We start from the raw sequence: 57,671 nt of genomic DNA, 5'->3' as shown, positions 1-57,671 counted from the left end.
GAAAGTCTTCACGACGGTCGTCGATACGGGCAGCTTCGCCGGCGCGGCCGATTCGATGGCACTTTCAAAGCAGACCGTTTCAAAGCGGGTCGGCGAGCTGGAGAAGCGTCTGGGCGTGCGCCTTCTCCATCGCACCACGCGTCGGCTTTCGATCACCTCGGAGGGCGAGACCTTTCTCGCCCGATGCCGTGCGCTGCTGGCCGGCGTCGATGAGGCCGAGGCCGAACTCACCGCGCATCACGGTGCGGCGTCCGGGCGGTTGAAGGTCAACGTGCCCATGACGTTCGGCCTGTCTCATCTGGCGCCGCTATGGGGGCGCTTCACCGCCGACAACCCGGATGTGATGCTCGAGGTGACGCTGACCGATCACGTCGTCGACCTCGTCGACGAAGGCTTCGACATGGCCGTGCGTATCGCGCGCATACCCTCCAGCTCACTGGTCGGTCGCAAGCTCGCGTCGACGCGCATGATCCTCTGCGCCTCACCGGTCTATCTCCAGGCGCGAGGCCGGCCTCTTCATCCCTCGGACCTGCAGCGGCACGACATCATTGCCTATAACCTGTTTTCTCTTGGCGACCAATGGGAGTTCGAGAATGCCGGCGAGATCGTGACGACACGTGTCCTGCCGCGTGTGCGCACGAACAGCGGCGATACCTGCCTTGCCATGGCGCGTCAGCACCGGGGGATCGTCCTGCTGCCCAGTTTCCTGGTCGACGGTGTCATGACGAGCGGGGAACTGGTCGAGGTGCTGCCCGAGCACCGATCCATCGAGTTGGGCGTGTTTGCCCTGTATCCCTCGCGCAAGTTCGTCCCGGCCAAGGTGCGGCAACTGGTCGAGTATCTCGCCGAGTCGTTTCGCGACTCTCCGTGGCGGAACTAATCCTGCTGCTCGCTCACGCTGGCTTGCAGGCCGTCGTGCCGCCGGATTTGCACAATCCGGAGGCAGTCGGATACATTATCGAGTCGGGTACCGTTGAATTCGATATCTGCCGGGCCCGTCTACAGGCACAGCCCATGGCGCTCCGCGACCGCATTTCAATTTCAAAAAATGGCGGCTCCGACCCTATGGCCGCCCGGCGATGTATTGCACGGTGATGTGCCCGGAGGCACCGCCCGGCACGTTGAGCCAGCGTGGCAGGCTGGCCGGTACCGGCGCACCCGGCATCAGGCGCGTAGTAAGGAGACAGCGATGGACCAGCGGCAACGCGAGCACATCGAGACAGTAGTCCTGACGACTACCGGCGAGTCGTCAGGCGTCGCGCGCGCGCACGATGCCATCATCCAGAGTTCGTGGCGGCGTTGCGTGCATCAGTACGGTCTTGATCCGGCCCGCATGCAGGAAGCGCGCATTCTGCCGCAGATGCGCTTGCGCGAACATCAGCAACGCATCGACGATTTCACGCGGATTGCCCGTCATGGCCTCGAAACCCTGTACGGCCAGGTAGGGGGCATGGGCTACGTGGTGCTGCTGACGGATGCCGACGGCGTCACCGTCGACTATCTCGGCAATGCCAATACGGACGCCGCGCTACGACGCGCCGGCCTTTATCTGGGCGCCGAATGGAGCGAAAACGGTGCGGGCACCTGTGCGGTCGGTACGGCGCTGGCGACGGGTCAGGCCCTGACCGTACATCAGGCCGATCATTTCGATGCGACCCATATTCCGCTGACCTGCACCGCGGCGCCGCTGTTCGATTCGTATGGTCAGCTCAATGCGATTCTCGACATCTCCGCGCTGAGTTCGCCGCAGGCGAAGTACAGCCAGATGCTTGCGCTGCAACTGGTGCGCATGTACGCCAATCAGATCGAGGACGCCTATTTCTTGCGCCGGCACCGGCAGGACTGGATGCTCAAGCTCAGTCCGGCGTCCGAGTTCCTCGACGTCAACCCGGAGTACCTGATCGCCCTCGACGCCGATGGCCGGATCTCGGGCCATAACCGTCGCGCCCAGCAAATGCTGATTGCCGAGCCCGGTGTCGAGGCGAGGGGGCTGTCGCTGATCGGCCTGCGCTTCGAGGCGTTGTTCGAGGCACGTCAGGAAGACCTGGGCCGCTTCGTCTACTCGCGGCCCAGTGAGCAGCGCGTCGTGCGGCTGAGCCATAGCGGAAAACGGCTCTACCTGAGCGTGATGCCGCCGGTGCTGCGTTTGCAGCATGGAATGCCGGACAGCGCATCGCTGCCGCTGCCCCCCGAACTGGAGGCCCTATGCGGTGGCGATGCGATGTTGCAGCAGCAATTGCAGCGTGCCGCCAAGCTGGTCGATTCGCGCATCAACCTGCTCATCAACGGCGAGACTGGCAGCGGCAAGGAGTTTTTTGCCAAGGCGCTGCATCGAGCCAGTTCACGCCGCAATGGTCCATTTATCGCGGTCAATTGCGCGGCGATTCCCGAAACGCTGATCGAGAGCGAGTTGTTCGGGCATCTGCCCAACAGTTTCTCGGGCGCCGGTTCCAGGCCCAAGCGCGGCCTGATCGAGGCGGCAAACGGCGGTACGCTGTTCCTCGACGAGATTGGCGACATGCCGCGCGAGTTGCAGTCGCGTCTGCTGCGGGTGCTGTCCGAGGGCGAGGTGCTGGCGATCGGCGCTTCGCGTCCGGTGCCCGTCGATGTGCGAGTCATTTCGGCCACTCACCACTCGCTTGATCAGCTGATCAGCAGCGGGCGGTTTCGCGAGGATCTGTACTACCGTCTCAACGGTGCGCGTTTTGTGCTGCCGCCGCTGCGCGAGCGCAGCGATCTGGACTGGCTCGTGCAGAAGCTGCTTGCCGTACCGGAGCGCGAGTCGGGTTTCACGATCTCGGAAGCGGCGCGCGAGCGGTTGCATCGTCATCGCTGGCCGGGCAATTTGCGCGAACTGCGCAACGCGCTCGAATATGCGCGCGCGGTTTGCAGTCATGGCCACATCGAAGTGGATGACCTGCCCGAAGGTATCGGCGAGGCAGCCGTGGCGGCGCGCGAGGCTGCCGGCGTGGCGACGCATTCGGCTGCGGCGTTGGAACCGGCCGTTCTGCCGCCCGAGGGCATGCTGCTCATGCAGTACCTGCGCGCGTCCGGCTGGAACCTGAGCGCCGTTGCCCGCCAGATCGGCATTAGCCGCATGACGCTGTACCGCCGCATGGCGCGCTATGGCATCCAGTCGCCCAACCGCAGCGACACGGATGCCGGCGAGAGCCGGCGCTAACGGCACGGCCCGCGTTTCACCGATACGACTGTCCACCACGATGCAGTTGCCGCTGTGACACCTGTCTCGGCGGCACGCTCCAATTCGGCGCTTCACGTCGGATTCGCGTCCCTTCATGCCCCTTCGCGTCCCTATTCCCGGGGGTATTCCCGTAGATTTTCCGCCCATCCCGGGGGATGCGGCATTGGCATAGTCGTTGCGGTATTTACGCCTGTCAGAACACGCACATCAGGAGACAGGCATGCGCGAACCTTGTCCGGTTCGTCCGCCGCGGGTTGGCATCATTGCCAATCCCATTTCGGCACGCGACATCCGCCGGGTCATCGCCAACGCGAACAGCCTGCAACTGGCCGATCGCGTCAATATCGTGCTGCGGCTGCTGGCCGCGCTGGCCGCCGGTGGGGTTGGCCGCGTGCTGATGATGCCGGACCGCGAGGGGCTGCGGGTCATGCTGCAGCGGCATCTGGCGCGCTCGCAAGGGCCCGATGCCGCGCTGGCGGCCGTCGAGTACCTGGACATGCCGGTCACCGGTAGCGTGGACGACACGCTGCGCGCCGCGCACATGATGCGCGAGGCGGGCGTTGCCGCCATCGTGGTGCTCGGCGGTGACGGCACGCATCGCGCCGTGGTTCGCGAGTGCGGTGATGTACCGATCGTCGGGATCTCCACGGGTACCAACAATGCCTTTCCCGACATGCGCGAACCCACCGTCACCGGCCTCGCGACCGGCCTGTTCGCCAGCGGACGGATTCCAGCCTCGTGCGCGCTCGCGAGCAACAAGCGCCTGGACGTGACGATTCGCGAGCCGAACGGAGCAGTACGGCGCGATATCGCGCTGGTGGACGCGGTCATCTCCCGCGAGCAATACATCGGCGCGCGCGCCGTATGGAAGACCGACACGCTGGCCGCGGTCTACGTGTCGTACGCCAGTCCGCAGGCAATCGGCCTGTCCGCCATCGCCGGCCTGATCGAGCCGATCGGCCGGGACGAACCCGGCGGCCTCGCCGTCGAGCTCGCCAGCCCGGGCCATGGCGCGTTCGAGTTGATTGCGCCGATCGCGCCCGGCCTGTTGCAGCCGGTGCCGATCGCCGCCTGGCACCGCCTCGAACATGCCGTGCCGCAGCGTGTGCGGCAGCGCGCCGGCATCGTCGCGCTCGACGGCGAGCGCGAGCTGACCTTCGGTCCGCACGATGAAGTCTTCGTGACCCTGCACGAGAACGCCTTTCACAGCATCGACGTGGCCGCCTGCATGAGCTATGCGGCGGACGCGCAACTGATGCGCAGCGCCGCGGGCGCGAGCCTGCCCGTTGCCGGATTCCGCCCCCTCACTCCCCAAACCTGAAACAGGAGACAGACATGGACGCAGACATCGCAGCAGGGCAGGCCCGCTTGCCGCTCGACAAGGAGACGCTGCTCGCGGTCTACCGCAAGATGCGCACGATCCGCGAGTTCGAAGAGCGGCTGCACGTCGACTTCGGCCGCGGCGACATTCCCGGCTTCGTCCACCTCTATGCCGGCGAGGAAGCGACCGGGGTCGGCATTCTGCACCACCTGGGCGACGGCGACCGCATTGCAAGCACGCACCGCGGCCACGGCCATTGCATCGCCAAGGGCGTGGACCCGGTGGCGATGATGAAGGAGATCTACGGCCGCAAGGGGGGCTCCTGCAACGGCAAGGGCGGCTCGATGCACATCGCGGACCTGTCGAAGGGGATGATGGGCGCCAACGGCATTCTCGGCGCCGGCGCGCCGCTGATCTGCGGCGCGGCGCTGGCCGCCAGGTTCCGCGGCAAAGGCGAGGTCGGCATCACGTTCTGCGGCGACGGCGCGTCGAATCAGGGCACGGTTCTCGAAAGCCTGAACCTGGCCGCCGTCTGGAATTTGCCGGTGATCTTCGTGATCGAGAACAACGGCTATGCCGAATCGACCGCGCGCGAATACGGCACGGCCGTGGACAGCTATGTCGATCGCGCGGCCGGCTTCGGCATTCCGGGCGTGACGGTGGACGGCACCGACTTCTTCGCGGTGCACGAGGCCGCGGGCGAAGTGATCCGGCGCGCGCGCGAGGGCGGCGGGCCATCGCTGCTCGAATGCAAGACAGTGCGCTTCTACGGCCACTTCGAAGGCGATGCGCAGACCTATCGCGCACCCGGCGAACTCGACGAGATTCGCGGCAATAAGGACTGCATCAGGAAGTTCGCGCAGGTGGTGACGCGCGCGGAGGTGATTACGCGCGATGAGCTGGAGGCGATCGATCGCGAGGTCGCGGCGCTGATCGAGCATTCGGTCGTGGAGGCCAAGGCGGCGCCGCTGCCGGGCCCCGAGGACCTGCTCGCGGACGTCTACGTCAGCTATTGAAAGCACTTTGCGACGACCGATCCCATCATTCAATCAGGAGACTTGACCATGGCCCGCAAACTGAGCATGAAGCTGGCGATCAACGAGGCGATCGACCAGGAGATGACCCGCGACCCGAGCGTCATCATGTTGGGCGAGGACATCGTCGGCGGTGCCGGCGCGAATGGCGAAAAGGACGCGTGGGGCGGCGTGCTCGGCGTGACCAAGGGCTTGTACGCCAAGCACGGCGATCGCCTGCTCGACACGCCGCTGTCCGAGTCCGCCTACATAGGCGCGGCGATCGGCGCGGCCGCGTGCGGCATGCGGCCGATCGCCGAGCTGATGTTCATCGACTTCATGGGCGTGTGCTTCGACCAGATCTACAACCAGGCCGCGAAGTTTCGCTACATGTTCGGCGGCAAGGCCGAAACGCCGGTCGTGATCCGCGCGATGGTCGGCGCCGGCTTTCGGGCCGCCGCCCAGCACAGCCAGATGCTGACGCCGTTGTTCACGCACATCCCCGGCCTCAAGGTGGTGTGCCCGTCCACGCCCTACGACACCAAGGGGCTGCTGATCCAGGCCATCCGCGACAACGATCCGGTGATCTTCTGCGAGCACAAGAACCTGTACGGCTTCGAAGGCGAAGTGCCGGAGAACTCGTATACGGTCCCCTTCGGCGAGGCCAACATCGTGCGCGACGGCAAGCACGTATCGATCGTCACCTACGGCCTGATGGTGCATCGGGCATTGGAAGCCGCCGCGACGCTGGCCAGGGAAGGCATCGAGGCCGAGATCGTCGATCTGCGCACGCTGTCGCCGCTCGATATCGACACCGTGCTGGAAACGGTCGAGAACACCGGCCGTCTGGTGGTGGTGGACGAGGCCAGCCCGCGCTGCAATATCGCCACCGACATTTCGGCGCAGGTCGCGCAGCGCGCGTTCGGCGCGCTCAAGGCCGGCATCGAGATGGTCTGCCCGCCGCATACGCCGGTGCCGTTCTCGCCCGCGCTGGAAGACCTGTACATCCCGAGCGCCGCGCAGATCGCGGAGGCGGCGCGCCGCACGATGCAAGGAGGGAAGAACTGATGGCTGCGATAACCCCGATCGTGATGCCCAAGTGGGGGCTCGAGATGCGCGAAGGTACCGTGCAGGACTGGCTGGTCCGGGAAGGCGAGCGCATCGAAGTCGGCACGGCGCTGGTCGACGTGGATACCGACAAGATTTCCAACGCGGTGGAAGCCGCCGATGCCGGACTGCTGCGCCGCATCGTCGCGCAAAGCGGCGAGACGCTGCCGGTCAAGGCGCTGCTCGGCGTGCTGGCGGAGCCGGACGTGAGCGATGCGGACATCGACGCCTACGTCGCCGCGTTCGAGGTGCCGGCCGCCGACAGCGACGACGAAGACGCCGGCCCGGCGTTCGACTATGCGGAGGTGGACGGCATTCGCGTGCGCTACGCGCGTCGCGGGCCGGCGTCGGGCACGCCGGTGCTCTTTATCCACGGCTTCGGCGGCGACCTGAACAACTGGCTGTTCAACCTCGACGCGGTGGCCGAGAAGCATCCGGTGATCGCGCTGGACCTGCCGGCGCACGGGCAGTCCGCGATCAAGCTGGCCGGCACCACGCTCAAGGCGCAGGCGGCTTTCGTCGGCAAGTTCATGGAGGTCATCGGCGTGACGTCGGCGCACCTGGTCGGCCACTCGATGGGTGGCGGCGTCGCCGCGCAGATCGCCGTGGACGCGCCGCAGAAGGCGGCCTCGCTGGCGCTGATCGACAGCGCCGGCTTCGGCGACGAGGTCAACGCCGGCTATACCGACGGCTTCGTGCGTACCGATTCGCGCCGCGAACTGAAGCCCGTGGCCGAGCTGCTGTTCGCCGACCCCGCGCTGGTGAGCCGCCAGCTGCTGGACGACCTGCTCAAGTACAAGCGCCTGGACGGCGTGACCGAAGCGCTCGGCGCGCTGGGTACCCAGCTGTTCGGCGGCGGCAGGCAGAGCGAACAGCCCGGCAAGGCGCTGGGCAGCTTCGGCAAGCCGGTGCTGGTGATCTGGGGCCGCGAGGATCAGGTCATTCCGAGCAGCCATGCCAGGGCCGCGCCCGCCGGCGCGACGGTGGAACTGCTGGACGGCGCCGGCCATATGCCGCAGATGGAGAAGGCCAACGAGGTGAATGCACTGCTGCGCCGGCATCTGAACCCGTGAAGCAGGCCGGCGTGCGTTGGCGACGACGCTCCTTCCGAATGCCGTGCCGGGCACGGCATCTCAAGGCAAGCCAGCCGATCTCCAGGACGCCTCGATCCTGTGGCGCAGGCGCAGCAGGAGGCGAGGCGTCCTGGATCACCTCATGTCATGCAGAACCAACCAGGGAATCCGAACCATGAAAGCAGCACGTTTTTATGATCGCGGCGACATCCGCATCGAAGACATCCCCGAGCCTGTCGTGGCGCCGGGCACCGTTGGCATCGACGTGGCCTGGTGCGGTATCTGCGGCACGGATCTGCACGAATTCATGGAGGGGCCGATTTTCATTCCGCCTTGCGGCCATCCGCATCCGATCTCCGGGGAGTCCGCTCCCATCACCATGGGGCATGAGTTTTCCGGCGTGGTGTATGCCGTGGGTGACGGCGTGACCGATATCGAAGTCGGCCAGCATGTGGTGGTGGAGCCCTACATCGTGGCCGACGACGTGCCGACCGGGCCGGGCGACAAGTATCACCTGTCGAAGAACATGAATTTCATCGGCCTGGGGGGCCGTGGCGGCGGCCTGTCCGAAAAGATTGCGGTCAAACGCCGCTGGGTGCATCCGGTTTCCAACGCTATTCCGCTCGATCAGGCGGCGCTGATCGAACCCTTGTCGGTGGGGCACCATGCCTTCACCCGCAGCGGCGCCAAGGCTGGCGATGTCGCGCTGGTCGGCGGCGCGGGCCCGATTGGTCTGTTGCTGTCGGCGATTCTGAAAGCCAAGGGTCTGCGCGTCATCGTGACGGAGCTGAGTGCGGCGCGCAAGGAAAAAGCCCGCGAATCCGGCGTTGCCGATTACATCCTGGACCCGACCGAAGGGGAGGTGGTTGCGGAAGTCATGAAGATCACGGGCGGTAAGGGTGTGGACGTGGCGTTCGAATGCTCCAGCGTGAACAAGGTGCTGGACACGCTGGTGGCCGCGACCGCTGCGTCCGGCGTGGTGGTGATCGTGTCGATCTGGAGCCATCCGGCCACGATCAACGTGCACAGCGTGGTCATGAAGGAACTGGACGTGCGCGGCACGATCGCGTATTGCAACGACCATCAGGAAACCATCAAGCTGGTGGAGGACGGCAAGATCGATCTGGCGCCGTTCATCACCCAGCGCATTCAGTTAGACGAACTGATTTCGCAAGGATTCGAGACCCTGATCCACAACAATGAGTCGGCCGTGAAAATCATCGTTCAGCCCAGACTGAAGTGAGTCGGTGCTTCTCTGCGAGAAGGGCATATTTGCCGATCTGAGCTTTTGCGAGTTTTCGTGATCCTTCGTGAGCCTATGCCATTTGACATCGTCGACTTCGATGCCGATGCCGATGCCGATGCCGCGGACCCCCTCGTCGCGGAGACGGCGCTGCTGCAGCTGGCCGAGACGGGCCGGTGCGTCGCGCACCTGTGGCAGGCCCCGCTGTCGCTGGTGGTGCCGCGCAGTTATCGGCGCTTCGCCGCTCTGGAGAGCGCTCGCGCCGAATTCGCGCGGCACGGGTGCCCGGTTTTTCTGCGCATGTCGGGCGGCGGGCTGGTACCGCAGGGGCCCGGCATTCTCAACCTGAGCCTGGCCTACCTGGTGCGGGGCACCGTGGGCGCGCTTTCCGACGGGGTGTATCGGCATCTATGCGAAATCCTGCGCGAGGCGCTCGGCACGTTGGGGCTTCAGACACATTGGCAGGCGGTGCAAGGCTCATTCTGCGACGGACGCTTCAACCTGGCCTGGGGGCCGCCGGACGATGCACGAAAGCTTGCCGGTACCGCGCAATACTGGCGCGGAGTGCGCTCGGACGCGGGTTCGCATGCGTCGCGGCATGCCGTGTTGGCCCATGCGGTGTTGCTGGTCAGCGCCGATCCGGAGGAGATCAACCAGCGGGCCAATGCTTTCGAGCAGGCCATCGAAAGCGGACGGCGCTATGACGCGCGGCGTGTGGTCAGCGTACAGGAGGCGCTTTCCCGAACCGGTGTGGTGCCGTCCGATGGGCTGATCGACTCGGTCATGTCGGCGCTGCGCGCGAGCGTGATGGCGACGCCGCCGCCCGTCGATAAAGGCGATTAAATGCAGTCCCGCTTTCCTGTGCCAACCGTCCAATGGAGACACGTGATATGGCATCCGTCAAATCAGCATCATCAACCGGAGACACACCATGAATCCCTTTGATTTGAAGCAACTCGGCCTCGACGTCGACTATCCGTATCGCCGGCAGTACGACAACTACATCGGCGGTCGATGGGTGCCGCCTGCCAACGGCGAATACTTCGAGAACGTGTCGCCGATTAACGGCCAGCCGTTCTGCCGCGTACCGCGCTCGCGCGGCGAGGACGTCGAATTGGCGCTCGATGCGGCGCATGCGGCGCGGCGCAAATGGGGCAAGACGTCCGCGGCGGAGCGCTCGAACCTGCTGCTCGCCGCCGCCGACCGGATGGAGAAGAACCTGAAGCTGCTCGCGGTCGCGGAGACGATCGACAACGGCAAACCGCTGCGCGAGACCATGGCTGCCGACCTCCCGCTCGCGGTCGACCACTTCCGCTATTTCGCCGGCTGCATCCGCGCGCAGGAAGGCGGGATCTCCGAGATCGACGACAACACGGTCGCATATCACTTCCACGAGCCGCTCGGCGTCGTCGGCCAGATCATTCCGTGGAATTTTCCGCTGCTGATGGCGGCCTGGAAGCTTGCGCCGGCGCTCGCCGCCGGCTGCTGCGTCGTGATGAAGCCGGCCGAGCAGACGCCCGCCTCGGTGCTCGTGCTGATGGAACTGATTGGCGAGCTGTTCCCGCCGGGCGTGATCAACATCGTGAACGGCTTCGGCAGGGAAGCGGGCGAACGGCTGGCAACCAGCAAGCGGATCGCGAAGATCGCGTTTACCGGGTCGACGCCGGTGGGCAAACACATCCTGCGTGCAGCGGCCGACAATCTGATTCCGTCGACGGTCGAACTCGGCGGCAAGAGCCCGAATATCTTCTTCGCCGACGTGCTGGATCAGGACGATGCGTTCCTCGACAAAGCGCTCGAAGGACTCGCGATGTTCGCGCTGAATCAGGGCGAAGTGTGTACGTGTCCGTCGCGCGTGCTGATTCAGGAGTCGATCTACGAGCGCTTCATCGAGAAGGCAATCGCGCGCGTCGAGCGTATCAAGGCCGGCCATCCGCTCGATATGCAGACGATGATCGGCGCGCAGGCGTCGCAGCAGCAGCTCGACAAGATCCTCTCGTACATCGACATCGGCCGCGACGAGGGCGCGCAGTGCCTGACGGGCGGCGAGCGCACCGCGCCTGTCGCGGAACTCGGCACCGGCTTCTATGTGAAGCCGACCATGCTGCTCGGCAATAACCGGATGCGCGTGTTCCAGGAGGAGATCTTCGGGCCGGTCGCGTCGGTGATGACGTTCAAGGACGAGCAGGAGGCGATCGAACTGGCGAACGACACGTTCTATGGTCTCGGCGCGGGCGTGTGGACGCGCAACGGCACGCGCGCGTATCGCATGGGCCGCGAGATCGAGGCGGGCCGCGTGTGGACGAACTGCTATCACCTGTATCCGGCGCATGCGGCGTTCGGCGGCTACAAGCAGTCGGGCATCGGGCGCGAGACGCACAGGGCCGCGCTGTCGAACTACCAGCAGACGAAGTGCCTGCTCGTCAGCTATCAGGCGGAGGCGCTCGGGTTCTTCTGATCGCGCGGGTTCCTGCGTGAGGAGGAGGCCGGAGCGTCGTGGTGAGAGTGGCGCTCCGGCGAGGGTGTGCCTGGTTCGAATCGGCATCGATGAGTTTCACCGATGCCGTTGCGTCTCGCCCGCGCGAACGGTTCGAAGCCAGATAGCGGATGCGAGCGCGAGCCCCATGCGCTCTAGAAGCTGTGGCGGATGCCCACGCGCACCACGACCTGGTTAGGCGTGTCCGATGGCGTGATGTTGTTGTTGGCCGCCACGGCCTCGGTACCCACCGAATTCGTCCCGCTCGCGTGCTGCCATACGCCGCTCACGTAAAGCAGCGTGCGCTTTGAAAGCAGATAGGTCGAGCCCAGGTTCAACTGGCCGTAATGCGCGTCGCCTGCCCACGTGTAGCTGTAGGCGGCGCCGAGCAGCAGCGCCGGCGTCACGTTGAAGGTGTAGTTGCCTTCCAGCGTGTCGAAGTGCGCGTTGCCGCCGAGTGGTGTCGTCGTGGTGACGACGGCATCGTGGAACTGTGCGTTCGTGTACAACAGCCCAAAGTTCGATGCGCCGAACTGGTACTTCGCTCCACCGCCCGCGATCTGTAGCGAAGATGCGCTCGCATAGCCGCGGTAGATCGGCGTCGTCAGCGGATTCGCGAATGCCTCGTTCGCGACCGGCGGCGTGCTCGCGTTCCACACTGCCGTCGCCGGATTGTTCACCTTGATGTAGGCCGCCGCTACGGAAAGCGGTCCATTGCCATAGGTGAGCGAGAAGTTGACGACCTGATTGCGGCCCATCGATCCCGCGACGTTGCCGAATGCGTAGGCCGCACCGAACTGGAAGCCCGCGAGTGTCGGCGAAAGATACTTGACCGCGTTGTTGAGGTTGAAGTCGCCCCATACGTTGTCGACGTCGCCGGCGTGCGCGCCGAGGCCGCCCGCAAATTTGCCCGCCGCCGACAGCGGCACAAGGCTTTCAAACAGCAGGTCGTACTGTTTGCCGAGCCGGATCTGTCCGTACTGGTCGCTGCCCACGCCAACGTAGGCCATCCGCCCGAACAGAGCGCCGTTATTGCCGAGCGCGCCGTTGCTCGGATTGAAGCCGTTTTCCAGCTTGAAAAAGGCATGCAGTCCGCCGCCCAGATCTTCGGTGCCGGTGAGCCCCCACTTGCTGCTGCCGAGACCGCCTTGCGACATGGCCCACGACGATTTGCCGCCCTGATTGTTCGTGTACTGGAGGCCCTCGTCCACGACGCCATATAGCGTGACGGAGCTTTGCGCGTGTGCGAGACTCGCAGCCGCCCCGCATGCCAACATCATCACGACCTTTTTCATTGATTTCCTCCAAATCTTGATACGGTTGTTAGAAACGCTTTTATTCGTTATCCGGAATAAACTGACGGGACACATGCTGCGTGTGCTGTTTCGAGCATGTGTTTGCCGGCGGATAGCCCCTCACGGGCGATATCCCACTGGCGCCGCTTTATGCCTGCATGTAGACGGCGTGCGTGTGCGTGTACTCGTACAGACCATGCTTGCCGTCCGCACCGCCAATACCCGAGCGGCGCACGCCCGCGTGAAAGCCTTGCATCGCTTCGAAATTCTCGCGATTGACGTAGGTTTCGCCAAAGTCGAGTTCGCGGCTCGCCTGCATTGCATGCGAGAGGCTGCGCGTGTAGATCGAGGATGTCAGCCCGTAAGCTGAATCGTTCGCCAGGGCGATCGCCTCGTCGAGTCCGTCGACGATCTGGATCGGCAGCACCGGCCCGAAGATTTCCTCGCGCATGATGTTCATGTCGGCGCGGCAATCGACTAGTACGGTCGGTTGATAGTGATAGCCCGACGCGCGCTCGGCGATTGCGCCGCCGGTGGTTGCCGTCGCGCCCTGCGCTATAGCCGTGCGGACCTTCGCTGTTACGTTCTCCAGCGCGCGGGCATTGATGAGCGGGCCCATGTCGAGCCCGTTATCCTTGCCGGGATCGCCATAGCGTGTCGCCGCCATCGCGGACGTGATCCTGTCGATGAACGCCGGGGCCACGGCGCGCTCCACGTAGACGCGTTCCGCGCAGTTGCACACCTGCCCCGTGTTGATGACGCGCGATGCGTGAATCGCCTTGACCGCGAGATCGAGGTCCGCGTCGGCCAGCACAATGGCCGGTGCCTTGCCGCCTAGTTCCAGGTTGACCTTGGTGAGGTTGCCCGCGGCCGCCGCCATGATTTTCGCGCCCGTCGGTACGCTGCCGGTAAAGCTCACCATGTCGATGCGATCGCTCGCAGCGAGTGCGGCGCCGACCTCGCCCGCGCCGCTCACCACGTTGAAGACGCCCGGCGGCAAATCGGTTTCGGCGACGAGTCGCGCGAATTCGAAGCAGTTGTTCGGCGTTTCCTCGCTCGGCTTGATGACGATGGTGTTGCCGGTCAGGAGCGCCGGCGCCATTTTTCGCGCAATGAGGAAGAACGGAAAGTTCCACGGCAGGATGCCCGCGACGACCCCCATGGGTTTGCGGAACAGGAATATGTTTTCACCCGGACGGTCGCTCGTGACAATCTCGCCTTCGATGCGGCGCGCCCACTCAGCCATGTAGTCGAGATAGTCGGCGGTGAAATTCACTTCGACTTCGGCGAGGCCGAGAATCTTGCCCTGCTCGAGCATGATGGTGCGCGCAAGGTGTGGCGCGTGCTCGCGTACTTTGGTTGCGATCCGCCGCAGAAAGCTCGCGCGATCGAGCGGCGTGCGTTTCGCCCAGGCGGGCTGGGCGCGGCGAGCGGCGTCCACGGCTAGCGCCACTTGTGCGGCGTTAGCCACCGGTACGCGCGAGAGCAGGGCGCCATCTGCGGGATTGACGACATCGAGATGTTCATTAGCCGGCACGAAGGCGCCGTCGATGTAGTGTTGATGGGTCGGCACGGCAGGACTCATGTTGTCTCCATAAATAATTAGAGGTACATATTGTTGAGAATATTGCGGCAGATGTATAAAACCTCTGCAACGAACTCACTTGAAATTCTTGTCCAGTTCCGAAATCTTCAATCCGAGCGTTTCGCTCAGTGCCCAGAGTGCCGCGCTCGACAGTACCGCGCACGCGACCGCGACGACCATCATCGACCAGCCGAGGCCGTGCTGTTTTGCCATGAAGCCGATCAGCATCGGACCGAACGACGCGATACCACGCCCGACGTTGTAGGCGAAGCCGATCCCCGCGCCGCGCACCGCGCCCGGAAACTGCTCGGACAGGATCGCGCCGAGCCCGCCGGCGCATGACGAGATGCTCGCGCCGACCAGGAACACCAGCACATAGCCGGTCGTGAGCGATTGGACCGGCAGGTAGAGAAAGGCGGCGATCGCAATCATCGAAAAGAGGATCGTTGCGGTTTGCGTCGGGCGGCGGCCGAAGCGGTCGTGAAACCAGCCGACTGACACATACCCGATGAAGCCGCCGAGAATCTGGATGAGCATGAACGTCGTCGTGCCGGCGACGTGCAGGCCGCGTTCGGTCCCGAGATAGAGCGGCAGGAATGTGACGATCGAATAGTAGGTGCCGTGACCGCCGACCATGAAAATCGTCGAGAACATCGTCACGCGGCGCAGATCGCGATGAAAGAGGCGTCCGATCGAGGCGAGCGCCGCTTGCTCCGAGCGGCCATTCCCCGATCGGCGTTCATGAATGCCGCGCCGTGCAACGAAGATCGCAATCGCCGGCAGGAGGCCGAGCACGAAGAGCCAGCGCCACGCGACGTCGGCCGGCATGATCGAGAACATCACGAAGTAGGCAATCGTCGACAACGCCCAGCCGATCGCATACGCGCTTTGCATCACCGCCATCATCCGGCCGCGGCGCTCGTCGGCGGTGTACTCCGACAGCAACGCGACACCCACGGGCCACTCGGCGCCGAAGCACAGTCCTTCGAGCGTTCGCCACAGCACCAGCTGCGTGGCATTCTGCGCGGTTGCAGTCAACGCGGTGAATATGCTGAAGCCGACTACCACCCACACCAGCACGCGAACGCGTCCGTAGCGATCCGCGAACGCGCCGCCGAACAGCCCGCCGATGGCCGATGCGACGAGGCTTGCCGTCGAAATCGTGCCGCCCACGCCGACTGAGAGATGCAGCGTCGTCAGGATTGCGCCGAGCGCGAGCGCAAACATCGTGTGATCGAAGCCATCGAGTCCCCATCCGAGCGCCGACGCTATCACCACGCGGCGCTGTTGCGAACCCGCTATCCGTGTGAGATCGGTTGGTGACGGCTGGAATTGCAGTGATTGATGTATCGCATGCGGATCTTTCATTGTCTCTCTCCAGGTTATCTATTCGGTTGTCTTGTACTTCGACCGGGTTGCCGCCGCGGCCGCTCAGCGCGATGGGCCGCCGATGCGTTCACACAGGAATGGCGCGAGTGCGTCGCGATTGAGTTCGGCGCCGAGCCCGGGTCCTTCGGGCGGACTCAGGTAGCCCTCCTTGACCGACGCCTCCGGCGCATCGCGCACCGTGTCGATGTAGCCGTCGTGAAAGCGGAAATACGGATACAGCTCGAGCATCGATATATTCGGCAGGTTGATCGCCAGATGCCGGGCGACCTGGGTCGCGAGCGGACTGCCGCACACATGCGGCGCGACGCGCATTCCGAATGCTTCGGCCATGGCGGCGATCTTCTTGGTTTCCATGATGCCGCCCGTGTTGCACGGGTCCGGCTGGACGATGTCGACCGCGCGCGTCTCGATGAGCGCACGCATCTGGTGGCGTCCATAGTTGCGTTCGCCCGCTGCGAGCGGAATCGACGTGCGCGCGGCGACCCACGCCATGGCATCGGCATCGGACGGATCAGTGGGTTCTTCGACGAACTGAATGTCGTACGGCTCGAAGCGGTTGCACAGCCTCGCTGCTTCGGCGGCGCTCAGTCCGCCGCTCAAATCGAGCATCAGGTCGACATCCGGACCGATCGCTTCGCGTACCGCTTTCACGCGTGCTACCGCGAGATCGGCCTGCTCGCGTGTAATGGAGCGCTGGCTGACGTGGCGCATGTTCACGCCAAGCATCTGGCCGAGCGGATAGAACTTGAGCGCTGTGTAGCCGTCGGCGAGCGGACGCTCGGTGGCCCGGGCGAATTCGTCGGGTGTCTGCGCGGCTTCGTACCAGCCGTTTGCATAGCAGCGAATGCGATCATTGACTGCGCCGCCGAGCAATTGATAGACCGGCAGGCCGCACGCGCGACCCTTGATGTCCCAAAGCGCCTGCTCCAGTGCGCTCAACGCGGCGAACACGATGGTGCCGCCGCCCTTGGCCCAGAACGTATGGTCGTATACGTGTGTCGAAAATGCTTCGATACGAGCGGGATCACGGCCGATCAGATCGGGTGCGAGATCCTTCAGCATGCCTGCGGCGGCATGGGCGCCGCGTCCGTAGGCCACGCCCGCTTCGCCGATGCCGTTAATCCCTTCGTCGGTGCTGACCTCGACGATGATCGGATGCAGCTTGCCGCTGCGAGCGAGATAGATATCGACTTGCGTGATCTTCATGGCGGACCGGGTGGGGAATCACCGGCGAGGTCGGACGCCGCGTCGTCGAGCTGCACGCGCGTCACCTTCACGCCCAACTGCCGGTATTGCTGGAACTCGTTGTCCGCAAGACCGTCGTCGGTGATGATTTCGTTGATGTCGGCAACGTCTGCGATACCGTGGATCGCACGTCCCGCGAACCGGCTGCTGTCGATCATGAGCGTGGTCTTGCTCGCGGCGCGGATCATCGCCCGCTTGAGCGTGACCAGTTCAAGGGACGTGTCCGACACGCATTCGTAGTCGACCGCTTGCGCCGACAGAAAGCACTGGTCGACCCGCATGTCATGCAAAAACGACATGCCCGGCTCGCCGAGCAGCGTGTACGCGCGCGGCCGGCACTGGCCGCCCGGTACGATCAGCTTTACGTGCGGCTTGCGCGTCAGCAGGCTCGCGACCATCAGATCGCAGGTCACCACGGTCAACGAGATGTTGAGTTCGCCGACCACTTGCGCAAACTCGTGCATCGTCGAACCGGTATCGATCAGAATGCTCTGGTCCTCGGAGAGCCGTTTCGCCGCTTCGACTGCGATCGCGCGTTTCTCTTCCGACGCCGTGTAGCGCGCTTCGTCGACGCTCGGCTCGTAGGTCGAGCGCTGGCGGATACGCACTGCGCCGCCGTGCGTACGCCGGACCACGCCACGCGCGGCGAGCGCGTCGAGATCGCGCCGGATGGTCGACACCGATGCATTGAACAGGCGCGACAATTCCTGATTCGACCCGCCGACGTTCTGCTCGAACCAGTCGATCATGCGTTGCTGACGCTCTGCCTGAATCATGTCCTCCGGCATGCCGTCGGACTGCGTTTCAGGCTCCTTTTTGCCGTTGGCCGTCATCTTCGTCATCTTCCTTTCTCCTGAAGCATCGCCTAAAGTCCTCGGAGGATACACGAAGTGATAACGCGAACTGGCCGGCCAGGCGAGGCCAGTGCGCGCCGCTTTCCGGCCCCCGCGCAAGCTGCTCGCGGAACGCCGGGCCGGGACATCCGTTACAGGCTTACGCGCATTTTCTCGGTGCGCGCCGCGCCTGCGCCGCGATACGCGGTGACTTCGATTTCGACCAGATATTCCGTGCCCGCGAGCGGCGTCGCGGTGATGGTCGCGGCCGGATCGATGTCCTTGAATTTCTCCGAGACGACCGCCATCACGGCTTCCTTATGGTCGAGGTTCGGTATCGCGATACGCGAGCGCACCACGTCGGCGAGACTCGCGCCGACCGCCTTCAGCGCACCTTCGATGTTGGCGAAGCATTGCAGCGTCTGCTCGGCCGGGTCCTTCGAGATTTCACGCGTGCGGTAGTGACGGCCCGCGGTGTTCGCGACCAACACCCAGTTGTCGACCACCACGGCGCGCGAGTAGCTGTTTTTGTCTTCGTACACGCTGCCTGACTTCAGTTTCTGCACCTGTAGCTCAGCCATCTAAAAAGTCTCCATGAAGGGAAGGTTGCTTCGAAGAGCGATACGGATCACTGCGTCTGTAGTGCGAGTTCGCCATACTCGCGCCGCGCGAAGGCATCGGAAATGCGCTGCTCGACGAGATCGCGCCGCAGGTCTTCGGGCTTGCGTGCTTGCGGCGGACCGTAGCCGCCGCCGCCCGGCGTCAGGATCTCGACGATGTCGCCGCGCTTCAGCGGCGTCGTTTTGCCCGCCAGCGGCGCGCCGTTGACGCTGCACGACGAGCCTTGCGCCGCGCCGCCGCCTTCGAGGCCCCACGGTTGCGAGCCCAGCCGCGACGTCTCGACGTTGATCTGGCAAGCGCGTTCGGCGCGATACACGCGGCGCAGCCCCATGCCGCCGCGCCAGGTGCCGGCGCCTGCCGAATCGTTGACGAGTTCGTAGCGCAGCAGCGTCAGCGGATATTCCTGTTCGAGTGCCTCGACGGGGAGGTTCGACGTGTTGGTCAGATGCACGTGAATGCCGCTCAGGCCGTCGGCGGTGGGCCGCGCGCCGCCGCCGCCGCCGATCGTCTCCAGATAGACCCAGAGTTCGCCGTTATCGGTGCTGCCGCTGAACACCGCCGCGGCGCAGCAGCCGTTGCCGGCCGCCATCACCTTGTTCGGCAGCGCCTGCGCGAGTGCGCCGTAGATCATGTCCGACACGCGCTGGCACGCGGACAGCCGGCTGTTGACCGCCGCCGGATGCTCGCAGTTGAGCAGCGACCCTTTCGGTGCCTCGACGCTGATCGGCCGCGCGAGACCCGCATTCGGCAGGATGGTCGGATCGATGATCGCCTTCACCGCGTAGTAGCAGGTAGCCAGCAGGCCGGTGTAGATGACATTCAGCGCGTTGCGCATCTGCGGCGGCGCGTCGAAGGCAAGATGCATCGAGTCGCCCTTGATGGTGATGGCCACACTCAGGTCGAGCGAGCCTTCGAAGTGCAGGCTGTCGAAGCGGTCGGTGAAGCGATAGGTGCCGTCGGGAATCGCCGCGATGCCGGCGCGCATCTTGCGCTCGGCGTAGTCCTGCAGTGCCTCGCCGGCGCGCAGGATGCGCTCGGTGCCGTATTTCCCGCACAATGCCTGCAGGCGCTGCACGCCGACGCGGTTGGCGGCCATCTGCGCGCGCAGATCCGACAGCCGTTCGTGCGGCACCTGGCAGTTCAGCAGGATCAGTTCCTGCACATCCTTCTGCAATACGCCTTCGCGATAAAGCCTGACAGGCGGGATACGCAGGCCTTCCTGATAGATGTGCGCGTGGCCGCGATCGGCGAAGTCGGCGTGGTGCGCGGTGTTGATCGCCCACGCAATCAACTGGTCTTCGAAGAACACTGGCTCGGCAAGCACGATGTCCGGCAGGTGCGTGCCGCCGCCTTCGTACGCATCGTTGCCGATGAACACGTCGCCCGGACGGATGTCCGCGAGCGGAAAGCGCTTCATGATGTGCGGCACGGTCTCGAGAAAGCTGCCCAGGTGCATCGGGATGTGCTCGGCCTGGCACAGCGTGTTCCCCGAACGGTCGAAGATCGCGGTCGAGCAGTCGCGGCGTTCCTTGATGTTGGTCGAGTAGCTCGAGCGCACCAGCGCTTCGCCCATTTCCTCGGTGATCGACGCGAGTGCGCTGCCAACGACTTCCACCGTGATCGGATCGATAGACAGGGTCGTGTTCATTTCTGCATTTCCAGAATCAGATTCAGATAGGGGTCGACGCTCGCGCGCATGTTCGGCAGCACAACGGTCGTGGCGTCCATCTGCTCGACGATGGCCGGGCCCGTGAAGGTATTGCCCGACGCGAGCTTGTCGCGGCTGTAGACCGGACAATCGACGAATGCCGCGGCCTCGGCCATGTAGACCTCGCGCCGGCCGATCTGCGCATGGCTCGCATCCGGACCCACCGCCGGCGCGGGCGTGAACTGCGCCTTGGCGACACGCCCGACGGCCTCGACACGCAGTGTGACGAGCTGGATCGTTTCGCCCTCGGCAACGAAGCCGAAGCGCTGCCGGTGTGCGTTTTCGAAGCCGCTCGCGAGCAGGTCGAGCGTGGCCTGGGTGATCAGTCCCGGCGGCACCGGCACCGATAGCTCGTAGTTCTGGCCGTGATAGCGCATGTCGGCGGTGCGTGTGATCGACTGGCGATCGGACTCGATGCCTTCGCGTGCAAACCAGCCCTGAGCCTGCGTGTCGAGTTCCGCATAGCCGGCTTCGAGCGCATCGAGCGACGCCGCGTCGAGCCGCCGCACGCGCGACAGGGCGAAGTCGGCGCGCAGGTCGGTGAGCAGCAGACCGAGTGCACACAACGCACCCGGCGTGAGCGGCACGATGATGCGCGTCATGTCGAGTTCCTGCGCGAGACGCGCCGCGTGCAGCGGTCCGGCGCCGCCGAATGCCATCAGCGTGTAGTCGCGCGGGTCGTGGCCGCGCTGCACGCTGATTACGCGAATCGCCTTGGCCATGTTCGCGGTCACCACCGAGACGATGCCCTGCGCGGTCTCCATCACGCCGATGCCGAGCTGATCCGCGAGCTTCTGCATCGCATCGAGCGCGAGGTCGCGGCGCACCTTCATGCGTCCGCCGAGAATCTCGACTGGATTGAGCGTCTGCAGCACGATGTTCGCGTCGGTCACGGTCGGCTCGCTGTTGCCGCGGCCATAGCAGACCGGGCCGGGGTCGGCGCCGGCGCTGCGCGGGCCGACTTTCAGCAGGCCGCCGCTGTCCACATAAGCGATCGAGCCGCCGCCCGCACCCACCGTATGGATGTCGAGCATCGGCGCCTTGATCGGATAGCCGTGCACATTCGCTTCGCCGGTCAGCGCGCACTGGCCGCCTTGCAGCAGCGCGACGTCGCTGCTCGTGCCGCCCACGTCGAACGTGATCAGATTCGGAAAGCCCGCGAGATTGCCGATTTCCTGCGCCGCGACCACACCCGTGCTCGGCCCGGAGAGGACCGTGCGCACCGGCAGTTCGGCGGCCGTGTCGAAGCCGATGACGCCGCCGTTGGATTGCGTGAGTTGTGGCGCGACGCGCAAACCCAGATCCTCGAAGCGATGCTGGAGGCGCTGGATATACTTCTTCATGATCGGGCCGAGATACGCGTTGACGACCGTGGTCGACAACCGTTCGTATTCGCGGAATTCCGGCGCGATCTGATGGGATGCGCAAATGAACACATCGGGCAGGATCTCGCGAACGATTTCCAGCGCACGGCGCTCGTGCTTCGTGTTCAGGAATCCGTACAGAAAGCAGACGGCGACCGCCTTGACATCCTCGTCGGCCATCTTGCGCGCGGCGGCGCGCAGACCTTCTTCGTCGAGTTCCAGTTCGATTTCGCCGTTCGCGCGCAGCCGCTCCTTGACTTCGAGACGCAAATCTCGCGTGACGAGAGCTTGCGGTTTTTCCGCGTACATGTCGTACAGACTCGGGCGCTTCTGACGGCCGATTTCGAGCAGATCGCGAAAGCCGTCGGTGACGACGAGGCCGGTCTTCACGCCGCGCAGTTCGATCAGCGCATTGGTCGCGACGGTCGTGCCGTGGCCGAGAAAGCCGATATCCTGTGCCTGCGCGTCAACGGTTCCAAGCCCCTCGGTCACGCCGTTGGCGATGCCGAGCGAAGGGTCGGCCGGCGTCGACGGTACTTTCCATATCTGCACGCGGCCACTCGCATCGTCGAACATGCAGACGTCGGTGAAGGTGCCGCCTGAATCAACTCCTATTCGCCAAGCCATGTGATTGCTTCCTGAGTCAGAGAGGTTAAGCCGCCATCAAACCGGCAGCTGAAAAACGCGCGAATCGTTCGAAGCGGAACGGCGCCGGATCGACCAGCGGCGTTTCGTTCGTCACCAGTTGCGCCATCAGCTTGCCGGCGCCGGGGCCGAGGCCGAAGCCGTGCCCGGAAAACCCGGTTGCGATGAAGAAGCCGGGCAGTGCGGCGAGAGGTCCAATGATCGGCACCGCATCGGGCGTCACATCGATCATGCCGCCCCACATCTGCAGGATGCGGGCGTTCGCAAATGCCGGGAATGCCTTGGCCAGGTTCGCGAGGCCGTTGCGGATCACCGCCTCGGACGGTTTGGGATCGAGGATGCGATGCTTCTCGAACGGCGTGATCGCATCGAGTGCCCACTGGCGCGGCGTACGCCACTCGTCGATGAACTGCCTGTCGAGACGCAGCTTCAGATCGGCGCGGTTGCGGCGGAAACGCGACCAGTATTCCGGGAAGAGCCGGAAGCTGTCCGGCACGATCGGCACTAGCGTCGAGTTGCGCATGGCGATCGTGTAGCCGCCGTCGAGCCGCTGGCGGAACGAGAAGTTGTCGGCACCGACAGGCATCGCGGTGGGGCCGTTGACGTCGCTGATGCGCGCGGCGCTGCCGAGCACCTTGAGTTGCGGCAACTCGAGGCCGAACGAGCCCGCGAACAGGCGCGACCACGCGCCGCCCGCCAGCACGACCGACGAGCAGCGGATCTCGCCGTGCTCGGTGACCACACCGCTCACGCGCCCCGCTTCGCGCTGGATGCCGCGCACCGCACAACGCGTCGCGATATGCGCTCCCGCTCTTTGCGCGGCATGCGCGATCGCGGGTGCCGCCATCAGCGGCTCCGCTCGTCCGTCGGTTGCCGTGTGCATTCCGCCCGCGAATGTGGTGGAACAGCCGGGGACATATTGCGCGAGATCGTTCTTCCCGAACAGCACCGTATCGATGCCGTATTCCCTGGCGTGCCCGATCCATTCGCGGTACTCGGCCATCTGCGCTTCGTTGCGGCACAGATAGGTGATGCCGGTCTGACGCAGGCCGGTTTCGGCGCCGTACTTCGGCTTGAGTTCGTGCCACAGTCGCAGGCTCTCGATCGACAGCGGAATTTCCGCCGGATCACGGCCCATCTGACGTACCCAGCCCCAGTTGCGCGCCGATTGTTCCGCACCGATCAGTCCTTTCTCGCAGACGACGACGCGCACGTTCTGCTGCGCGAGATACAGCGCCGTGCACACACCGATGATGCCGCCGCCGATGATGACGACCTCGGCCTCGGTGGGCAGTGGTGTTGCGCTGTTGGCGATCGGGTCTGGAATGATCCTGCTCATGGGGTTCCTGTGTTTTTGCGAATACGATGGAAAGCGAGTGCTGGCGGCTACAGCGTGTCCTCGGATCGGCAATCGACGGGCAGTTCCTCGATCGCCAAACCGGTGCCGCGGTTTGCGCCGCAGACCTGCACGACGGAACCGGCCACGCGACGCGGGGATGGCGGGTTCGGCGACAGGGATTGAGAAAACATCGATGATCGTTTTAGGTCGATTGTGGAAGAATGTGAGATATCTTATGAACGTTTGTGATTGATTAAAAATAAGTATTTTCCCTGTGACGGTCCTGGGGAATTCCCGCGTTAGCGCAAGAATTCCGGGTATTCCCTGCAAAAAATAATTCATGCAAGCGAACGACTGGTCTTTTTTGAGATGTGAAAGTGTCTCTTCGTTAATGGAAGATTGTGATCGATTTTGTTGGGTGGCAGGATTTTCTGTGGAAAAACTTCATAATCTATCGTGAGGCGGTCAGATATGGCGATGCCCGCACGTTCGCAACGGAATTCGAGTCGTGGCTTTGCGACAAATCAAAGATCGGATTAGCCGGCAACTTTGAGGCGTGACATCGCCGACCGCTACCTCGTACATGGATAGTGTGAGGGAGCGTTGAGGAAGCCTGAGTTATTTTCGGAGTTCAGTCGTATCGAAAGACGCGGTCAAACGACGAAGCTTTTGCGTCATCCTGTAGCAGGCGGCGATCCGTAACAGAGGGAGTCAAATCCGGTGGGACGTTGCGGGCGGGTCGTGCGAGTCGGCTGTCTTCCGCCAGTTGGGCCTCACGCGCTATTCCGGATACTTTCTTGGGGCAAGGCACGGAAACGGCTCGCCGGATGCCGCGCCATATAATCGATACATCTCAACCACCAGCGGATCAGCCAGGCTGACAACGTAAGCATGAAAACGCTCGAGATGTTGCGTGCCCTCGATCTGGAATCCGCTCGTCTCTTCCTCATCGCCTATGAGGAGGGGAGTCTCACGCGAGCGGCCGAACGCAGCAACATTGCAGTCTCGGCCGTCACCAAACGCCTCCAGGAGCTCGAATACGTCTTCGGCGTATCGCTGTTCAACCGGCACGCGCGAGGCGTTACGCCGACGCCCGCCGGCGACGAATTCGCGAGACAGGTTCGCCTGCTGACACAGCGCCTGAATGAAACCGCCAGTGCGATGAGAGAGTTCTCGGAGGGAATTCGCGGACGTGTGCGGGTGGCCTCCAGTCAGTCGGCGATCGTCGGTGGCCTCGCCGCCTTCGCCGGCAGGTTTATCCAGGCAAACCCGGAAATTGCCGTGGATGTGCACGAAATCCACGGCTGGTCACTCGTTTCTGAAATCGAAAGTGGCCGCGCCGATCTCGCCCTCAGTCTTTCGGTATTCGACGTGCCGTCGTCGATCGCGAAAGTGCCGTACAAGGAAACCAGTCTGGTCGTGGCCGTACCGAAAGACCATCCGCTCGCCACACGCCAATGGGTCAGGTTCGAGAACCTGATCGACTTCGAGCACGTCACGCTCGGGCCGAAAAGCGCGCTTTGTTCGTTCCTGGTCAATCAGGCAGCCAATCTCGGGCATGAGCTGAAGTACCGCGCGGTCTCCTCTTTCGATGTCATGCGCTCGATGATCGCTGCCGGCCTTGGCATCGGCATTCTTTCGGAAATCATGGCCATTCCCTTTGCGGGAAATCCGGACGTGCGCTGCATTGCCCTGCGGGAAGAATGGGCACCGCGAAGCATCCAGATTTACTACCGCGAAGATCTCATTCCCCCGTCGGCCCGCCTGTTTCTGAAAGAGTTGCTGATTTCTGCAGGCCACCGTTCTCCATCGGTGAAAGCTGGTTTGAGGAAATAGAAATATCTCGTCCCTGCTCTCCTCCTATACTGCTTTGCAATTGAAAATCTGTTTTGTATAGGTGGAGAACAAATAGATGAAGATTGCAAGCGTCACACCGATTTTCGCCGATCGCTTTCTGTATGTGAAAGTCACAACCGAGGACGGACTGACAGGAATCGGCGAATCCGGCGCATGGGGCCAATATGAAGCCAGTGCGGCAGCCATGGTCAAGTGCGGAGAGTATCTCGTTGGACGAGACGCGCGCCAGATCGAACACCACTGGAATGTATTGCAACGCGCGAATCATTTCACCGGCATGGCTATCATGGGCGCGATCTCCGCAATCGACATCGCCCTGTGGGACATCAAGGGAAAAGCACTCGGCGTTCCGGTCTACGAATTGATCGGTGGCCAGATGCGGCATAAGGTGCGTCTTTACGGACATGTGAAAGCGCGCACCAAAGCGGAGATGCTCGACGAAGCGCTGCTGCGCAAAGAGCAGGGATTCACCGCGCTAGGCCATCTCAACCCGTTCCTCGATGAGGATTACGATCGATATTTCCGCCCTCATGCGAAGAAGATGGAAGAGGCCGTGGGTGTCGTTCGGGAACTTCGCGAAGCGCTTGGTCCCGACGTCGATCTCTGTATCGAGCTGCACCGGCGGCTCAATCCCGCCGAAGCCGTCACCTTTGCGCGCAGTATCGAGCCGTACTTCCCGATGTTCTTCGAAGACCCGTTGAAACCGACCGGCGTGGATGCGATGTCCTGGGTCGCGGATCACATTCCGGTGCCGATTGCCACCGGCGAGCGCTTCTTCAACATGCACCTGTTCCAGTCGATTGTCGCGCGGCGCGGCGTGCAATTCCTGCGCCCATCGATAGGTCTCTGCGGCGGCATCACGGGAGCGAAAAAGATTGCGGCTCTGGCCGAGGTCAACGACATGGAAGTCGTGCCGCATAACCCTCTGTCGCCGCTTAATCTGGTCGCCGAATTGCATCTTGACGCGACGATTCCGAATTTCGCCATTCAGGAATATCCGTCGTCGTCAAAGAACCTGCATGGGACGACCCAACTGCCTGGCCGCGAAATGTTTACCGATTTCCCGGAGCCGAGCAGCGGATTTCTCGATATCCCGACCGCACCCGGACTCGGTATCGACTTCGTCCCCGATATCGAGAAGCGCTTTCCGAAGGTCAATCGGCCGCTCGACATGCGTCCTCATCTCGATGGATCGGTCATCGAACAGTAAGGACCTTTCGTCATGGGCCAGCCCGCGCTGGCCAGGACGAGCGAGGTCGCGAGTCTATGTTCGATCGCAACGTCTAAGCGCGGCGTGTCATTCATGTCCGCCCTGCCTGATCGGGGAAACGTCGATGCCTCGCAAGCTCACGTTTCCCGCTTAAACAGAGCCCCCATGAAGATCAAAAGCGTTTCGGTTATCGCCCTCGAGATCCCGCTCGCGCGCAGTTTTGGCGGGAGCAAATACCGTGTCGACAAGCGGTGCACGATCATCACGCGGATGGAGACCGACACCGGGCTCGTTAGCGAAGTGTATAACGGCGACAACCGGACACATATGCGCGACGTGGTGGACATCATCGAGAAAGAACTGGCGCCGATGCTGATTGGCGAGGACGTTTTTGCCGTCGAGCGCCTCTGGCAAAAAATGTTCAAGGCGGCCGAATGGAATCGCGACCGCAAGCTGGTCATGGAAGCGATTGCCTGCATGGACAGCGCGATCTGGGACCTTCTCGGTAAGGCCGCGGGCGTCAATGTATGCCGATTACTCGGAGGCTATCGCCAGGCGTTGCCGCTTATCTGCATCGGCGGCTACTACGAGGAAGGCAAGACGCTCCGGGATCTTGGCGACGAAATGGAGCGGCTTCGCGAAGCCGGACTGGCCGGATGCAAGGTCAAGGTCGGTGGCCTGTCCGCCGAGGAAGACGCCAAACGGGTGGAAGCCGCGCGCAAGGGCGGCGGCGACGAGTTCTGGATCGCGGTCGACGCGAATCGCGGCTGGCCTGTTTCCGAAGCGGTCAAGTTCGCCCGCCTCGTCGAGCAATACAACATCGCGTGGTTCGAGGAGCCGTGTCTTTGGTACGACGACGCCAGCATGATGGCCGAAGTGCGCCGAAGAACGTCGATTCCGATCGACGCGGGACAGAGCGAAATGAGCGCTAGCGGCGTACGGCGGCTGATCGACGCAGGCGCCGTCGACATCATCAACTTCGATGCCTCCGAAGCCGGCGGGATCACGGAATGGCGTCGCGCAGCGGCACTTGCCCAACTCCACGGCCTGCGCGTGGGGCATCACGAAGAATCACAGATCGCGATGCAAATGATCGCATCGATTCCACACGGTGTTTGCGTCGAATGCTTCGAGGCCGACCGCGACCCGATTTGGGCCGGTCTCATTGCCAACCGTCCCAATCCGGTCAACGGCACGATTGCCATTCCGCAAGAACCAGGATTCGGACTCCAGCTGGACTGGGAGATGGTCAAGCGCTACCGGGTGAATTAGCAACCGCCGCTGGCGGCTTCAATAAAGAAAAATACGGGATCGTCTCTCTGCGATTTTTATCTTATTGAGGAAGAGCCGGGTCATGCAAGGAGGAGACGTGGACGTGCTATCGGAACAAACGGAAATTGATGCATCGACCAAAGTAGCGCGCCGGGTCATTTTCGCACTCAGCCTCGCGACCGTTGCAGAAGGGGTGTTTATCGGCGGAATTCTGCCGGTTATTCCCGCCATCGTGCACAGATACCAGATCACCTCCGGAGAGGCGTTCTGGCTGAATGCGGTGTATCTGCTGGCAGTCGGCGTGACGTGTCCGGCACTCAGCCGTTTAGGGGACATTCACGGCCACAAGAAGCTGACCGTTCTGACGATCATCGTCAGTATCATCGGCATCGCGCTCGATGTGGTGGCGCCGAATTTCGGCGTCTTTCTGGTCGGACGTTTCCTGCTTGGATTCTGCCCGGCGATTACGCCGCTGGCGATCGGTATCTTTCGCAACACCCTGAAGGAAGAGGCGGCGCTCTACGGGATAGGCGCGCTCGCCGCGGCCATGACGGTGGGCCACGCAATCGGGCCGGTTCTCGCCGGCTATGTGCTTGGCAGCACGTCGGGCATCGGCTGGGTGTTTGCGAGCTGGATTGCGTTGCTGGGTCCGGCAGCGATCGCCATCGTCTTTCTTGTGCCGACCTCTTCTCTTCCCGACACGCGCCGTACCATGGATTGGCTGGGCGCCATCATGTTGGGCGTCGGCGTTGCCGCGATCCTGTTCGCATTCGCCTATGCGCCCAAGTCGGGATGGGGGAACATCTTCGTGCTCGGCGCCATTATCCCGGGCATTGCCCTATTGATCGTCTGGTACGCGTATGAGAAACGCACGGAGTTTCCTCTCGTCGATCTGCGTATGCTGAATAACCCGAATGCACGGCCATACTATGTGTCGAGTTTTCTTTGGGGAATCGCGTATTACGGATCGCAGACGACCGTGGTGCTTTTTCTCGTTGCCTCGCATGAGAAACTCGGATTTGGCTTCTCCGTCTCCGTCCTGACACTCGGCTGGCTTCTTCTTCCGCAGTACCTGGTCACCATAATCGGTGCGCTAGGTGTTGCCAGAATCGTTCGGTCGTTGGGTGGGTACAAGGTCTGCGGGCTGATCGGCGGCACGACGCTGGGCCTCGGCTTCGCCGGTATGATCGTTGCGAACCACGTACTCTGGCAGTTCATGTTCTTCAGCATGATGACGGGCTTTGGCTCCGGCCTGTTGCAAACGACGCTGTCCGGTCGGGTCAGCCAGGTGTGTCTGCCCGAGGAGCGGGGCATCTCGGCGGGTATGTATCAAACCCTGAAGAACATCGGCGGAGCCATGGCAAGTGCTTTCGGTTCGGCGATTTTCGCGGCATTTCTGATCGACGGAACGAAGATCGCTTCGGAGCGCGCTTACATCATTGTTTTTTGCGGCTGCCTGCTTGTGTCGATCTGTATCGTGGCTGCGCTGCTAACCGAACGTTCTGACTATCAATCATAAATTCGGCGATGCCGGTATCTTGTCCGTCATCGCGAACCCGTCGACACTGGCGAACCATTAAGACAAAGGCGCACTCCGCGATCCGGCAATGGATCTCTCCATTCGGTCTTTCCCGGAATGGTTGAAGCGACCTGCGCGAGAGCCCGTCACATTCAATGAACGCTGATAAGAAGTGACTGGACGCTCATGCCGGGAATGGCAGGGATGCATCGGCATGCAATGGTCACCACGATATAGCTGGCGTTCTGCTTGCAGTACCAGTTTGTCTCCTTACAAACTTTAACGGGCGACTAAGGGAAAGGGAGTATTGAAACGTTATCTCGGATCACCTCTTATAATGAGGCCCGCAGATAAGTCACAACAGAGAAAACTCCATGTCCGACCAACAGGAACCACGCCGTCGCTTTTTGCGGCAGGTGCTGGCCGTCGTACCCGCCGCGACGGTCGCTTCAGGTGCAACTTTTACTCAAAGTGCCTGCAGCAGTAACGCGACACCCGCCACCGGGAACACCGCAGAGTACCAGCCTACTTACTTCACCGCGGCAGAATGGAAATTTTTGCATGCTGCGGTGGACCGGCTGATTCCCGACGATGAACATGGCCCAGGTGCCGTGAAGGCCGGTGTGCCCGAGTACATCGATCGCCAGATGGAAATGCCGTATGGCCACGGCAAGCTCTGGTACATGCAAGGGCCTTTTCATCCCGATGCCGTGCCCGAAATGGGCTATCAAATCAATCTCGCGCCGCGCGACGTCTATCGTCATGGCATCGCGGCCTGCGACGAGTACTGCGTGAAGCAGCACGGCGGCAAGACCTTTGCTGAACTCGACGTGGCGACGCGCGAAGCGGTGCTTCAGGATATGGAGCACGGCAAACTCGCGTTTGAAACTGTTCCTGCACGCACGTTCTTTTCATTCCTGCTCGGCAATACCAAGGAAGGTTTCCTCTCCGACCCGATCTACGGCGGCAATAAGGATATGGCCGGCTGGAAGATGGTCGGTTTCCCGGGCGCGCGCGCGGATTTCATGGATTGGATCGATCAGCCGGGTGCGAAGTATCCGTATGGTCCGGTATCGATTAACGGCAGGCGGGGGTAAGCAGTGGCAATCAGGAAGAACAAGGTCGATTGCGTGATCGTAGGTTTCGGCTGGACCGGCGCGATTCTCGCGCAGGAACTTACGGACGCGGGACTCGACGTGGTCGCGCTCGAGCGCGGCGCGATGCGCGATACGCCAACCGATGCGAACTATCCGAAAGTGATCGACGAGCTCAAGTATGGCGTGCGCGGCGCGTTGTTCCAGGATCTGTCGTCGGAAACGGTGACCATTCGCCACGGCGTGGATGATCTCGCGGTGCCGTACCGTCAACACGGCTCGTTTCTGCTCGGCAATGGCGTGGGCGGCGCGGGCTTTCACTGGAACGGCATGCATTACCGGATGCTGCCTGAAGAACTGCAATTGCGTACGCGTTATGAAGAGCGCTACGGCAAGAAGTTCATTCCGGAAGGCATGCAGGTTCAGGATTTCGGCGTGACCTATGACGAGATGGAGCCGTTCTTCGATTTTGCGGAGAAGGTATTCGGCACGTCCGGCAAGGCCGGTAATCTCAACGGCAACATCCAGGCCGGCGGTAATCCGCTCGAAGGCAGCCGTCGCAACGATTTCCCCACGCCGCCGCTGAAGAACGGCCTCGGCGCGTCGCTGTTCGAAAAGGCCGCGCGCGAAGTGGGCTTCCATCCGTATCCGGCGCCTGCGGCGAATGCGTCGACCCCGTACACGAATCCGTACGGTGTGCGTCTTGGACCGTGCAACTTCTGCGGCTTCTGCGAAGACTTCGGCTGCTATATGTACTCGAAGGCATCGCCCCAAACGACCATTTTGCCGGTGCTGCTCAAGAAGCCTAACTTCGAGCTTCGCGCGAACTCGTATGTCACGAAAGTCATGCTTTCGCCCGACAGGAAGCGCGCGACGGGGGTCACCTATATCGATGCGCAAGGCCGCGAAGTCGAACAGCCCGCGGACATGGTCATCGTCGCCGCATTCCAGATGCACAACGTGCGCCTGCTGCTGCTCTCGGGCATCGGCAAACCCTACGATCCGAAGACCGGCGAGGGGGTCGTGGGGCGCAACTACGCCTATCAGATGAACGGCGGCATCAACGTGCTGCTGCCGAAGGGCACGCAACTCAATCCGTTTATCGGCAGCGGCGCGGGCGGCGTGGGCATGGACGACTTCAATGGCGACCAGTTCGACCACGGTCCGCTCGGCTTTGTCGGCGGCGCGAGCGTTCGTCATATCCGCACGGGCGGCCGTCCAATCAAGCAGGCGGCGACCGTGCCCGGCACGCCGACCTGGGGCAGCGGCTGGAAGGCCGGTATTTCCGACGCTTACCAGCGCTATATGAGCATCGGTATTTCGGGTTCGGTGATGCCGTATCGCGACGCTTATCTCGATCTCGATCCGACCTATCGGGACGCTCACGGTCTGCCGCTTCTGCGCATGACGTTCGACTGGCACGACAACGAATACGCCATGCTCGGCTATATCGGCACGCGCATGGAAGAAGTTGCGAAGGCGATGAACCCGGAGAAGTACTTCCGCGCGATCCGCAAGAAGGGGCAGCACTACGACACGCGCGTGTACCAGTCCACGCATACCACCGGCGGCGCGGTGATGGGCAGCTCGCCGGCGACGAGCGTCGTGAACAAGTATCTGCAAAGCTGGGATGTGCCGAACGTGTTCGTGATGGGCGCTTCCGCGTTCCCGCAGAACATGGGCTACAACCCGACCGGTATCGTCGCGGCCCTCGCGTTTCACTCGGCCAAGGCCATTCGCGAGCAATACCTGAAGAACCCGGCTCCGCTGGTCCAGGCATAAGGGAGACGGCAAGCATCATGAGAAAAATCACGTTTGCCATCGCTTCTGCTGTCGTCTTTTCGGCTGCGAGCGCCGGCGTCTTCGCACAATCATCCGCGACGGCATCTCCATCCGCATCGGCCGATACGGACGCGCAGCTGATTCAAAAGGGCCGCTACCTCGCGGCCGCGGGCGACTGCATTGCCTGCCACACGGCAAAGGGCGGCAAGCCGTTCGCGGGTGGCCTCGGCATTGCATCGCCGATCGGCACGATCTACTCGACCAACATCACGCCCGACAAGTCGACCGGCATCGGCAACTACACCTTCGATGACTTCGACCGCGCCGTGCGCCACGGCATCGCGAAGGACGGTTCGACGCTGTATCCCGCCATGCCGTACGTTTCGTATGCGAAGGTCAAGCCCTCGGACGTGAAGGCGCTCTACGCGTATTTCATGCATGGCGTCGAGCCGGTTTCGCAAGGCAACCGCGCGTCCGATATTCCGTGGCCGCTGTCGATGCGCTGGCCGCTGCGCTTCTGGCGCATGGCGTTCGCACCGGAAGCCGTCAGCGACGACAGCCCGCTGCCGAACGACCCGATCGCGCGCGGCCGCTACCTCGTGGAAGGCCTCGCGCACTGCAGCGCATGTCATACGCCCCGCGGCTACGGCCTCGAGGAGAAGTCGCTGACCGATGACGGCAAGCTGTTTCTCTCCGGGGGCGTGGTCGATGGCTACCTCGCGAAGAATCTGCGTGGCGACCGCAAGGACGGTTTGGGCAACTGGAGCGCAGCCGATATCGTTGCGTTCCTGAAGAGCGGCCGCACGGCGCACTCGGCGGCGTTTGGCGGCATGGCGGATGTCGTGCAGGACAGCACACAGCATCTGGGCGACCAGGATCTCGCCGCCATTGCCGCTTACCTCAAGACGCTGGCTCCCGTCGACGCATCCGGCAGCACGCTCTCGCCCGATGCAACCGCGGCAAATGCACTGCGCGCCGGCACGGACCATAGCAACGGCGCGCTGACCTTCGTGGACAACTGCGCGGCGTGCCATCGCACGAGCGGCAGCGGTTACGAGAGCACGTTTCCGACGTTGGCGCTTTCGACGGTCGTGAACACGGACGATCCGACTTCGCTGATTCATATCGTGCTGCAAGGCGGCGAGATGCCGTGGACCAAGGCCGGCCCCACGCACTACGCGATGCCGGGGTTCGCCACGCGGTTGACGGATCGCGACGTAGCGGACGTGCTGACTTTCGTGCGATCCAGTTGGGGCAACCATGCTTCGCCCGTGACGTCCGAGCAGGTCGCCAAGGTGCGCAAGTCGTCCGGGTCTGCTTCTCAGCCTGCACGCGCTGAAAATCCGTAGCGTTTGGCGTTCGCGCTTGCGTGTGGGGTTTATTGGCAGGGTAGCTGGTGTTCCGTTTCGTTGTTGACCGATCTATGCTCGCTTGGCATGTTGAGGTCAACGGAACGGGACACCAGTTGCTTTAGACGATTTGAGAAGGCTCGTGCGGTAAGGTTGGTGCGTTGGAGTGGGATGGTGAGCCTTGTAAGGCTCGGGCAATCCTGTCAGGGGCGGCTGCGGGTGTTAGGCTAATTACAGCGATCAACGTAACCCCACCCCCTACACCTGCTCCACCCGCCGGCGAGTCGATATCGCGGAAGCCGTCGAAATCACCAGATCCGCAAATCGCTTCTCGTCGCGATCCGCCTGCCAGCGCGAACGCGCCACGGCGATATTGACCGCACCGATTCCCCGGCCATGCGCGTTGGTCACGGCCGCCGCCGTGGAGATATCCGCGACAAAGTACTCGTCTTCCGTATGCGCATAACCCTGCTTGCGAATCTGCGTCAAACGCTCCTTGATCTTGCGCGGCTGATACACGGTGGACGACGTGAACGCAACGAGATTCGTGCGCGAGAGGATGTCGTCGACCTCGCCGTCCTGCAAGGTCGCGAGAATCGCGAGACCGGGCGCCGTGCAGTAGGCCGGCAGCCGCGAGCCGGTAATCACGTGAGCATTGAATACGTTGCGGCTGACGATGCGCAGCACGAACACGATATCGGTGTCGTCGAGCACCGTCAGGTTGGTCGCTTCTTCCGTCTCCGAGCCGAGTTGCTGGAGATACGGCGTCGCGCGGCTCACCAGTTCGTTCGAAATCAGATAGTGGTACGTAAAGTCCACCAGTTTCGGCGACAATTCGTATTTGCGGCTGTCCGGGTCTTTGAGCAGGTAGCCGAGCGCCGCGAGCGTGAACGTGAAGCGCTGCGTCGCGCTCATGTCGAAACCGGTTAGCGCGGCGATTTCGGAAAGCGACAGTTGTCGCTTGCTGCCGTCGAACGCGGTCAGCACCTTCATCGCCTTTTCGACGGATTGCACGTACAGTGACGATTCGCTCGGGTCGTCTACTTTTGAGGCGCCACGTGCGGTGCCGGACGTGGCGCCGGATGCGGCACGTTTGCGCGCGGGTTTGGGCTGGGCAGGACTCACGATCGGTAACCGGTGTTGCATGACGCTCCCATTATTGCATACCGCTATCAAGCTATCTGATAGCGATAAGTTTGCTTTTCTCCCGCTCCGCACGCGTCAATGCCGTAGACGGTCCCACGCGTCGTCCACCTCGCGCGACAGCAGGTGCTTGCGAATGCGCTCGCTCGCAGTCAGCTCGAACTGCGCGACCGCGCGGTAATAGCGCGGCAACTGAAAACTCGCGAGCCGTTCGCTGGCCCATGCATGCAGCGACTCCCATGGCACCGCGTGGTCCTTGAACTGCACGTTCAGCAGAATGTCCTGTTCGCCGACGGACGATGCCACTCCGATTGCTGCGCTCGCCCGCACCGCCGGATGCGCCGCGAAAATCCGCTCGATTTCCCATGCCGATACGTTCTCGCCGCGCACCCGCATGCTGTCCGTGCGTCGTCCGATGAAGAACAGGTCGCCGTCCGCATCGCGGCGCGCGTGGTCGCCGGTATGCAGCTTGCCGTCGCGCAACGCGCTGTGTGTCGCCTCGTCGTTCTTCAGATACATCGGCAGCAGCGCGCCTTCCACCTTGCTGGTCAGCACGATTTCGCCCGGTTTGCCGGGCGCGACCGCGCGCCCCTGGTCGTCGAGCAGTTCGAGATCGAACCACGGCAGCGCCTGGCCGATCGAACCGGGCTTGCCGGTAGAGTTGAGCGTCGCGAAGCTCGAGCATTCGGTCATGCCGTAGCACTCGCGCAACCGCACGCCGAAGCGTTGTTCGATCGCCTGCCACGCCGATGCCGCGATGCCCGCGCCCCATGCGACGCGTAGCGTGTGGTCGTGGGGCTCGCTGCCTGGCGGCAGTTGCATCAGGATATCGAGCATGCCGCCGAGATAATGCAACTGCGTCGCGCCCGCGCGCGCGACTTGCGGCCAGAACTGCGAGGCCGAAAAACGCGCCACGACATGCAGGCTCACCGGCAGCAGGAACGGCACGAGCAGCATCTGCGCACCGCCGATGTGGCACAGCGGCTCCCACATGAAGAGCCGGTCGCTCGCACGCACGTCGGCCACGCGCAATACGGCTTCGCTCGCAATACGCATCATCCGGTGCGTGAAGACAACGCCTTTGGGTGCGCCCGTCGTGCCCGACGTATAGATGATGCAGAGCGGATCGTGAATGCCGATGGCGGGTGTCGCAAGCGAGCGCGGCGCGGCCGCGCCGTCGAACGAGGGTAGCCGCACACGGCGCGCGCCCGTGTAATCGAGGTTCGCGCCGAGCGCGTCGAACTCGGCATCGATCACAAAGAGTTTCGGCTCCGCGTGCTGCAACACGTATTCGAGGCCTGCCGCGCGCAGCCGCGTATTCACCGGCACCCACACGATGCCGCTAAGCATCAGCGCGTAGATCAGATAGATGTGTTCGGCGGAGTTGCCGAGCATCACGGCCACGCGGTCGCCTTGCACGACACCCTGTTCGCCGAACCATGCCTGCCATTGCGCAATATGCGCGACCGCCTCGCCGCAAGTGATCGCGCGCTCGTCGAATTGAAGGAACGTGCGGAGCGGATCGGCGCTGAGACCGGCCACGAGCAGCGGCACGCAATCGAGTTCGTCGTCGGGATGACGATGTGGAAAATAGTTCGGATAGCGATGCATGTGTTGTCGTTCTGGAAAACCGAAAAGCAGCGGGAAATAAACGTGTCAGCGTGAATCTGTCAGCGCGCGCGGCGCTTGAACCATGAAGACACCGCGATCACCAGCGCGATCAGCACGACCAGTGTGGTCGAGACCGCCGCGAGCGTCGGCGTGATCGCCAGTTGAATGTCGTCCCACATCTGCTTGGGCAGCGTGGTATTGATGCCGCCGCTCACGAAGATCGCGATGGTCAGGTCGTCGAACGACACGAGGAAGGCGAACAGAAACGCCGCCGTGACGCTCGCCATCAGCAGCGGCAGCAGCACGGTGCGAATGCGTTGCAATGGCGAGGCGCCCATCACGCGCGCGGCATCGTCGAGCCGCCAGTCGAAACGCTGGAAGCCGGCGGCGAGCGTGACCACTACGTAGGGAATCGCCAGCACCGTATGACCGATGATGAGGCCGGTATTAGTGCCCGTCAGGCCGAAGCGGCTCAGCAGATACAGCAGCCCGACCGCGACCACGATGCGCGGCACGATCAGCGGTGCGACGAGCAGCGCGAAGAGCGGCTTGGTCGCGCGTTGCGGCAGGCGCGTCATCGCGAGCGTCGCGCCGAAACCAAGCGCGAGCGAGAGTACCGCCGTGCCGAAGCCGACTTCGAACGAGCGGATCGTCGCGCTTTGCCACACGGGCGAACCGAGGAACGAGCCGAACCAGCGCAGGCTGAAAAGCTTTGGCGGAAACGCAATGAAGTCGCTCTTCGTGAACGCATACGGCATCACGGAGAGTACCGGCACCACCAGCACGATCAGGATCGCCATCGTGAAGAGGCCGAGCGGGCTGAACACGCGCACGCCGTCGGTGGGCGGCTGCAATCCGCCGCGGCGCCGCACGAGCGGCGCAAAGAGCCGGCCCGCCGACATCAGCACCGCGAGCCGCAGGCCCTGCGCGCGCGAGCCGCGTTGTTTCTCGCTGACTTCGCCGGTCAGCGAGGTCAGGCCAACCACCCGGTCATAGACGAGGAAGATCGCGATCGAGCAGATCAGCAGTACTGTCGACAGCGCGCCCGCGAAGTGCATGTCGAACAGTTCGAGTACCGAAGAGATCACCAGTTGCGCGATCATCGTTTCGCGCGGCGAACCGAGCAACGTGGGCACGATAAAAAAGCCAAGGCTGGAAATGAACACCAGCAGTCCCGCCGCCGCGATGCCTGGAGACGACAGCGGCAGAAACACCGTGAAAAAGCTCGTGCTGCGTTCCGCGCCAAGCGTTTCGGCGGCCTGCGCGAGACGATCGTCGATGCCGCGCATGACCGGCAGCATCGTCATCACGGCGAGCGGCAGCATCGAATGCACCATGCCGATCAGCACGCCGGTCAGCGACGGAATCGTGCCGTTGGTCTCGCGGACCAGACCGAGTGCGAGCGCAAGAGTCGAGAGCACGCCCGTCTTCGAGAGCAGCAGCATCCATGCGTAGGTCTTGACGAGATAGCTGGTCCAGAACGGCAGCATGATCCACAGCAGCCAGCGCTCGCGCACGCGATTCGACACGCGGCTCAGCAGATACGCGACCGGATAGCCGAGCACGATCGAAAACGCGGCGGTGAGAAACGAGATCGCGAACGTGATCCACAATACTTTCGCGTAGACCGGCGTGCGCGCGATGCGCTCGAACTGGGCGAAGCCGATCGAGCCGTCGCTCGATACGAGCCCGCCTTGCAGGATCTCGCCCGCCGGCACGATGAAAAACACCAGCAGGAACAGCAGCGTCGGCACCGCCGGCAGAATGCGCAGCGATGCCGCGAGCCATGCGCCGCGGCGGCCCGAAGCGTCGGCTGGACGGTTCGCGCGTAGAGCGAGAGTCATGAAAAGTCCTTGGCGGCGAAGAGGTCTCGACCGTATATCAGGCCTATATCAGGCGTGCAGCAGCGTCGTGCGATAGGGGTCCCACGTGAGCCCGACCGTGTCGCCCACGCGCGGGCTCAGCGTACGTGCGCAGCGCGCGGTCAGTTCGCTGCCGTCGGGCAGCGACAGTTGCACATGCGTATCGCTGCCGAAGAACACCACGTCGTCGATGCGGCCATCGACGAAGCCGCGGCTCGGTTCGACCAGCTCCAGCGCCTCGGGGCGTAACAGCAGCGTGTGCCGCGCCGCGGCCGCGACCTGCGTCGTGCGCGGTAACGGAATGCGTGCGCCGGCCGCCAGCAGGATCGGCTCGCCGCCTGCTTCGGTGTCATGCGCGAGCGCGCCTTCCAGCAGGTTCGAATGACCGATGAAGCCGGCTGCGAAGCGCGTCGAGGGCCGGTCGTACAGGTCCGCGGGCGTACCGATCTGTTCGATCTTCGCGTTGTTCATCAGGCAGATGCGATCCGAGAGCGTGAGTGCTTCGTCCTGGTCGTGCGTGACATAGACGAAGGTTGCGCCCAACTCCTTGTGCAGACGACGGATCTCCGCCTGCATATGCTCGCGCAATTTCTTGTCGAGCGCGCCGAGCGGCTCGTCGAGCAGAATCACCGAGGGCCGGTAGGCGAAGCAGCGGGCGAGCGCGATGCGTTGCTGTTGCCCGCCGGAGAGCTCCTTCGGAAAGCGTTTGCCGAACTCGCTCATGCGTACCATCGCGAGCGCACCGTCGACGGCCTCGCGCACTGCGTCGCGCGACTTGCTACGCATGCGCAGGCCGTACGCGACGTTGTCCCATACGCTCATGTGCGGAAACAGCGCATAGCTCTGGAACACCATGCCGATGCCGCGCTTGCCTGGCTCGACGCGCGTGACATCGCGCCCGTCGATCTCGATGCGGCCCGCGCTCGGCGCGACGAGCCCCGAGATCATCTGCAGGAGCGTCGTCTTGCCGGAGCCCGACGGCCCCAGCAGCGTCAGAAACTCGCCCGTTTGCACGGTGAGATCGGTCGGCTCCAGCGCGACGGTTTCGCCGTAACGCTTCGCGAGCCCGATCGCTTCCAGTTTTGCGCTCATGCCAATGCCTCGCGTTTAGTGCGTCATTTAATGCGTCAGGAAATGATCCACGAGTTGAAGCGTTCGGTGACTTTCTGGCGATTGGCCTGCCACCATTGCGGGCTAGGCAGCTTCATCGTCTTGATGTTGTCGGGCGCGGTCGGCAGGAGCGGGGCGCGCTGCGCGGGAATCGATTCGAATGACTTACGATTGGTCGGGCCGTACGCGAGCGTTTGCGTGAGCACGGCCTGGCGTTTTGCATCCGCGCAGAAACGCACGAACTGCTTGGCCATTTCCGCGTGCGGCGTGCCTTTCGGAATGCCCCAGCCCTCGATCGAATAGAGGCCCTGATTCCAGACGATCGTCACCGGCGCGCCGGCGTCCTTCGCGGATTGTGCGCGGCCATTCCATAGCGAGATCATGTCGACGTCGCCGCTCTGGATCGCCTGCATCGATTGCGCGCCCGAGGTCCACCAGATCGCGATATGCGGCTTGATCCTGTCGAGACTTTTGAACGCGCGATCGACGTCGAGCGGATAGAGCTTGTCGAGCGGCACGCCGTCGGCGAGCAGCGCCTGTTCGAGCGTGTCGAGCGGACTGCGGCGCAGGCAGCGGCGGCCGGGAAATTTCTTCACGTCCCAGAAGTCGGCCCAGGATTTCGGGCCGTTGTCCTTGAACTTGTCGGCGCGATACGCGAGCACGGTCGAATACACGTCGACGCCGAGCCAGTCGGACGTAATCGCCTCGGGCATGACGTCGGGGAAGTCCGAGGCCTTCAGGCCGATCGGTTCCATCAGACCTTTTGCTTCGAGGTACGGAATATCGGCGGACAGCGTCAGCGTGGTCACGTCCCACACGTAGTTGTTCGTCTTCACCATCGCTTCGAATTGCGCGACCGGCTGCGATTCGCGCGCCACGCTCACGACCTTGATGCCCGTCGCCTTTTCGAACGGATCGTAGAACGCCTGGCGGTAAGCCGTGGTGTACGGGCCGCCCGGATCGGACACGACAATCTGTTTGTCGTCGGCGCGCACCAGCGCGGGCAGCGTGCCGGCGAGCGCGAGTGCGCCGGCTCCTTGCAACATCCGGCGCCGTTTTTCGTTGAAGTTCTGCGTCATGGCTAAGGTCTCCCGTTCGCTGGCTGGGTCGGTTGGGTACTGGGTGATGTGGGGTGGCGAGCGCGGCTTGCCTGCCGCGCCGGATGGCTTTACTTCGCGCGCTTGCTGAAGAACTCTTCCATCATGCGGGCGGGTTCGCCCGAGTCGTAAGCCTCGCGCTGAATGCGAATGCCCGCTTCGATGCAGTCCTGGAAGCCCGGCTCGGTCATTTCGCGGAAGCGCTGCTTGTCGAGGCGCATCGCGACCGGCGGTTTGGCGGCGAGTTCGGTGGCGATCTCCAGCGCCTTTTCGAACACTTTGTCCTGCGCGACGAGGTGATGAATGAGGCCGATGTGCCGGCACTCTTCCGCATCCATCAGACGGCCCGTGAGCGTCAGCTCGATGGTGCGCGACATGCCGAGCATCGCGTTCATGATCCAGGGGCCCGTCGTGCTGGCGATTCCCGCGTTGATTTCCGGCTGCCCCATCCGCACACCCGGATGGCCGACGCGGATGTCGCCCAGCAGTGCGACCTGGAATGCGGAACCGGCGGCCGTGCCGTTGAGCGCCATCACCAGCGGCTTTTTCAGCCCGCGCAGCACGGCGTAGTAGCGCTGCCACTCCTTGACCCATTCGACCGCGCGCGCGCCGTCGAAATCGTGCGCTTCCGACAGATCCTGCCCCGCCGAGAACGCGCGATCGCCGGCGCCCGTCATGATGATCGCGGCGACGTTGTCGTCGTCGTCGAAGCGCTCGAGTGCTTCGATGATCGCGTTGCGCATCGGCGTGGTCCACGCGTTCAGCTTGTCGGGACGATTCAGCGTAATGACCGCGACGCGGCCGTGATTGGACAACAGGATATCTTCGCTCATTTGTTATTACATAGTAATAGTTAATGGGTGTATTGCAATATAGATGGGTCAAAAACAGGATGCAAGTAGCAATTGGCCTCATCTACTCCGGTTTTCACACGGCGTTTACCCCAGGTCGTTTACCCCAGGCTCGGCGGATATGTGTTGTGATGTTTCGTCGCCGTAGCGTTGATGCGGCGATGGCGGTTTGCAGAGGTTGCCCGGTGGCGGGCGGGAGAGGGCGGAATTCTGGCGCTGGTCTTGCTGTGCGAAGCTTAGGCGAGACCTGTATTGCTGCGAGCCGGCCAAGGCGCTCGGGCCGCGCGGCATGGCGTGATGAGGATCAATGGAGCAGCGACGGCGTTAGTCGTGAGCGAAGGGTTGAGGCAGATCATCAATTTCACGGCCGTTATCGAAAGCGACTGTGGCTTGACGAGCATGGCGAAGTCAGTCGGCGAAAGTCGCTTGCGTGAAATAACGTGTCGTTAGAGCGTGTTAGGCACTGCAAGCAACTGGCCCAATGTATCTACCGCGATGCGGACTTTGCTGCCGCGTTTGCGTTTATAGCCGTCGTAACCGGCGCGAGGCACACTCTCGCAGGTCGATTGCAACATGCCCGAAGTGCCTAACGCGCTCTAACGAGAACGGCATTCCAACCAGCGCGCCGACCCACCGGTTTCACGTCGCCGAATCCTCTTCGCCGCCCAGGCGGTCCGCGATTTCCGCGCCCACGCCGCTCAGCATGCAAGGGGGCACTCCCCCGTCACAAACGGCTTATCGGTCGGTGAAGCATCGCAGCTGTGAGCGACGGCTTCAATTCGTCCGCGGTAAGCACGGGGGATTACTTTTCGTTGGATATGGAGGGGCGCGCGTCCGTAAGCGCGCGCCGGATCCACGGGGATTCAGAAGAGCCCGATCGATCCTCCGTTCCTCAACCATGCGCGAAACGCCTGCCGGTGCGCTTGTTCCAGCAACGGGGTGACGGTTTGGCGATCGCCAAACAACATGAAGTTCCCGGTGTTGAGTTGTGGCCAGCGCAACAGGCCCACACCGTTTGGGTTGCCGGTTTTGATGAAGTTAACCCAATATGCCTGCATCACATGCGAGATCGTTCGATCCTTGTCGGCAAACGGGCGGTTTCCAACATCCAGGGTGGCGAACACGTAAGGGATTTCGCTACTATGGAATGTACCAAATCGCGCTGCTCGCGGTCCGGGTTCAGGGTGGACGAATCGGTAGCCGTAAGCGGGTGCAGCATGTTCGGACCGGCCTTCCGACCACGCAACTACGGCTGCAGTTGACGAATCTGCAAGCAATTCGCGAACCTTCGCGGATGCATCCGCATCATTGCCGACAGGATAGAGCAAAGAAAATTGACTGGCCTGAGATTGATAGCGCTCGTCGAGAAATCGCTGATAAGCTTCTTTAGTTTCTATCATCCAGGCGGGACTAAATGCGCTTGCTTCATCTTGATTGGAACCTAACAGAACGGGTACATTAGAACGCTCAAGTTTTTCCCGAAAAGGGATACCTCCTGCGTCTGCAGGTTGAAAACGTGCGCCCTTCCCCAATCGAGGGTCGGTTTGCAAGGCCACCAACTTGTCGGTCGGCACCTCTCGCAGTGCTTTTACATCGGCAGCATTAGCCAATTCTGCAAGCTTCAAGCCCAAGTCGTCGGCATTCGCTTTCGGAACCAACTCAGTGTCCGACCACGAGTTGCTCTCGGCGATAGCTCCTGAAAAGAGACCCTCCGCAGACGGTGCCGCCAGGAGATGATGCACGGAGATCGCACCCGCTGACTGGCCCTGGACGGTAACCCGAGATGGATCGCCGCCAAAACGCGTAATGTTGGACTTCACCCATCGAAGTGCTGCGACCTGATCCATCAATCCAAAAACGCCCGCGCCATCGTTCTCTGCATCAAGAGAAGGATGTGCGAGGAACCCGAACAGTCCTAAGCGATAGTTTATCGAGACGACAACCACGCCTTGACGGGCCAATTGATCCCCGCGATAAAGAGGGACTTCGCCTGATCCTTGAGCAAATCCGCCTCCATGGATCCAAACCACCACAGGCAGGTTAGCCCGCGCGCTCAACTTCGGTGTCCAGACATTCAGATAAAGACAGTCCTCGCTAAATGGCGGGTCAGATAGATACTCCGCCGTCCAGGGAATGGCATCTGACGGCTTCCGCTGCGGTTGCGCGCAACTAGACGCAAATTTCGTTGCATCACGCACCCCCTGCCATGACGCAGGCAGGCGTGGCGAATGCCACCTCAGTTCGCCAACCGGAGGTGCAGCATAGGGTATCCCTTTGAAAACGGATACTCCCTGATTTGTTTCGCCACGCAACGCGCCATTGTCAATCTTTACCATGGTAGCGCCCGAAGCAGCCTGAACTGCCATCGCACACGCAAATATTGCGATCATCCTTTTAGGCATCACATCTCCTCCTTTTGAAAGTATTGGCTTGCTTCTCGCCGCGTCTGTGGTGCAATTCCGATGCGCTGATCTGTTACCCTCAACCTTTTGATGATCACGAGCCGATGAGCAAGCTGAAAGACATCGACGGGTTGTTCAATTGACGTCATTTCGACCGCGAAGTGATCATCCTTTGCGTGCGGTAGTACTTGCGCTACAAGCTGAGCTTTCGATATCTCCTCGCGGAAATGATGGCGGAACGCGGTCTTTCCCTGGTCCGCACGACGATCATGCGCTGGGTGAAGCGCTACACGCGGGAGTTCGTCAAACGCTGGAATCGGTTCGCCGTAGCGGCCGGTCAGTCGTGGCGCGTTGACGAAACCTGTGTCAGGATCCGTGGCAAATGGACCTATCTTTAGCGCGCAGTTGACCGAGTGGGAAAGACGATCGATTTCCGCCTCCGTACCAGGCGCGATGTGGCTGCAGCCAAGGTGTTCTTTGTGAAGGCGATCAAAACTCAAGGGCGTGCTCCTGCGACGATTGCCCTGGACGGCTGCGCGGCATCGCATCGAGTCGTCCGCGAAATGAAGACCGACGAGTCACTGCCCCGACGAACGAAATTGCGGTCCTCGAAATACCTGAACAATCTGATAGAGCAAGATATCCGGGAGACGGCCGGCTTCTCACCCGCCCACCGAATTTGCACCACAACCGCTGTGAGACCCCGACGGCAACCACCTCTCTCAATGCCTAAAAAGTTGACAACACGATCGCGCCTCGACTTCCCAGCTTCGTGAAACTCCGCAAGAATCTGTACGTTACGCCATGGCCATTCAGGACGTTGGCGCCCGACTGTGTCGCCGCTAAAATCGCCTCGCCCAAGGCGCCTGATATCGAACCGCATGCCACCAAAGTCCCGGTCGCGACGCCAGCTTTGCCGACATACAGGGCGAAGGTGCCGAACTGCTCTCGGACCATAAAAAGACTGCCATCTCCGTCCAGAGCGATTTCCAGATACTCGGACAACGTGGCCATTGCCTCTGTTGTTGAAGCATCAGTGTGTTCAGGCATCACTCGGTCACCTTGAGAGAGCTCATTACGTTGTGCGCTACCTGGAGAGAACCCGGGCGCCATGCCGAAGCCGAGCCACAGGCGAAATACCGCGAGCGAGACGAAATTCCACGACAGACCGGTGGCTGCCGCACCGGCGGTGAACCAGGCAAGCGTAATTAGCAGCGGGATCTTGCGGCCGATCCTGTCGCTCAGGCCACCGCACGTGAGCCCACCTATCCAGCGCACGCCATAGGTCGCGGCAGCAGAAGGGAGGCTGTGGAGAGGGCGACATTGAACGTGTTCGCGACGTCTTTCAGGACGAACGTGATGGCGGGAAAGTCGAGCGCGTCGTTGACCCCGTCTCCCCACGCAGCGACGAGTACACGCCACTGCGCGCTGGTGATTTCTTGATACCAGCGCTTCGTAGCTTGTCGATTCTGAGTGATGTCCGGGGACATTGTCTCTCCCTGTGCAGATGTGGCGTTGCGGTTAATGTAACCGGTCTCATAACTTGTGATCAAGAGGTTCAGCGCCAAATTGTCACGAACTAGGGAATATACCTAAATGTCTGTATTTACGATAAAAAATGAAGGAAAAATGATAAAAAGTGATTCATCGAAAAATTGAAACCGATTTCAATTTGGTCTGCGAGGGGATCCTGAGTGGGTTCGGGCCTGCGGGTGTTATGTGCAGGGCGGGCCGCTCATCAACGACGTTGCGCGATACGAAGCGGTGCCGGACTGATAGCCGACACCGTGATTTCTACCGGGTTCTTCCTTAACCGATAGCGTTGAGTGAAGTGCTGCTACAGGCATTTGCAAAATGGATTCTTCACGAGCCTCAGGGCTTGGTGCCTTGAAGGCGCGCCTGACTTATCCGCCATCGATCACACCCACAACCGGTACACCCAGAACGATTCGTCCTCTTTGAATCGCCGGGCGAATTCGCTGGGAGAAAAACCCGTGCTGCGTTTTACGGCGCGGCTGAGATGAGCCTGGTCGGCAAAGCCCTCGTCGTGCGCGATCGCCGCCCAATCCAGTGCGTGGCCGGCTTCGGATTGCGCACGCGCATTGAAGAACACGCTTTCCGTTTTGACGAGCGCTTGCCACTCGCGCAACGAGCGCCCGCTATACGCCTTGATACGCCGCTCCACGTGACGTGGGCTATGAGAGCGCCGCCATTCATGAGCTTGCCAGGCAAGCCGCTTGACCCAGTAACGGCCCGCTTCGCGCAGCGACGGCAGAATCGGGCTGGCGCGGTTGACGACGCGCCATCTCGTCGTGAGGTGATGCTGGAGTGCGGCAAGTGCTGCCTCGTCGCTGTCCGAAGCCAGCAGTTCATCGAAAAGCGCGTGCCACTCGTCTCCGAGCAACGCCTTTGCGTCAACGATCACGTCCTGGATCGCGGACAGCTCGATGTCGAAGAGCGCCTGTGCGGCGTGCGCCTCGAAGCAGATCATCCCGGCGCGGCCGCTCGTTTGCGCCCAGCACGTGGAAGGATATGAATGGCTGCCCGAAAGCACGAGCGCCGAATTGAACGGACGCCAGATAAGGCCGCTATCCGTCTGCTCGATACGTCCCGCTTCGACGTCCTGGAACCACGTCAGGTTCACCGTAGGCGTGGCGGGGAAATGCGTCAGACGTTGCGCGTCGTTCAAGGCAAAGCCGCGCGTGTCGCGGCAGAGAACGGCGATAACCGCGCCTTGCAGACCCGGCGGCGCGAGGTGAAGGCGCGTGTGCGGACGCCGGTTGCCCTGCGAAACCCATGGCGCTCGTGCCCGCGGATCGGGACACGTCGAAAGGATAGGCAAGGGCATTGCGTTCATAGCCGCGCAGTATAGGTAAGCTGAATTAGACTGTCGATGTCGTTTGCGTTCAAGCATTGGCGCGGCGACAGGTCCATGATTCGGACAGCCACTGTATTGTTCGAATCCATGCTTATCTAACTCGCCCGACATCATGAACTCGCCATCTCCGCGTCAATGCCCGTTGCATCGGAACCCGTCGCCCGTGACGTCCACTGGCGGCTCACCCGGAGCATGGCCGCCGGGTCCACCGGCCGGTCTCACGGGTTTGCGTCTGCTGGCCACCATGTCGCGCGATTTGCCGCGTGCCTTGGCCACGTGGCAAAAGCAGTATGGCGACATCGTGCATCTGCGCCTCTGGCGAGAACATGATGTGGTCGTGGCCGATCCGCAGCTCGCGCGCGAGTTGCTCGTGTCCCATCACGATGCGCTGGTTCGCTGGGAGCGCGGCATTCGCGTCTTTTCGCAGGTACACGGGCATAGCGTGCTGACTTCCGAGGGAGAGGCCTGGCGTAGCCGCCGTCATGCGCTGGTACCCAGTTTTTCTCCCAAAGCCGTACAAGGTTTTTCGCCGACGATCGTCGAGGCCGCGACGCAGGCATTCTCGACATGGCCAGGAGAAGACGCCAACTGGCCAATAGAAACCGCGCTCACGATGCTGACCATGGAGGTGATTCTCCAGATGGTCTTCTCGAGCAGCATCGGCGAGGACGTGCGCGTGGCCGAGCAGGCCATACGCGTGACGAGCGCGGCGGCCAACGCGGAGTTCTACTGGCCGGCAAGCATGCCGGACTGGATGCCCTGGAAGCGCAGGAAACGGCAGGCGCTAAAGAGTCTGAAGGCGCTGATCGAGCGGCATTTGCAAAGCCGTCTGAATTTACCTCGTGATGCGTGGCCGGACGATCTGCTCACTCGTCTCCTGCAATCCGGCGACGATGGGGCCGCGTTGTCGCTGCAAAACGTGCGCGACGAGTGCATGACTATTTTTCTCGCCGGGCATGAGACCACGGCCGCGACACTGGTGTGGTGGGTATGGTGCATGGCCGCGAATCCGGCATCGCAATGCGCCGCGCGCGATGAAGTTCAGCGCGTATTGCAAGGCCGCGCTCCCACGGCTGAAACGCTGCCGGCGCTTGGTTATCTGGCGCAAACGATCAAGGAGACGCTGAGGCTTTATCCGGTCGCGCCGCTGCTCATCAGCCGTCGTGCCACGCGTGCGGTGCAACTGGGCAACTGGACATTCCCCGCGCGAACGCTGTTCATGATCCCCGTGCATCTGATGCATCACGACCCGCGCTGGTTTCCTGATCCTCAAGCGTTTCAGCCCGCGCGTTTCGCGTCCGACGCGCCGGAAGTGCCGCGCGGCGCATATATTCCGTTTGGGGTGGGGCCGCGTGTGTGCCTGGGGCAGCATCTGGCAATGAGCGAGATGACGGTGATCGCCGCCATGTTGCTGCAGCGTTTCGCGTTATCGGTCCCGCAAGGCGTGGCGCCGCCACGGCCCGTAATCAACCTGACCCTGCGGCCGGAGCAACCGATGCATCTGGCAATCGCATCGGTCGGTGCATAGGCCACTTGAACGGCGTGTGCAAGTACTCCGTATTGAGCGGAGCAACTCGCTCATCGATTCACGAGTCCTTTCACTGGAAATGTTTGTACCAGTCCAGAATATGATTTCGCGCCAGCGACGCGCCGCCGATCGAGTCGCGTCGCCAGTACATATCGAGTATCTCGCGATGATCCTGGTGCGCCTTTTCGCGGCCACCGGCCGAGACGATCTTCGAGCGATAGCGGCTGCTGTTTTTTAAAAGAAGCTCGACGGTCGCGACCGCGCGTTTGCGGCCTGACGGCTCGCACAAAGCGACGTGGAAGCGGCAGTTCAGGTTGGCAAGCCCGCTCATGTCTGAATCGGGAATGGAAGGGAACTCGTCCAGGATGGCGCCGATTTTGCGTATCTGCGCATCGCTGCACTGCTCGATTGCCAGCCGTATCAGGTTCGGTTCGATCCACAGCCGCAAGTCGAGCAAGTCGCGCAGATCATCGGACGATAGTTCGGAAACGCATGCCCGATGATGAGGAAGCAGCGTCACAAGCCCTTCGGCGGCGAGGTGGCGCAGCGCTTCACGAACGGGAATGCGGCTCACCCCCATTTCATTGGCTATCACGTCTTGCCGCAGCACGGCGCCAGCCGGTATCGCTTCCGAGAGAATCCGTTCGCGGATGCGATCGACCACGCTGGCGGCGAGCGTGATGCGCGTCAACGGTTCAACCGGCGCGAAGCTCTTTTCCTCAAGTAACTCTTCCATGTCATCTTGCGCGTGCGCTTGATGTTCCACGTTCAGTCTCCCTTCTCTGGGCCGTCATCCGGGGCCGTTGATCGCTGCGTTTCAAGAATTGTAGTCGATGCGAGTCAATGGCGTATACGGGATACGGTTTTGATGTCTTAAAATCGACTATTAAAGGTAATAAGGCTAAAAAAAGACAAAATATGGCCATTTATTGCGGGTAAACCACGCCAACAATCCTGATTGACACGGAAATTTTGCATATCCAGTATACGAAAAACGCCTGCTTCAGGGCCAATCCGAGAGGAGAGTTACCTTGCAAGTCGCTACTGTCAATTCGATTGGCCTGTCCAACGATCCGCTTCTGAAGCCGTTTGCGATCAAGGGCGTGACGTTCCGGAATCGGATCATGAGCACGAGCCACGCGTGCGGTCTGGAAAGCGACGGCATGCCCGTCGAGCGTTATCAGCGGTATCACGAAGAGAAAGCCAAAGGCGGACTGGCGCTGACGATGTTTGGCGGCTCGTCCAATGTCTCGCCGGATTCACCGAACGTCTTTCGCCAGTTGAATGTCGGCAGCGACGCCATCGTGGCGCACCTGCAGTCTTTCTCGGCGCGTATTCACCAGCACGACACGCGCTTGATGTGCCAGATTACCCATCTCGGGCGGCGCGGCGAATTCTGGGCATCGAACTGGCTGCCGACCATTGGCCCTTCTCCGTTGCGCGAGCCGCTACATCGAAACTTTCCCAAGGAGATGGATCGGCACGATATCGATCGCGTCGTCAAAGACTTCGGCGATGCGGCATGGCGTTGCAAGGAAGGCGGCATCGACGGCATCGAGGTCATGGCCGCCAGCCATCTGATCGGTCAATTCATGTCGCCCTCGACCAATCGAAGGACCGATTCCTTCGGCGGCTCCCTCGAAAATCGCTGCCGCTTCGCACGCATGGTGCTGGAAGAAGTTCGCCGCCGCGTCGGCGATGATTTTCTCGTCGGCATTCGCCACACGGTGGACGAAGGGACCGACGGCTGGCTGACGTTCGACGAATCGCTCGCGGCTATACATCTGCTGGAGCGGGACGGCCTGCTCGATTTCGTCAACGCCATTTATGGCCGGATGGACACCGACGTCGCGCTAACCACGCATAACATGCCGGGCATGGCCTCGCCGATTGCGCCGTGGCTCGAACGAGTGGGCAGTTTCAAGCGCGAAATCGGCGTGCCGGTATTCCATGCCGCGCGTATTTCCGACATCGCCACGGCGCGCCATGCCATTCGGGACGGCCTGCTCGATATGGTAGCCATGACGCGCGCGCACATTGCCGATCCTTATATCGTGCGCAAGCTGGAAGCGGGCGCCGAGCACTCGATCCGACCGTGCGTTGGCGCGACGCAGTGCCAGTCGCCGCTGCGGCCTGCCTGCATTCATAATCCGTCGAGCGGGCGAGAAGCGACGCTGCCTCATCAAATCGAGCGGTCTGCGCAAGCGGGGAAAAAAGTCGTGGTTATCGGTGGCGGGCCGGCGGGATTGGAAGCGGCGCGCGTGAGCGCGTCGCGGGGGCACCGCGTCGTGCTTTTCGAAGCCGGTCCGAAGCTGGGCGGACAGATATTGCTGGCCTCGCGCAGCGGTTGGCGGCGCGACCTCATCGGCATTGTCGACTGGCGCGCGCAGGAACTCGAACGGCTCGAAGTCTCCGTGCGTCTCGATACCTATGCAGACGACGAGGATGTACTTCGTGAGGATCCCGATGTTGTCGTCATCGCGACGGGCGGCACGCCGGATATGGAGTGGATTCCGGGCGCGGATCGTTGCACTTCCGTGTGGGACGTCCTGAGCGGTAACGTTCAGTTGAAGTCCGACGTCGTTATCTATGACGGAACAGGGCGCAATCCCGCTGCACAGGTCGCCGAGATGGCCGCGCTCGCCGGAAGCAAGGTGCGCTTTTTCTCTTCCGACGGTTTTCTCGCGCAGGAGTTGCCCTATGCCGAGCGGGTGATCTGGAAGAAGCGCTTCTACGAGCATGCCATTAGCCCGGTCTTCGACGTCGAGCTGACCGAAGTGTCCAACGCAGGCGGCCGTCTCGCAGGATCGTTTTTCAATATCTATACCGGCGATGTGCAGGTTATCGAGGCCGAGCAATTTATCATCGAACACGGAACGCTGCCATTCGACTCGCTCTACCACGAGTTGCGCGAGCACTCGTCGAATGATGGCGTGACCAGCCTGAATGAACTGCTGGCGGGCAAGCAACAGCCGAACGGCACGGGCGCCGGCAAGTTTCAATTGCACCGGATCGGCGATGCCGTCGCAAGCCGGAATATTCACGCAGCCATCCTCGACGCTGCGCGACTGTGTGGAGCGCTTTGATCGCGGCGCAAGCGCTCGCAACCCACCTGTACGTTTTATCGAAGAGGTGTCTCGATGCTCGACGTCATTGCACGACCGTTTCAGCACATCAGACTTCCGTTAGGACAGTGGGCGGATGCGCTGGTGACCTGGCTCGTGTTGAATTTCCGCTCCGTATTTCAGGAGATTCGTTATCCGGTGCAGTTTCTGCTCGACATGATCCAGCACCAGCTGAGTTCCGTGCATCCGTTCGTCCTGATCGGTGCGCTGATGCTGGTCGGCTGGCAAGTCGCTGGCGGACGGGCAGGAATTGTGATCGGCGTCTGCCTCTTCGCTTTGGGGGCGATAGGCGCATGGGCCGATGCGATGGATACGCTTTCCATTGTCTTCACCGCGATCGTGCTCTGCGCCATGATCGGCATTCCCGTCGGTGTCGTGGCCGGACTCAGCGCGCGATTCAATGCCTGCCTGCGCGTGTTGCTCGACTTCATGCAGAGCATTCCGTCGTTCGTCTATCTGGTTCCTGTCGTGATGCTGTTCGGCATCGGCAATGTTTCGGGGGTACTGGTGACCGTGATCTACGCGATTTCGCCGATCATCCGGCTGACGAGCCTCGGCATCCGCCAGGTGAGACCCGACGTGCTCGAGGCCGGACATGCGTTTGGTTGCTCCCCGCTCAAGATTCTCTTTCGCGTGCGCCTGCCGCTGGCGCGGCCAACCATCATGGCCGGCGTGAACCAGACCGTGATGCTCGCATTGTCGATGGCGGTCGTGGCGGCAATGATCTCCGTCGCCGGGCTCGGGCAGATGGTCTTGCGCGGCATCGGTCAGCTCGACGTCGCGACGGCGACGACGGGCGGTGTCGGTATCGTGCTCCTTGCGATCACGATCGACCGCATCTCGCAGGGCCTCGGCATGTCGTTGCGCGACCACGGAATGCAGCGTTGGTGCGACAGAGGACCGCTCGGTATGTTGAACCGCATTGTCCGGCGTTTCCATCGCGGGAATCGGGATGTACCGCAACCACGAGATTCGCGGCCGGCATCATTGGTCGAGCGCGATGCGCAGACCTGAGCACCGCAACGCATCGCCAGCATTCGCGGTAATACCGCGAAAACGCGAACCATCAATAGGAGTATCCCAGGTGTCGACTCGAAATCATGATCCGCGTTTCAAAGAGAAGGCCGATTACCTGACGCAACTCGTCAAAGCACGCCGCACAGGCTACAGTCTCGACGCTCCGTTCTATTTGAGTCAGGACGTGTTCGACCTGGACATGCAACTGATCTTCGGGCGGCACTGGATTTTTGTCGGCGTCGAGGCCGCCATTCCCGAACCCGGCGATTACTTCCTCGCCGATTTCGGACCCTATTCGGTCGTAATAAGCCGAGGGGATGAACTCGAACTCACGGCTTTCCATAACGTATGCCGGCATCGCGGCGCGCGCATCCTGCACGAGCAGCAGGGCGCCTTCGCGAACATTGTGTGTCCGTATCACCAGTGGACATACTCGCCCACGGGCGATCTTCTCCATGCGGAACTGCATGGCGATGTCGACAAGGAATGTTTTCGCCTCAAGCCCGTACACATACGCAGTCTGGGCGGTCTGATTTTCGTCTGCATGGCCGACGAGCCGCCCGGCGATTTCGACGATCTCGTACGCGAGGTCGGTGCCTATGTCGAGCCGCACCGATTGCGCGACTGCAAGGTGGCTTATCAACTCGATATCGTGGAAGAGGGCAACTGGAAGCTCACGATGGAGAACAATCGCGAGTGCTACCACTGCCTCGGGCATCCCGAACTATTGCAGTCCACGTTCGGCGTGTTCGGATATACCGAAGACGACGAAAATCCGAGCCGGCGCGAGGCCGTTCGCGAACACGACGCCGCGCTCGCCGCATTGCGTGAGATCTGGACCCGGCACGGGCTGCCGTACGAACCGGTCGAACATCTCGACGATCGATCCACCGCCTTTCGCATTCAGCGGGTTCCGCTGACGGGGCCAGGGGAATCGATGACGATGGACGGCAAGGCGGCCTCGCGCCGCCTGCTGGCCGACTTTACCGAGGCCCGGCTGGGCCGGCTCCAGTTTCATCTTCAACCCAATTCGTGGCATCACCTGCAGGCGGATCATTCGATTCACTTTTCGGTTCTTCCGATCGACGAGGGCAAGACCCTGGTGCGTACGACCTGGCTCGTTCATCAAGACGCGGTCGAGGGGTGCGACTATGACCTCGAGAATCTGCTTCATGTCTGGAAGGCGACGAACGAGCAGGACAAGTTTTATGTCGGCTTGACGCAGCAAGGCGCGGTCAATCCGGCCTACGAACCGGGACCGTATGCACCATCGGAATGGCAGGTCGAAAAGTTTTGTAGTTGGTATATCGGGCGGCTTACTTCTCAACTGAACCGGCTTTAAGCACTCAATCGGGAGCAAACATGAATCACTCGAAAGGTCGTCGACAGTTCCTGATTCAAGGTGCAATCCTCACCGCCTCGTCATGGGGTGGGCAAAAGCTGTTCGCCGCCGAGTTGCCGGGGACCGGCGTGACGGTCAGGCCAACGGGCCTTACCACACCGACGGCGCGATTCCAGAGCGTGATTGTCGAGATGGGGCTGCAACAGCTCGGATACACCGTGAAAGACTACGCGCCGGCGGACCCGGCGATCTTTCACGTCGCCGTCGCGCAGGGCGATGCCGATTTCTGCGCGCAGGAGTGGACGCCGCTCTATGAGTCCTATTACCAGAAAGTCGGCGGTGACACCTCGTGCGTGCGCATCGGTAGAACGGTGACGAACTGCGTATTCGGCTATTGCATCGACAGGAAGACGGCCGATAAATACCAGATCAACAACCTCGGTCAACTGAAGGACCCGAAACTGGCCAGGCTCTTCAACGCCACTGGCGCCGACGGCAAGGCAACGCTGGTGGCCGGCAATCCGGGCTGGGGCGCGGCGCGCGTTATCCAGCATCACATCGAATACTACGGACTGGGTGCGACCGTCTCTCCCACGTTTGGAAACTACGATGCCCTGATGGCCGACGTCATGACGCGCTACAAGGCGGGAGAGCCGGTTCTGTACTACACATGGGTGCCGATGTGGGTCAGCAGCGTGTTGCAGCCCGGACGCGACGTGGTTTGGCTCAGCGTGCCGTCGCCCGACCCCGCCAATGGAAACAATAATAGCCGCCTGCCGGACGGCCGGGATACCGGATTCCCGATCTACGAAATGAAGGTGCTCGCGAATCGGGAATTCGTTCAGAAGAATCCCGCCGCGAAGAAGTGGTTCGAGCTGGTGACGATTCCGGCAGCCGACATTAGTGCCGAGAATCTTCTCATGCAACAAGGCCAGAACAAGATCGAGGATATTCGCGGGCATGCCAAGCATTGGATTGCGCAAAACCAGAAGCTGTTCGATTCGTGGATTCAGCAATCGATTGCCGCGGCGCATGCCTGAGATTCGAAGCCCAAGACCTGTTCGCTGATCGGCGTTTTATATCAGCGTTTTATGCGAGAGCCCATGATGCCAGAACCGTCCATTCTCCGGCCCGTCCATGCGAATGCGAAACCTGTTATACGGTCCACGCCATCTGCTGTTACGCAGCAGGGAGAAACCGTTATCGAGTGCCGTGACATCTGGAAATTGTATGGGCGCCGTGCAAAAGAAGCGCTGGCGTCGATAAAACGCGAGGGTATCGACAAGGACGAAGTGAAGCGCCGCTTCGACTGCGTGGTCGGTGTGGCTGGCGTCAGCTTCACGGTCAGCCGGGGGGAAACGCTGTGCATCATGGGCTTGTCCGGATGCGGTAAATCGACTTTGCTGCGCCACATTAACCGCCTGATCGATCCGACTGCTGGGGAAATCTGGATCGAAGGCGAGCAGACAGCCAACCTGAAAGCCAAACCGCTGCGGGAATTGCGCGCGAAGCGCTTTGGCATGGTGTTTCAGAACATGGCGCTCTGGCCGCATTTCACCGTTCTGGAGAACGTGCTGTTCGTTCTTCAGGGCCGGGGACTATCGCGCTCCGCACAACTGGATGCTGCTCGAAGCGCGCTCGCGGCGGTTCGACTGTCGGGCTGGGAACATCACTATCCGGATCAGTTGTCGGGCGGCATGCAGCAACGTGTCGGACTTGCCCGGGCACTCTCGACCGACCCGGACATCCTGCTGATGGACGAACCTTTCAGCGCATTGGACCCCATCGTACGTCGCGAACTCGCCGAGCAGTTCGTCGAAGTCTCGCGCCGCCTCGGCAAGACCGCGGTTTTCATTACGCACGATCTCGACGAAGCGATTCGTATCGGTGACCGTGTCGCCGTTATGAAGGACGGGAAGATCGTTCAGATCGGCACGCCCTTCGACGTGGTCAACATGCCGGTCAACGACTACGTGAAGGATTTTGCAAAAGGCGTCGGGCGCCTGCAAGTTCTGACGGCGGGCGCGATGATGCGGCAGTTCACGAGCAGCTTGCCACATGACGTCTCGTCACATCGCAGCATCGATCTGGATGCGCGGCTGCCTCAGGTGCTGGACGCGTTCGGCGGCGACTCCCGACCTCTCGCCGTCATGCATGAGAAAGAGGTCGTCGGTGTTATCGACTATGCAACAGCACTGGCGGCGATCCGCTCAAAACTGGATTGATCGCTATCTCTTCGACTTGATTTTCAATCAGGCACACCCTGACGGGACATTCTCATGATCGTACTTGTCGCAGTGAAACGCGTGGTCGACTACAACGTGAAAGTCCGCGTGAAGTCCGATGGCACCGGCGTCGATATCGCGAATGTGAAGATGTCGATGAATCCATTCGACGAGATCGCGGTGGAAGAAGCGGTCAGACTGAAAGAAGCGGGAATGGCGACGGAAGTCGTTGCCGTTTCCGCCGGCAGTGCCCAGTCGCAGGAAACGCTGCGCACGGCGCTGGCGATCGGCGCCGATCGCGCGATCCTGATCGAATCCGGCGACGAGTTGCAGCCTCTCGCAGTCGCGAAGTTGCTGAAGGCACTTGTCGATCAGGAGCAGCCGCAACTGGTGATTCTCGGCAAGCAGGCTATTGACGACGATTCGAATCAAACGGGCCAGATGCTTGCCGCATTGGCCGGCATGCCGCAGGCGACATTCGCATCGAAGATCGTCATGGCCGACGGCAAGGCAACGGTCGCGCGCGAAATCGACGGGGGCGCCGAAACGCTGTCGCTGACTTTACCCGCCGTCGTGACGACCGATCTGCGTTTGAACGAGCCGCGCTACGTGACGTTGCCGAATATCATGAAGGCGAAGAAGAAGCCTTTGCAAACCATCAAACCGGAAGACCTGTCGGTCGATGTGCGTCCGCGCCTGAAGACGCTGAAAGTGGCGGAAGCGCCGCAGCGGTCCGCCGGCATCAAGGTGCCGGATGTGAAGACGCTGGTCGAGAAACTCAGAACGGAAGCGAAAATTCTGTAGGGGAAACGGCATCATGACAAATCTGGTTGTCCTCGAACATGACGGCGCCGGCATCAAGGCCGCGACACTCAATACGATTGCCGCCGCGAAGGCTATCGGCGGCGATATCGACGTACTCGTTGCCGGTTATAACGTGGCAGAGGTCGCGGGCGCTGCCGCGAAAATCGCTGGCGTTTCGAAGGTACTCGTGGCGGACGCACCGCAGCTTCAAGCGGGACTCGCGGAAAACATCGAAGCGACGGTGATGTCGATTGCGAAAACGTACTCGCACATACTCGCGCCCGCTACGGCATTCGGCAAGAATATCGCGCCACGTATCGCCGCAAAGCTCGATGTCGCGCAGATCAGCGAGATCACGGCCGTCGTTTCCGGCGATACGTTCGAGCGGCCCATCTACGCGGGCAATGCGATAGCGACGGTGCAATCGACCGATGCAATCAAGGTCGTCACGGTGCGTGCCACCGCTTTCGAGCCGGTCGAGCCTGAAGGCAACCATGCTTCGATCGAGAAGATTGACGTTGCGGCCGACGCCGGCACGTCACAGTTCGTGAGCCGGGTCATGACGCGGCTCGACCGGCCCGAGCTGACCAGTGCCGACATCATCGTTTCGGGTGGCCGCGGCCTCGGCAGCGGTGAAAACTACAGGCGCACGCTGGAGCCGCTGGCCGATCGACTCGGTGCGGCTCTTGGCGCATCGCGTGCGGCAGTCGATGCCGGGTATGTGCCCAACGACTATCAGGTCGGACAGACCGGCAAGATCGTCGCGCCGCAAGCCTATTTCGCGGTCGGCATCTCCGGTGCGATTCAACATCTGGCCGGCATGAAGGATTCGAAAATCATTGTCGCGATCAACAAGGACCCGGAGGCGCCGATCTTCGGCGTTGCCGATTACGGGATCGTGGGCGATCTGTTCGAGGTAGTACCGGAGCTGGTCGACGCGATCAAAGCCTGAGGCGGTGAATGTGGCCGGCCGCGCGACAGGCGGCCAACCGTCTCGCGCATTCGAACAGGAAGGCAGTCCTGAGATGAATTCCACGCAAATGGTATCCGCGTTCCAGACGGCCGACAGGTTGGTCGATGCAAAGACCTGGGAGACCGGCGCAAGATTGTGGAGCAGTTCCGAAGAGCAGGTGC

General features: G+C 62.1%; 45 protein-coding genes and 2 pseudogenes (2 of these 47 cut by a window edge). 26 read left to right on the top strand and 21 right to left on the bottom strand.

All coding sequences use genetic code 11. The features are described 5' to 3' along the window. The 9 genes from GXB81_RS02360 to GXB81_RS02320 all read left to right on the top strand — a co-directional run. Positions 1–880 carry the 3' portion of a LysR family transcriptional regulator gene (locus GXB81_RS02360; protein WP_167048089.1) on the top strand. Its footprint begins 20 nt before the window's first position, so the window shows 880 of its 900 coding nt (coding positions 21–900); its start codon lies beyond the left edge, outside the window; it ends in the stop codon at positions 878–880. A 309-nt stretch (positions 881–1,189) separates the two neighbouring features. After that, positions 1,190–3,181: a sigma-54-dependent Fis family transcriptional regulator gene (locus GXB81_RS02355; protein ID WP_167284796.1), complete on the top strand. Its 1,992-nt coding sequence runs from the start codon at positions 1,190–1,192 to the stop codon at positions 3,179–3,181. A gap of 241 nt (positions 3,182–3,422) precedes the next feature. Continuing rightward, on the top strand, positions 3,423–4,523 hold the full coding sequence (locus tag GXB81_RS02350) for an NAD(+)/NADH kinase (RefSeq protein ID WP_205988220.1): 1,101 nt from the start codon (positions 3,423–3,425) through the stop codon (positions 4,521–4,523). 14 nt (positions 4,524–4,537) lie between these two features. Further along, positions 4,538–5,539: a thiamine pyrophosphate-dependent dehydrogenase E1 component subunit alpha gene (locus GXB81_RS02345; RefSeq protein WP_205988218.1), complete on the top strand. Its 1,002-nt coding sequence runs from the start codon at positions 4,538–4,540 to the stop codon at positions 5,537–5,539. 48 nt (positions 5,540–5,587) lie between these two features. Next, positions 5,588–6,604 carry an alpha-ketoacid dehydrogenase subunit beta gene (locus tag GXB81_RS02340; protein WP_167048097.1) on the top strand — a complete coding sequence of 339 codons (1,017 nt, stop codon included), beginning with the start codon at positions 5,588–5,590 and terminating at the stop codon, positions 6,602–6,604. Further along, a complete protein-coding gene (locus tag GXB81_RS02335) occupies positions 6,604–7,716 on the top strand; it encodes an acetoin dehydrogenase dihydrolipoyllysine-residue acetyltransferase subunit (RefSeq protein ID WP_205988217.1) in 1,113 nt (370 codons plus the stop codon). The genes GXB81_RS02340 and GXB81_RS02335 overlap by 1 nt, the downstream gene beginning before the upstream one ends. Before the next feature lie 175 nt (positions 7,717–7,891). After that, positions 7,892–8,959 (top strand): 2,3-butanediol dehydrogenase, encoded by a 1,068-nt coding sequence (locus GXB81_RS02330; RefSeq protein ID WP_205988215.1) that lies wholly within the window; start codon positions 7,892–7,894, stop codon positions 8,957–8,959. A 75-nt stretch (positions 8,960–9,034) separates the two neighbouring features. Beyond that, a complete protein-coding gene (locus GXB81_RS02325; RefSeq protein ID WP_205988214.1) occupies positions 9,035–9,802 on the top strand; it encodes a lipoate--protein ligase family protein in 768 nt (255 codons plus the stop codon). Positions 9,803–9,890: 88 nt separating this feature from the next. Then, positions 9,891–11,417 (top strand): aldehyde dehydrogenase family protein, encoded by a 1,527-nt coding sequence (locus GXB81_RS02320; RefSeq protein WP_205988212.1) that lies wholly within the window; start codon positions 9,891–9,893, stop codon positions 11,415–11,417. A gap of 173 nt (positions 11,418–11,590) precedes the next feature. Here the strand turns inward: GXB81_RS02320 and GXB81_RS02315 are convergent, their stop codons facing one another. From GXB81_RS02315 to GXB81_RS02275, 9 genes are all read right to left on the bottom strand, one after another. Then, the gene (locus GXB81_RS02315) at positions 11,591–12,730 is read right to left on the bottom strand and encodes a porin (protein ID WP_205988210.1); all 1,140 of its coding nucleotides are present in this window, start codon (positions 12,728–12,730) and stop codon (positions 11,591–11,593) included. 148 nt (positions 12,731–12,878) lie between these two features. After that, on the bottom strand, positions 12,879–14,315 hold the full coding sequence (gene aldA / locus GXB81_RS02310) for an aldehyde dehydrogenase (protein WP_167048113.1): 1,437 nt from the start codon (positions 14,313–14,315) through the stop codon (positions 12,879–12,881). A 75-nt stretch (positions 14,316–14,390) separates the two neighbouring features. Further along, positions 14,391–15,683: an MFS transporter gene (locus tag GXB81_RS02305; protein ID WP_167048115.1), complete on the bottom strand. Its 1,293-nt coding sequence runs from the start codon at positions 15,681–15,683 to the stop codon at positions 14,391–14,393. Between the two features lie 63 nt (positions 15,684–15,746). Beyond that, positions 15,747–16,910 carry a mandelate racemase/muconate lactonizing enzyme family protein gene (locus tag GXB81_RS02300; protein WP_167048117.1) on the bottom strand — a complete coding sequence of 388 codons (1,164 nt, stop codon included), beginning with the start codon at positions 16,908–16,910 and terminating at the stop codon, positions 15,747–15,749. Then, positions 16,907–17,791, bottom strand: coding sequence for a DeoR/GlpR family DNA-binding transcription regulator (locus tag GXB81_RS02295; protein WP_205988208.1), 885 nt, complete (start codon positions 17,789–17,791; stop codon positions 16,907–16,909). Before GXB81_RS02295 ends, GXB81_RS02300 begins: the two co-directional genes overlap by 4 nt. Before the next feature lie 143 nt (positions 17,792–17,934). Next, positions 17,935–18,363 (bottom strand): RidA family protein, encoded by a 429-nt coding sequence (locus tag GXB81_RS02290; RefSeq protein WP_167048122.1) that lies wholly within the window; start codon positions 18,361–18,363, stop codon positions 17,935–17,937. 47 nt (positions 18,364–18,410) lie between these two features. After that, positions 18,411–20,051, bottom strand: coding sequence for a hydantoinase B/oxoprolinase family protein (locus tag GXB81_RS02285; protein ID WP_205988206.1), 1,641 nt, complete (start codon positions 20,049–20,051; stop codon positions 18,411–18,413). Next, positions 20,048–22,102 (bottom strand): hydantoinase/oxoprolinase family protein, encoded by a 2,055-nt coding sequence (locus GXB81_RS02280; protein ID WP_167048128.1) that lies wholly within the window; start codon positions 22,100–22,102, stop codon positions 20,048–20,050. Before GXB81_RS02280 ends, GXB81_RS02285 begins: the two co-directional genes overlap by 4 nt. A gap of 25 nt (positions 22,103–22,127) precedes the next feature. Beyond that, complete coding sequence (locus GXB81_RS02275; protein ID WP_241016197.1) at positions 22,128–23,801, bottom strand: FAD-binding oxidoreductase; 1,674 nt, start codon at positions 23,799–23,801, stop codon at positions 22,128–22,130. Between the two features lie 549 nt (positions 23,802–24,350). On the opposite strand from GXB81_RS02275, the gene GXB81_RS02270 reads away from it, so the two are divergent. The 7 genes from GXB81_RS02270 to GXB81_RS02240 all read left to right on the top strand — a co-directional run bounded on the left by GXB81_RS02270 (position 24,351) and on the right by GXB81_RS02240 (position 33,542). Continuing rightward, on the top strand, positions 24,351–25,295 hold the full coding sequence (locus tag GXB81_RS02270) for a LysR family transcriptional regulator (RefSeq protein WP_205988204.1): 945 nt from the start codon (positions 24,351–24,353) through the stop codon (positions 25,293–25,295). Positions 25,296–25,371: 76 nt separating this feature from the next. Then, a complete protein-coding gene (locus tag GXB81_RS02265; protein ID WP_167048135.1) occupies positions 25,372–26,526 on the top strand; it encodes a mandelate racemase/muconate lactonizing enzyme family protein in 1,155 nt (384 codons plus the stop codon). 165 nt (positions 26,527–26,691) lie between these two features. Then, positions 26,692–27,798, top strand: coding sequence for a mandelate racemase/muconate lactonizing enzyme family protein (locus GXB81_RS02260; protein WP_167284786.1), 1,107 nt, complete (start codon positions 26,692–26,694; stop codon positions 27,796–27,798). A 97-nt stretch (positions 27,799–27,895) separates the two neighbouring features. Next, entirely contained in the window at positions 27,896–29,317 is a 1,422-nt protein-coding gene (locus GXB81_RS02255) for an MFS transporter (RefSeq protein WP_167048141.1), read from the top strand. A 374-nt stretch (positions 29,318–29,691) separates the two neighbouring features. Then, positions 29,692–30,414: a gluconate 2-dehydrogenase subunit 3 family protein gene (locus GXB81_RS02250; RefSeq protein WP_167048144.1), complete on the top strand. Its 723-nt coding sequence runs from the start codon at positions 29,692–29,694 to the stop codon at positions 30,412–30,414. Positions 30,415–30,417: 3 nt separating this feature from the next. After that, positions 30,418–32,193 (top strand): GMC family oxidoreductase, encoded by a 1,776-nt coding sequence (locus tag GXB81_RS02245; RefSeq protein ID WP_167285555.1) that lies wholly within the window; start codon positions 30,418–30,420, stop codon positions 32,191–32,193. Between the two features lie 17 nt (positions 32,194–32,210). Beyond that, on the top strand, positions 32,211–33,542 hold the full coding sequence (locus tag GXB81_RS02240) for a cytochrome c (RefSeq protein ID WP_167285554.1): 1,332 nt from the start codon (positions 32,211–32,213) through the stop codon (positions 33,540–33,542). A 258-nt stretch (positions 33,543–33,800) separates the two neighbouring features. Here the strand turns inward: GXB81_RS02240 and GXB81_RS02235 are convergent, their stop codons facing one another. The 8 genes and pseudogenes from GXB81_RS02235 to GXB81_RS02205 form a co-directional block, all read right to left on the bottom strand. Beyond that, a complete protein-coding gene (locus GXB81_RS02235) occupies positions 33,801–34,688 on the bottom strand; it encodes an IclR family transcriptional regulator (protein ID WP_241016196.1) in 888 nt (295 codons plus the stop codon). Positions 34,689–34,763: 75 nt separating this feature from the next. Beyond that, a complete protein-coding gene (locus GXB81_RS02230) occupies positions 34,764–36,296 on the bottom strand; it encodes an AMP-binding protein (RefSeq protein ID WP_205988202.1) in 1,533 nt (510 codons plus the stop codon). A 59-nt stretch (positions 36,297–36,355) separates the two neighbouring features. Then, positions 36,356–38,140 (bottom strand): ABC transporter permease subunit, encoded by a 1,785-nt coding sequence (locus tag GXB81_RS02225; RefSeq protein WP_167285552.1) that lies wholly within the window; start codon positions 38,138–38,140, stop codon positions 36,356–36,358. 48 nt (positions 38,141–38,188) lie between these two features. Beyond that, positions 38,189–39,250, bottom strand: coding sequence for an ABC transporter ATP-binding protein (locus tag GXB81_RS02220; protein WP_205988199.1), 1,062 nt, complete (start codon positions 39,248–39,250; stop codon positions 38,189–38,191). Between the two features lie 35 nt (positions 39,251–39,285). Then, on the bottom strand, positions 39,286–40,347 hold the full coding sequence (locus GXB81_RS02215) for an ABC transporter substrate-binding protein (RefSeq protein ID WP_205988194.1): 1,062 nt from the start codon (positions 40,345–40,347) through the stop codon (positions 39,286–39,288). A gap of 89 nt (positions 40,348–40,436) precedes the next feature. Next, positions 40,437–41,198, bottom strand: coding sequence for an enoyl-CoA hydratase/isomerase family protein (locus GXB81_RS02210; RefSeq protein ID WP_167048174.1), 762 nt, complete (start codon positions 41,196–41,198; stop codon positions 40,437–40,439). Between the two features lie 479 nt (positions 41,199–41,677). After that, positions 41,678–41,788, bottom strand: a pseudogene (locus GXB81_RS31300) (IS5/IS1182 family transposase); the annotation flags it as partial. A 291-nt stretch (positions 41,789–42,079) separates the two neighbouring features. Next, positions 42,080–43,552 (bottom strand): carboxylesterase family protein, encoded by a 1,473-nt coding sequence (locus GXB81_RS02205; protein WP_205988192.1) that lies wholly within the window; start codon positions 43,550–43,552, stop codon positions 42,080–42,082. A gap of 227 nt (positions 43,553–43,779) precedes the next feature. Here GXB81_RS02205 and GXB81_RS02200 point away from each other — a divergent pair. Further along, positions 43,780–44,265, top strand: a pseudogene (locus tag GXB81_RS02200) (IS6 family transposase); the annotation flags it as partial. A gap of 82 nt (positions 44,266–44,347) precedes the next feature. Here the strand turns inward: GXB81_RS02200 and GXB81_RS31295 are convergent. From GXB81_RS31295 to GXB81_RS02185, 3 genes are all read right to left on the bottom strand, one after another. After that, positions 44,348–44,896, bottom strand: a complete 549-nt coding sequence (locus GXB81_RS31295) for a hypothetical protein (RefSeq protein WP_346777771.1) — start codon at positions 44,894–44,896, stop codon at positions 44,348–44,350. Next, positions 44,884–45,108: a hypothetical protein gene (locus tag GXB81_RS31290; protein ID WP_240162946.1), complete on the bottom strand. Its 225-nt coding sequence runs from the start codon at positions 45,106–45,108 to the stop codon at positions 44,884–44,886. The genes GXB81_RS31295 and GXB81_RS31290 overlap by 13 nt, the downstream gene beginning before the upstream one ends. Positions 45,109–45,536: 428 nt before the next feature. After that, entirely contained in the window at positions 45,537–46,475 is a 939-nt protein-coding gene (locus GXB81_RS02185) for a helix-turn-helix domain-containing protein (protein ID WP_167048180.1), read from the bottom strand. Positions 46,476–46,659: 184 nt separating this feature from the next. Between GXB81_RS02185 and GXB81_RS02180 the strand changes: the two genes are divergently transcribed. After that, on the top strand, positions 46,660–48,024 hold the full coding sequence (locus GXB81_RS02180; RefSeq protein ID WP_346777770.1) for a cytochrome P450: 1,365 nt from the start codon (positions 46,660–46,662) through the stop codon (positions 48,022–48,024). Between the two features lie 70 nt (positions 48,025–48,094). Here GXB81_RS02180 and GXB81_RS02175 read toward each other — a convergent pair whose 3' ends face one another. Further along, positions 48,095–48,790 carry a GntR family transcriptional regulator gene (locus GXB81_RS02175; RefSeq protein ID WP_167048186.1) on the bottom strand — a complete coding sequence of 232 codons (696 nt, stop codon included), beginning with the start codon at positions 48,788–48,790 and terminating at the stop codon, positions 48,095–48,097. Between the two features lie 265 nt (positions 48,791–49,055). On the opposite strand from GXB81_RS02175, the gene GXB81_RS02170 reads away from it, so the two are divergent. The 8 genes from GXB81_RS02170 to GXB81_RS02135 all read left to right on the top strand — a co-directional run. After that, positions 49,056–51,110 carry an FAD-dependent oxidoreductase gene (locus tag GXB81_RS02170; RefSeq protein WP_275691494.1) on the top strand — a complete coding sequence of 685 codons (2,055 nt, stop codon included), beginning with the start codon at positions 49,056–49,058 and terminating at the stop codon, positions 51,108–51,110. Positions 51,111–51,164: 54 nt separating this feature from the next. After that, the gene (locus GXB81_RS02165) at positions 51,165–52,163 is read left to right on the top strand and encodes an ABC transporter permease subunit (protein WP_167048189.1); all 999 of its coding nucleotides are present in this window, start codon (positions 51,165–51,167) and stop codon (positions 52,161–52,163) included. A 70-nt stretch (positions 52,164–52,233) separates the two neighbouring features. Continuing rightward, positions 52,234–53,508, top strand: a complete 1,275-nt coding sequence (locus GXB81_RS02160) for an aromatic ring-hydroxylating dioxygenase subunit alpha (RefSeq protein WP_346777769.1) — start codon at positions 52,234–52,236, stop codon at positions 53,506–53,508. Further along, a complete protein-coding gene (proX, locus tag GXB81_RS02155; protein WP_167048195.1) occupies positions 53,466–54,548 on the top strand; it encodes a glycine betaine/L-proline ABC transporter substrate-binding protein ProX in 1,083 nt (360 codons plus the stop codon). Before GXB81_RS02160 ends, proX begins: the two co-directional genes overlap by 43 nt. Before the next feature lie 63 nt (positions 54,549–54,611). Further along, complete coding sequence (locus tag GXB81_RS02150; protein ID WP_205988189.1) at positions 54,612–55,733, top strand: betaine/proline/choline family ABC transporter ATP-binding protein; 1,122 nt, start codon at positions 54,612–54,614, stop codon at positions 55,731–55,733. A 54-nt stretch (positions 55,734–55,787) separates the two neighbouring features. Next, complete coding sequence (locus tag GXB81_RS02145) at positions 55,788–56,537, top strand: electron transfer flavoprotein subunit beta/FixA family protein (protein WP_167048198.1); 750 nt, start codon at positions 55,788–55,790, stop codon at positions 56,535–56,537. A 13-nt stretch (positions 56,538–56,550) separates the two neighbouring features. Continuing rightward, a complete protein-coding gene (locus GXB81_RS02140; protein WP_167048201.1) occupies positions 56,551–57,489 on the top strand; it encodes an FAD-binding protein in 939 nt (312 codons plus the stop codon). A gap of 73 nt (positions 57,490–57,562) precedes the next feature. Then, positions 57,563–57,671 carry the start of a hybrid-cluster NAD(P)-dependent oxidoreductase gene (locus GXB81_RS02135; protein ID WP_205988188.1) on the top strand. Its footprint extends 1,052 nt past the window's final position, so the window shows 109 of its 1,161 coding nt (coding positions 1–109); it begins with the start codon at positions 57,563–57,565; the stop codon falls past the right edge of the window.

The organism is Paraburkholderia sp. Ac-20336, from assembly GCF_017105025.1.
Classification (GTDB): Bacteria; Pseudomonadota; Gammaproteobacteria; order Burkholderiales; family Burkholderiaceae; genus Paraburkholderia.
The sequence above is the reverse complement of the archived record's forward strand: the minus strand, read 5'-3'. Positions and strand labels throughout refer to the sequence as shown.

Excerpts from the sequence above, each read along its gene's own strand:
- GXB81_RS02355 (WP_167284796.1), top strand. The coding sequence starts at position 1,190 with ATGGACCAGCGGCAACGCGAGCACATCGAGACAGTAGTCCTGACGACT.
- GXB81_RS02350 (WP_205988220.1), top strand. The coding sequence starts at position 3,423 with ATGCGCGAACCTTGTCCGGTTCGTCCGCCGCGGGTTGGCATCATTGCC.
- GXB81_RS02345 (WP_205988218.1), top strand. The coding sequence starts at position 4,538 with ATGGACGCAGACATCGCAGCAGGGCAGGCCCGCTTGCCGCTCGACAAG.
- GXB81_RS02340 (WP_167048097.1), top strand. The coding sequence starts at position 5,588 with ATGGCCCGCAAACTGAGCATGAAGCTGGCGATCAACGAGGCGATCGAC.
- GXB81_RS02335 (WP_205988217.1), top strand. The coding sequence starts at position 6,604 with ATGGCTGCGATAACCCCGATCGTGATGCCCAAGTGGGGGCTCGAGATG.
- GXB81_RS02330 (WP_205988215.1), top strand. The coding sequence starts at position 7,892 with ATGAAAGCAGCACGTTTTTATGATCGCGGCGACATCCGCATCGAAGAC.
- GXB81_RS02325 (WP_205988214.1), top strand. The coding sequence starts at position 9,035 with ATGCCATTTGACATCGTCGACTTCGATGCCGATGCCGATGCCGATGCC.
- GXB81_RS02320 (WP_205988212.1), top strand. The coding sequence starts at position 9,891 with ATGAATCCCTTTGATTTGAAGCAACTCGGCCTCGACGTCGACTATCCG.
- GXB81_RS02315 (WP_205988210.1), bottom strand. The coding sequence starts at position 12,730 with ATGAAAAAGGTCGTGATGATGTTGGCATGCGGGGCGGCTGCGAGTCTC.
- aldA (WP_167048113.1), bottom strand. The coding sequence starts at position 14,315 with ATGAGTCCTGCCGTGCCGACCCATCAACACTACATCGACGGCGCCTTC.
- GXB81_RS02305 (WP_167048115.1), bottom strand. The coding sequence starts at position 15,683 with ATGAAAGATCCGCATGCGATACATCAATCACTGCAATTCCAGCCGTCA.
- GXB81_RS02300 (WP_167048117.1), bottom strand. The coding sequence starts at position 16,910 with ATGAAGATCACGCAAGTCGATATCTATCTCGCTCGCAGCGGCAAGCTG.
- GXB81_RS02295 (WP_205988208.1), bottom strand. The coding sequence starts at position 17,791 with ATGACGAAGATGACGGCCAACGGCAAAAAGGAGCCTGAAACGCAGTCC.
- GXB81_RS02290 (WP_167048122.1), bottom strand. The coding sequence starts at position 18,363 with ATGGCTGAGCTACAGGTGCAGAAACTGAAGTCAGGCAGCGTGTACGAA.
- GXB81_RS02285 (WP_205988206.1), bottom strand. The coding sequence starts at position 20,051 with ATGAACACGACCCTGTCTATCGATCCGATCACGGTGGAAGTCGTTGGC.
- GXB81_RS02280 (WP_167048128.1), bottom strand. The coding sequence starts at position 22,102 with ATGGCTTGGCGAATAGGAGTTGATTCAGGCGGCACCTTCACCGACGTC.
- GXB81_RS02275 (WP_241016197.1), bottom strand. The coding sequence starts at position 23,801 with ATGAATTATTTTTTGCAGGGAATACCCGGAATTCTTGCGCTAACGCGG.
- GXB81_RS02270 (WP_205988204.1), top strand. The coding sequence starts at position 24,351 with ATGAAAACGCTCGAGATGTTGCGTGCCCTCGATCTGGAATCCGCTCGT.
- GXB81_RS02265 (WP_167048135.1), top strand. The coding sequence starts at position 25,372 with ATGAAGATTGCAAGCGTCACACCGATTTTCGCCGATCGCTTTCTGTAT.
- GXB81_RS02260 (WP_167284786.1), top strand. The coding sequence starts at position 26,692 with ATGAAGATCAAAAGCGTTTCGGTTATCGCCCTCGAGATCCCGCTCGCG.
- GXB81_RS02250 (WP_167048144.1), top strand. The coding sequence starts at position 29,692 with ATGTCCGACCAACAGGAACCACGCCGTCGCTTTTTGCGGCAGGTGCTG.
- GXB81_RS02240 (WP_167285554.1), top strand. The coding sequence starts at position 32,211 with ATGAGAAAAATCACGTTTGCCATCGCTTCTGCTGTCGTCTTTTCGGCT.
- GXB81_RS02235 (WP_241016196.1), bottom strand. The coding sequence starts at position 34,688 with ATGCAACACCGGTTACCGATCGTGAGTCCTGCCCAGCCCAAACCCGCG.
- GXB81_RS02230 (WP_205988202.1), bottom strand. The coding sequence starts at position 36,296 with ATGCATCGCTATCCGAACTATTTTCCACATCGTCATCCCGACGACGAA.
- GXB81_RS02225 (WP_167285552.1), bottom strand. The coding sequence starts at position 38,140 with ATGACTCTCGCTCTACGCGCGAACCGTCCAGCCGACGCTTCGGGCCGC.
- GXB81_RS02220 (WP_205988199.1), bottom strand. The coding sequence starts at position 39,250 with ATGAGCGCAAAACTGGAAGCGATCGGGCTCGCGAAGCGTTACGGCGAA.
- GXB81_RS02215 (WP_205988194.1), bottom strand. The coding sequence starts at position 40,347 with ATGACGCAGAACTTCAACGAAAAACGGCGCCGGATGTTGCAAGGAGCC.
- GXB81_RS02210 (WP_167048174.1), bottom strand. The coding sequence starts at position 41,198 with ATGAGCGAAGATATCCTGTTGTCCAATCACGGCCGCGTCGCGGTCATT.
- GXB81_RS02205 (WP_205988192.1), bottom strand. The coding sequence starts at position 43,552 with ATGGTAAAGATTGACAATGGCGCGTTGCGTGGCGAAACAAATCAGGGA.
- GXB81_RS31290 (WP_240162946.1), bottom strand. The coding sequence starts at position 45,108 with ATGTCCCCGGACATCACTCAGAATCGACAAGCTACGAAGCGCTGGTAT.
- GXB81_RS02185 (WP_167048180.1), bottom strand. The coding sequence starts at position 46,475 with ATGAACGCAATGCCCTTGCCTATCCTTTCGACGTGTCCCGATCCGCGG.
- GXB81_RS02165 (WP_167048189.1), top strand. The coding sequence starts at position 51,165 with ATGCTCGACGTCATTGCACGACCGTTTCAGCACATCAGACTTCCGTTA.
- GXB81_RS02150 (WP_205988189.1), top strand. The coding sequence starts at position 54,612 with ATGATGCCAGAACCGTCCATTCTCCGGCCCGTCCATGCGAATGCGAAA.
- GXB81_RS02145 (WP_167048198.1), top strand. The coding sequence starts at position 55,788 with ATGATCGTACTTGTCGCAGTGAAACGCGTGGTCGACTACAACGTGAAA.
- GXB81_RS02140 (WP_167048201.1), top strand. The coding sequence starts at position 56,551 with ATGACAAATCTGGTTGTCCTCGAACATGACGGCGCCGGCATCAAGGCC.